This window comes from Caulobacter hibisci, assembly GCF_016135805.1.
GTDB classification, from domain to species: Bacteria; Pseudomonadota; Alphaproteobacteria; order Caulobacterales; family Caulobacteraceae; genus Caulobacter; species Caulobacter hibisci.
Genome location: NZ_JADWOX010000005.1, coordinates 166583 through 224253, shown reverse-complemented (window position 1 = coordinate 224253; position 57671 = coordinate 166583). Strand labels below are relative to the sequence as shown.

Here is a 57671-nt window from a genome sequence, read left to right as displayed (position 1 = left end):
AACCTGCGCCGCAGGTGCGTCAGAACTGGACGTATAGCCGAACGCCGATGTCGTCCCTATGTCAGGGGCGAAATACCTCTGTCGGAGTTCCCATGTCGAAGCCTGTCACCATCAACATCCCCCACGAACTCGGCGTGGCCGAGGCCAAGCGGCGGATCGAGAGCGGCTTCGAGCAGCTGGGCGCCCAGATCCCCGGCGGCCTGGCCAACGTCACCAAGGCCTGGCGCGACGACGTGCTCGACTTCTCGGCCATCGTCATGGGGCAAAACATCACCGGCAAGCTGAACGTGGCGGCCAACGTCGTGCTGGTCGAGATCGTGCTGCCGGGCCTGCTGGGCATGATCGCCGGCAAGATCACCGGCCAGGTGAAGAAGCAGGGCACGCTGCTGCTCGAGAAGAAGTAGGGCGCGCGCAGGATTGGAATGGGGGGCGGGGGGCAATCTTCGGTTGTTTCTACGCCGATGAGCTCGCTAAATGGCGAAGCTTGATCGATCCGTGGATTCAGCCGTGTCGCTAGAACCCAATCTGCCCTTTGAGTTCGTAGTTCATGGCACCGCTATCAGCCTCCAGGGCTCAAGCGGATCTAGGCGTGACTGGAAGCAAACGATTCAGGAAGCAGCGCGGGCCGCGCTCCCTGAAGGATCTTGGCTTTTGACCGATCCCCTTGCTGTTACGATCTTCATCTTCCCCGGCGCTGAGATGCAAGGCGACGTCGATAATCGAGTGAAGCCGATCTTGGATGCCATGGTACGCTGCGTTTACAGCGATGACGAAATCGTCGAGCGAGTGGTGGTGCAAAAATTTGAGCCGGGGCGCGTCTTCGCCTTTCAAAGTCCGTCCATTACCCTGGTTACAGCCCTAGAAGCCGATGACCCAGTGATCTACGTCCGGATCACGGACGATGTTCATGAGGAGCTATCGTAATGGCGTCGGCAGTATTGAATGAGCAAGCGATGCTCGACAGCCTCGAAGCCCGTTGGGCCAGCGAGGGCTATCAGCTGATCCGCGAACCGAAACGAGAGCAACTCCCAGCGTTCTTACGAGGTTTTCAGCCCGACGCTATCGCGGTTGGCCGTGCACCCTCCTTGGTGATCGAGGTCATGCGTAGCCGCAGTCCCTCCGCCGACACTAAGGTAAGGCAACTGCAAAGTCTGTTCGCAGATCATCCCGAATGGCGTCTGGAAGTCATCTATGCTTCGCCGGAAGGCGTGCCGATGACGATCGCGACAAACCAAGAGGTGCGGGTCGCGTTGGACGAGGTGCGTCGCGTTACAGATGTCGCACCTCGTGCCGCGCTCTTGATGGCCTGGTCGATTCTTGAAGCGATTTGCCGTCGGCTCGAGCCGAATTTGATGGCTCGGAGCCTCAGTCCTCGATCGTTGATCGATGTCGTCATCTCGACGGGCCGATTGCCGCAAACAGAATTCCAATTTCTTAGACAGATGGCCGACATGCGTAACGCCGTCGCTCATGGGCTGTTGGACCGCGAACCCTCGCGCGCCGAAGTCCAGCGTTTGATTCAAATATCCGACACGCTCAATGGCGAACCCAGGCCAGTTTAAGGCCAGAGACGGTAGCTGCCGTTCATGTTCTTGAGGCTCGCTTGCGCGGCGCGGCCTTCGCGGTCGAGGTCTTGGCGGCGGGCTTCTTCGCGGGCGCCTTGTTCTTCTTCTCGCGCAGGGCGGTGACCTGCTCCAGCCGGTCGTGCGCGCGCTCGGCGGCCGCCTTGCACTGGGCGTGGTAGGCGTCGAGCTCCTTCTCCGACAGCTTCTCGATGCCGACGAAGTCGTTGTCGGCGGTCGAGGTCAGGATCAGCTCGTCGAGCTTGGCCTGGACGGCCTCGCTGTCGCGGTTCTGGGTGTTCTGGATCAGGAACACCATCAGGAAGGTGATGATCGTGGTGCCGGTGTTGATCACCAGCTGCCAGGTCTCGGAGAACTTGAAGATCGGCCCCGAGACCGCCCACAGGATCACCAGCCCCAGGCAGGCCAGGAAGGTGACGGGGCGGCCCGTCACCTGGGCGGTGGCGTTGGCGAACTTGGCGAAGAACTTGTCCAACGGCGGGCTCCAGCGTTTGCTGTCAAACGCCACAGCTCGGTGTTCCGTTCAGAGCCTTCTGGGATCGTGGTCGTGGCGGCCCAGGCTCTCGAACTTGCCTTCCTCGGCCTTGGTGACGAACTGCGCGGCCACCAGCCAGGCCTTCACGGGCCGCAGGGTCGCCAGACAGCCGACGATCAGGGCCGGGAAGACGGTGACGAAGTGCACCCAGATCGGCGGCCGGTAGACCACCTCGATCCAGGCGAAGACGGCGATGACCAGGATGCCGACGCCGCTCATCACGAAGAAGGCCGGGCCGTCGGCCGGTTCGGCGAAGCCGTAGTCGAGGCCGCAGCGGTCGCAGGCCGGGGCCAGGCCGAGAAAGCCCTTGAACAGCTTGCCCTCGCCGCAGCGCGGGCAGCGCTGGCGCAGGCCGCTGATCACCGGCGGCGGCGGATCGAAAACCTGGTGACCGGTCGTCATGACCCCTACCTACAATCCGAAAATTGATCCATACATTACCGCGTAAATGTATGGATCAATGATGGGCGACGCAAGAGAGGCCGCGCTGCCGCCGGGGGCGACCTGGCTGCGGCGCGTGGACGCGGGCGAGGGTCCGATCTATCGGCGGCTGTTCGAGGCCTTGCGCGGGGCGGTCGCGGACGGCGAGCTTTCGGCCGGCGAGCAGTTGCCGCCGCAGCGGACGGTGGCGGCCCTGCTGGGCGTCGACTTCACCACGGTCACCCGGGCCTACGCCCTGGCCCGCGAGCAGGGGCTGGTGGAGGGGGCGGCCGGGCGCGGCACCTTCGTGCGCCGGCGGGCGGGCGAGGAGGAGGCCGGCCTGATCGACCTGTCGATGAACCTGCCGCCGCAGCCCGAGGGGCTGTCGCTGGCGGCCCTGCTGCGCGAGACGACGGCGGCGGTGCTGGCCCGTACCGACCCGGCCACCCTGATGGCCTATCACGCCGGCCCCGGTTCGCTGGCGCAGCGGGCGGCGGGCGCGGCCTGGCTGGCGCCGGGCGTTGGCGCGGTGGATCCTGAGCGGATCGTGGTCTGCGCCGGCGCCCAGGCGGCGCTGTCGGCGATCCTGGCGGTCGAGACCGTTCCGGGCGACGCCGTGGTGGTCGAGGCCCTGACCTATCCCGGCCTGCTGGCGGCCCTGGCCGCGCGGGGCCTGCGCGCGATCGCCTGTCCGATGGACGGGGAGGGGATCGTTCCCGAGGCCCTGGCCGAGCGTTTAGCGACTAGCGGCGCGCGACTCGTGGTCGTCACCCCGACCTGGCAGAACCCGACCACGGCGACCATGAGCCCCGCCCGGCGCGCCGCGGTGGTCGAGGCCTGCGCGCGGGCCGGCGCCCGCATCGTCGAGGACGACGCCTATGGCCGCTTGCCCTATCCGGCGCCGGCGGCGCCGGCCAGCCTGGCGCCCGAGCGGGTCTGGCACGTCGCTACCCTGGCCAAGGCCCTGACCCCGGGCCTGCGCATCGCCTATGTCGCCGCCCCTGACGCGGCGTCCGCCGAGCGTCTGGCCGCTGCCGGCCACGCCCTGTGCCAGATGCCTGCGCCGCTGATGGCCGCGGTGGCGACGGCCTGGATCCGTGATGGGACGGCGCAGGCGATCCTGGCCGGGGTGCGGGCCGAGGCGACCGCCCGCCGCGTCCTGGCCGCCGAACTCCTGCCCTCGGCGCAAGGACCGGCGGGCTGCCTGCACGTCTGGCTGGACCGACCGGCGACGGCGCCCGAGGGTCTGTCGCTGGCGCCCGCCTCGCTGTTCGCCGCGCCGGAGATCCTCACTGATGGCGCGCGATTGTCGCTGGGCGCGCCGGGCAAGCGGAGCGTGCTCGCGTCGGCGCTGCGGCGCGTCGCGGCGTCGCTGACCTGACGCGCACGAAAAAGGGGCGGACCCGGAAGTCCGCCCCTCGATCGTCTCTGGCCAGCCGGATCAGTGATCCTTGCTGACCAGCACCGGCTGCTCGTGCGCGCCCGGCGCCGGATGGTGGTGCGAGTGGCCGAACACCTTGCCCATCACCTTGTTCGACCAGTTCTTCACCTGGTCCATGAACACGAACACCACCGGGATGTAGAGCAGCGACAGGAAGGTCGAGGTGATCAGGCCGCCGATGACAGTGATCGCCATCGGGGCCCGGAACTCGACGTCGGCGCCGAAGCCCACGGCGACCGGCACCATGCCCGCGCCCATGGCCACGGTGGTCATCAGGATCGGCCGGGCCCGCTTGTGAGCCGCGTCGATCAGGGCCTCGCGCCGGGTCATGCCGTCCTTCATCGCCATGATCGCGTACTCGACCAGGAGGATCGAGTTCTTGGCGGCGATGCCCATCAGCATCAGGATGCCGATCAGGCTCGACATCGAGAAGCTGCTGTTGACCAGCTTCAGCAGGGCGAAGGCGCCGCCGATGGCCAGGGGCAGGGCGGCCATGATGGTCACCGGGTGGGCGAAGCTGCGGAACAGCAGCACCAGCACGACGTACATCAGCAGCAGGCCAGTCACGAGGGCCATGACGAAGCCGGAGATCATCTCGGCGATGAACTCGGCGTCGCCGGCGGCCACTTCCTTGACGCCGGTCGGCAGGCTCTTGACCGAGTCCAGGGCGTGGACGCGCTTGGACGCGTCGCCGACCACGATCCCGTCCAGCTCGGCGGTGATCTCGGCCACGCGCGAGCGGTCCTGGCGGTTGATCTGCGAGGGGCCGGCGCCGAAGCGGATGTCGGCCACCGCATTCAGCGGCACCGAGGCCCCGCTGGACGAAGGCACCTTCAGCGTCTCCAGCACCGACAGGTCCTGCAGGGCGTTCTGGGTCAGGCGCAGGCGGATCGGCACCTGGCGGTCGCCCAGATTGTACTTGGGCAGGGACTGGTCGATGTCGCCGATGGTCGCCACCCGCACGGCCTGCGAGATCGCGCCGGCCGAGACGCCCATGCGGGCGGCCTGGTCGGGGCGCGGGGTGACGATGATCTCCGGACGGGCGATCGAGGCGGTGTTGACCACGTTGGCCAGGCCCGGGACCGTGCGCATCTCGGCCTCGACTTTACGGGCGGCGGCCTCGAGCTCGGGACCGTCGTCGCCGACCAGCCGCAGGGTATAGCTGCCGCCGTCGCCGGGGCCGCCGCCGCTGTTGCTGCCCGCGCCGATGCGCGCGCCGGGGATGTCCTTGAACTGGTCGACCATCTGGCGGGTGAACAGCTGCTGGTTCATCCGCTCGCCCTTCGGCACCAGGTCGGCGGTGATCCGGGCCTTGTTGACCCCGTCGTTGCCGACCGAGGCGTAGACGCTCTTGACCTCGGGGCGAGCCTTCAGCTCGCGCGACACGCGCTGCACGATGGCGTCGGTCTCGTCGAGGGTGGAGCCGGGTGGCAGCTCGATCGAGAACGGCGCGCGGCCGCGGTCGGCCGCCGGCTGGAACTCGAACGGCAGCAGCGGGATCAGGGCCAGCGACGCGGCGAAGCTGACGAAGCCGATGACCAGCACCTTCCACCGGTTGTTCAGCGACCAGTTCAGGGCCTTGAGATAGCCCGACATCCAGAACGGGTCGGTGTCGGGCTTGCTGTGGGGCTTGAGCATGTAGGCGCCCATCAGCGGCGTCAGCATGCGGGCGACCAGCAGCGAGAACAGCACCGAGACGCAGGCGGCCAGGGCGAAGGCCTTGAAGAACTGGCCGATGATCCCGGGCATGAAGCCGGTGGGCGCGAACACCGCCACGATGGTGAAGGTGGTGGCCACCACGGCCAGGCCGATCTCGTCGGCGGCCTCCATCGCCGCGTTGTAGGGCGACTTGCCGCCGCGCATGTGGCGGACGATGTTCTCGATCTCGACGATGGCGTCGTCGACCAGGATGCCGACGGTCAGAGACAGGGCCAGCAGGGTGACGCCGTTCAGCGACTGGCCCAGCGGGGCCATGATCGCGAAGGTCGGCAGCAGCGACAGCGGGATGGCCACGGCCGCCAGGAAGGTGGCGCGCCAGTCGCGCAGGAACAGCAGCACCACCAGCACCGCCAGCAGGGCGCCCAGGCCCAGGGCCTCCAGCGACGCCCAGTAGCTTTCCTCGATGTACTTCACGTTCGAGGTGATCTCGGAGATCGTCAGCTCGGGGTGCTCGGCGTCGAGCTTCTCGATCGCCTTGCGCACCTTCTCGGCGACCTTGACCTCGCTGGCGCCGCGCGAGCGGACCATGTTGAAGGTCACGACTTCCTGGTTGTCGGCGCGGGCGCGGTTGCGCGGCTCAGCCCAGCGGTCGGTGACCTCGCCCAGGTCGCCCAGGCGGACGGTGCCGCCCGACGACAGCGGGATGCGAGTCTCGCGCAGCTGGTCCACCGAACCGGCCGCGCCCAGGGTGCGGATGGCGCGCTCGGAGCCCGAGACGGTCACCCGGCCGCCGGGCAGGTCGGCGTTGGTGCTGGCCAGGGCCTGGCTGACGGCGGCGGCGGTGACGCCGCGCGACGACAGGCGGTCGGGATCCAGGGCCACCTCGATCTCGCGGCTGACGCCGCCCAGGCGATTGACCTCGCCGATGCCGCGGATGGCCAGCAGGGTGCGGGCCACGTCGTTATCGACGAACCAGCTGCGCTGTTCCGGCGTCATGGACGGGGCCTTGACCACGTAGGTGATCAGCGGATCGCCGGAGATGTCGATGCGGGTGACGTTGGGGATCTGCATGTCGGACGGCAGGGCCGACTGCAGGTTGGACATGGCGTTGCGCACGTCGTTGGTGACGCGCTCGTGGTCCACCCCCAGCTCGAACTCGATCATGGTCGAGGAATAGCCGTCGCCCACGGTCGAGGTGATGTGGCGCACCTGGCCCAGGCCCGCGACCGAATCCTCGATCAGGCGGGTGACCTGGGTCTCCAGCTCGCTGGGCGCGGCGCCCGGCCGCGAGGCCGAGATCAGCACCAGGGGCAGGTCGACGTCGGGGTTGTTGTTGACCCGCATGCTGGCGAAGCCGGAAATCCCGGTGATCGTCAGCATGACGAAGAGCATCAGGACGGGGATCGGGTTCTTGATCGCCCAGCGCGAGATGTTGTTGGTGTCCATCGCCGGGCCCTAGCGCTTGCTGGCGGGCAGGATCGGGGCGGGCAGCACGCCCGAGACCCGCACCGCGTCGCCGTCGCCCAGGAAGCCTGCGCCCTGCACGATCACCCGCTCGCCGGCCTGCACGCCGTCGATGGCGGTGACGTCGCCGGTGCGGGCCAGGATGGCGACCTTGCGGAACTGGGCCTTGTGCTGCGCGTCGATCAGGAACACCCCGGCCTGGTTCTGGCGGTAGAGGATCGAGGCGCTGGGCACGACCGGCGAGGCCTGGTCGCCGGCCAGGATCTGGGCGCGGGCGAACATCCCCGGGCGGAAGGCGCCCATCGACGACAGGGCGATGCGGGCCACGCCCAGGCGGGTCTGGGCGTCGACCTCGGAGGTGACCAGGCGCACGCGGCCGTCGGCCTGGCCGACCTGCTCGGAGGCGATGCGGGCGGGCATGCCGGCCTTGACCACGCCGAGATCGGTCTCGGGGATCTCGGCGTCCAGCTCCATGCGGCCGTCGCGAACGATGCGGAACAGCTCGCTGCCGGCGCTGACGATCTGGCCCTTGGTGACGCTGCGGCGGACGATCAGGCCCGAGACGGGCGCGCGGATCGAGGCCTGGGCCAGGCGGGCGGTGGTCTCGCCGAGCGAGGCCTGGGCCGAGGCCAGCTGAGCGGCGGCCGTGCCTTGCTTGGCGGTGGCGGTGTCGAGCGAGGAGGCCGACAGGAAGCCCTTGGCCTGCAGCTCGCGCGAGCGCTTCAGCGAGGCCTCGGCCTCGGCCAGGGTGGCGCGGGCGCTGGTGACGGCGGCTTCCTGCTGGCGCAGCTGGGCGCGCAGCAGGGTGTCGTTCAGCGCGACCAGGACGTGGCCCTGCTGGACGAACTGGCCCTCCTCGGCGTTGACGGCGACGGCGGTCAGGCCGCCGGTCTCTGCGCCGACCGGCACCTCTTCCCAGGCCGAGATCGTGCCCGAGGCGTTGACGACGCGGGGCAGGGGCAGCACGGCGACGGGCGCGACGCTGACCGTCTGGGCGGCCACGGGCTTCTTGCCCTTGGCCTCGGCCTTCTTGTCCTTGCCGCAGGCGGAAAGGCCGGCGGCCGAAACCGTCAGAACCAGGGCCAGCGCCGTCGTGCGCCCGAAAGACCCCTTGAACCCGTACCCCACGACCTGCCCCTTTTTTCGTCTAGTTCCCAGTTGGGTCTTCTAGACGAGAAACCAGGTTCGACGAGTTAAATCGGGGTAAGACGCGCCGGGGCGGGGCTCAGGCCTCTTTGCGGGCCGCCTGCGGATCGACCGCCGAGGCCGCGCGGATCAGTTCCAGCACGTCGACGATGATCGCCTGCATGGCCGTCTGGGCGGCCACGGCGTCGCGGGCGATGATCGCGTTGGCGACGTCCTCGTGCGAAGGGATCGAGGCGGTGCGGCCCTTGATGCGGTTGGTGAAGCGGATCGAGATCCGCAGCGCCGTGTTCACCAGCTCGTGCAGCTCGATATAGAACGGGTTCTTGGTCGCGCTGAGGATCGCGATGTGGAACGCGATGTCCGAGGCGAGGGGGTCGTCTTCGCCTTCGCCGGCCGCCTTCATGCGGGCCAGGCCCTTGCGGATGGCGTCCAGGCCCGCCTCGTCGGCGTTGCGGGCGGCCAGGGCCGCGGCGGCCGGCTCGATGCCCAGCCGCATCTCGGTGAAGTCCGACAGCAGCTTCAGCGAGAACTTGCGCTCCAGCAGCCAGCGCAGGACGTCGGGGTCGAGCAGGTTCCAGTTGGCTTCCGGCTCGACCACCGTGCCGTGGCGGGGGCGGGCGCTGAGCAGGCCCTTGGCGGTGAGCATCTTCACCGCCTCGCGCGTCACCGTGCGGCTGGCGCCGAACTTCTTCGACAGCTCGCCTTCGGTGGGAAAGCCGATCTCGACGTACTCGCCCGTGACGATGGCCTGACCAAGCGATTCCACGAGGCCGTAGGTGAGGCTCAGTCCAGGCTGGGTGCGCATCGCCAAAGTCTTCTTTTCTATACGTCGGACGCGAAACGAATCGCCCCTGTGTACCGTGGTTCGGGGAGACCCGGAACGGTCACGTCATATGCGAATACATCGCCCGCGCGTGGTTGTCTGACCAATTCGTCCTCGGAGAGTTCATCGCGAGCCGAAGTGACATACAGCGTGCGCAGGTCATCGCCGCCGAACGCCACGCAGGTGGGCTGGCTGGCGGGAACGTGCAGGGTTTCCAGCACGCGACCGTCGGGCGCATGGCGCACAACGGTTCCGGCCGCCCAGCGGGCGCTCCACAGGCAGCCTTCGGAGTCGACCGTGGCGCCGTCGGGATAGCCCTCGGTCACCTCGGCGAACACCCGGCGGCCGCTCAGCGTCCCGTCCTCGTCGAGGTCGAAGGCGAAAATCGTCTGCAGCGGGCTGTCCGAAAAATAGGCGGTCCTGCCGTCGGGGCTGAAGGCCAGGCCGTTGGCGATCTGCACGCCGCTAAACTGCGCCTCGAAGGCGCCGGCATGGTCCAGCCGCCAGACGCTGGCCTCGGCCTGGTGACGGATGGCCTCGTCCTCGACCATGGTCCCGGCCCAGAACCGGCCCGAGCGGTCGACGCGGCCGTCGTTGAAGCGGCGGCCGTTGGCCTCCGCCTCCACGCGGTGCAGCCAGTCGACCTGGCCCGAGGCGAGGTCGAACAGCCCAAGGCCGGTCTCGAAGGCGGCGATGACCCGGTTCGTCTCGCCCGGAAGAAGGGCGATCGAGCCGATGCGCTCGGGGGCGGCGAAGGTCTCGACCGCGCCGGTGGCGGGGTCGAAGGCGCGCAGGCGACGGCTCTGGATGTCGGTCCACAGCAGGCGGCCGGCGTCCCACACCGGCCCCTCGCCGAGCACGTCGCCGGCCGCGATGATCGCGGCCGGCGTTTGGCTGGAGATCACCACCACGTGGCGTACAGGGCGATGAGGATCAGGATCACGCCCACGCCGGCGATGTTGAAGCCCTTGGTCGTCTTGTAGCTGACGCCCTCGAGGGTCACGACGTTGACCTCCTTCTTCTGCGGGGCGACCAGCGAGACGATCACGGCCGCGGCCAGGGTCAGCAGGAACACCAGGCCCACGCGGTTCATGAACGGCATGCCGAACATGCCCAGCTTGTTGAGGAAGAAGAACAGGCCCGACAGGCCCGCGCCGCCGATCGCGGCCACCAGGGCCGAGGCCGTGGTCGCGCGCTTCCAGAACAGGCCCAGCATGAAGATCACCACGATCCCCGGCGTGAAGAAGCCGGTGAAGTCCTGGATGAACTGGAAGGCCTGCTCGGCGCCGCCCAGCAGCGGCTTGGCGGTCAGGATGCCGATGATCACCGCCACGACGGCGGTGATGCGGCCGACCAGCACCAGGTGCTGCTCGGAGGCCTGCGGCTTGGCCTTGGCGTAGAGGTCGAGGGTGAAGATGGTGGCGATCGAGTTGATCTTGGCGGCCAGCGACGCGACGATCGCGGCCACCAGGGCGGCGAACACCAGACCCAGCAGGCCCGGCGGCAGCAGCTTCATCATCTCCGGATAGGCTTGGTCGGGCTTGATCGAGCCCGGCACCAGCACCAGGGCGGCGATGCCCGGCAGCACCACGATGACCGGCATCAGCAGCTTCAGATAGGCGGCCAGGGCGATGCCCTTCTGGGCTTCGGGCAGGTCCTTGGCGCCGAGAGCGCGCTGGATGATGTACTGGTTGAAGCCCCAGTAGCTGATGTTCATGATCCACAGGCCGCCGAACAGCACGCTCAGGCCCGGCAGGTCCTTGTAGTGCGGGCTGGCCTTGTCGAGGATCATGTCGAAGTGTTCGGGGAACTGGGTGGTCAAGTGGTGGAAGCCGCCGATGACGCCGCCCGCGCCGCCGATCTTGTCGAGCGACAGCCAGGCGATGATCAGGCCGCCCATGACCAGCAGCGCCACCTGAACGATGTCGGTCAGGGCCACGGCCTTCAGGCCGCCCCACAGCTGGTAGGCCAGGGCGAAGACGCCGATGGCGGCCAGCGCCCACATCTGGTCCATGCCGGTCACCGTGTGCACGGCGATCGAGCCCAGCCAAAGGATCGAGGTCAGGTTCACGAACACGTACAGGCCCAGCCAGAACACGGCCATGATGGTCCGCACGCTGGGACCGTACCGCTGCTCCAGGAACTGCGGCATCGTCACGATGCCGTTCTTCAGGAACACCGGCAGGAAGAACTTGCCGACGATCAGCAGAGTAAGGGCCGCCATCCACTCGTAGGAGGCGATGGCCAGGCCGATGGCGTAGCCCGAGCCGCTCATGCCGATGATCTGTTCGGCCGAGATGTTGGCGGCGATCAGCGAGGCGCCGATCGCCCACCAGGGCAGGGCCTTCGACGCGAGGAAGTAGTCGGTCGAAGTCTTCTTCTGCCCGCCCTTGTCGCGGGAAACCCACTGCGCCAGGCCGAAGATGGCCACGGCGTAGATCGCGAGGATCGCGAGGTCGATGGTTGCTAGAGTCACGTGGGCTTCCCCCCTTTAGGGCTGCTCTTCGTTATGATCGTAAGACGGCTCAGCCGGCCGTCTGCGCAGTCCAGGCCGCGACCAGGGCGCGGGCCCGCTCGCCGACCTCGGCCGCCGTGTAGCCCGGGCGATAGAGTTCGCCGCCGACGCCGATGCCGGCCACGCCGATGTCCAGCCACGGCTTGAGGTTGGCCGCGCCGACGCCGCCGACGGCATAGACCTGGATGTCCTTGGGCAGCACGTCGCGCACGGCCTTCAGGTGACCCGGGCCGAACGAGCCGGCCGGATAGAGCTTCAGCGCCTTGGCGCCGGCCTTCACGGCCGTGAAGGCCTCGGTCGGGGTGGAGAAGCCCGGCATGACGGTCAGGCCCAGCTCGACGGCGCGGGCGATGACCTCGGGGTCGATGTTGGGGGTGACGATCAGCTTGCCGCCGACCGCGGCCACGTCGTCGACCGCCTGCGGGGTCAGGACGGTGCCGGCGCCGCACAGGGCCTTGTCGCCGAAGGCTTCGCAGAGCTTGCCGATGCTGACCAGCGGCTCGGGCGAGTTCAGCGGGATCTCGATGTAGCCGATGCCGGCCTCGACGAGGGCTCCGGCGATGGCGACGATTTCGTCGGGCTTCACACCGCGCAGGATGGCGACGATGGGCGGGGCGTCAGGCAAGGACATGGGCATCACGCGTCAAGGAGGTGGACAGGGAGGATAGGCCGGCGAGAACGGCGGCGTCGCCGTCGATCTCGAAGCTGTCGCCGCCGGCGGCCGCGATGGCCTTGGCGTAGAGGACGTTCAGGGCCGGAGCGCCGATCAGGGCGACCTTGCCGAGCTGGCCGAACCAGCCGGCCGCGCCGGCGGCGTCTGCGCCGATCAGCAGGCCCGACAGGAAGCCCATGGCGTCGGCCTTGGGCAGGCCGTCGATCAGCTGGCGGCTGCGGGTCTCGAACAGCAGGTGGGGCAGCAGGGCCGCGCCCTTGTCGGTGATCCGCGAGAGGCCCAGATCGAAGCCTTCCGGCGTCGCGGGCGCGTCGCCGGCGGCGGCCTTGGCCAGGATCGAGTGTTCGCGCAGGATGGCGAAGACCTCGCCGACCGGGGCGGTCAGGAAGCTGCTGATCGCTCCGTCCTCGACCACGACCCACTTGGTGTGGGTGCCGGGCATGGCCAGCAGGTGGCGGCCGGTCTTGAGTTCCGGGTTCAGCGCCAGGGCGCCGAGGATCTGGGTCTCTTCACCCCGCATCACGTCGGGGCCGCCCAGCGGGTTGGTGCAGGACAGGCCCGGCACGATCGAGACGGTCAGGCCCTGGGCCTCGACCTTGACCAGGCGCTGGGTGATGGCCGCGGCGTCGGCCGGGCAGGGGGCGTAGGGCGCCTCGATCCAGCCGTTGCGCGAGCCGACCATGCCGCACAGCAGGATGGTTTCGGGGCCGGCCTCGCGCCAGTCGCCGACGAGATCGAGGAAGGTCTGCTCGGGCGAGGCGGTCAGCGAGCCGATGCCCGGGCCGTCACGACGGTGCAGCACGCTCTTGCCCTGGCGCAGATACAGTCGCAGGCGCGAGGTGCCCCAGTCGCCGAAGATGGTGATGGACGGATCGGACGCGACCATCAGCAGGCTCCTCCGTCACGATCGCTTCTCTGGTGAAGCCGTCCGGAGTCTTCAGCCTGCGTCATGTTCGTCCCTAAACGCGCGCCCGGCGGGATGTTCCGGCCAGGGTCGCAACGCATTTATAATATAATAATGATGGGCGCAAACGGCAGGGTGGTCCAGCCTCTTGCGGGTGTGGTCAGACCATTGTTTCGCCTAGGGGTTTAGGGCGTTCACGGCTGCGCCTGTGGCCGAAAAGGCGCGCCGGTAGGTGAAATGATAGCGCTATCAATTTTGTCTTGATGACCATAATTATATGACTATAGCTACCAATCAGATTGTGTGGGGCGAGAGTTCCGCACGTCACCGGCGCCTATGAGAACGCCGGGGCGGTTTGACTCACTGGGGAAGGAAACAGGCATGCGACGCCTCCATAACTCACATCGGTTCATGCTCGGCGCTTCGGTCGTGGCGCTTTGCGCCGTGGCTCCGTTGACAGCGCTGGCGCAGGACGCCGCTGCGCCCGCCGACACGACCGTCGAAGAGGTCGTGGTCACCGGTCAGCGCGCTTCGATCCAGTCGGCCCAGGCCCTGAAGAAGAACGCCGAGCAGCTGGTCGACTCGATCACCTCCACCGACATCGGCGCCCTGCCGGATCGCTCGGTCACCGAAGCGCTGCAGCGCGTCGCCGGCGTGACCATCGGCCGCACCTCGGACGGCCGCGACGCCGACCGCCTGTCGGTCGAAGGTTCGGGCGTGCAGGTGCGCGGCCTGAGCTGGGTCCGCGGCGAACTGAACGGCCGTGACAACTTCTCGGCCAAGTCGGGCCGCACCCTGAGCTTCGAAGACGTTCCGCCCGAGCTGATGGCCGGCGTCGACGTCTACAAGAACCCGTCGGCTGACATCGTCGAAGGCGGCGTGGGCGGCACCGTCAACCTGCGCACCCGCCTGCCGTTCGACAGCAACAAGCGCATCATCGCCTACTCGGCCGACATGAGCATCGGCGACCTGTCGAAGGAATGGAAGCCGAGCGGCTCGGTGCTGTACAGCGACCGCTGGGACACCAACATCGGCGAGTTGGGCTTCCTGATCGACCTGTCGGACTCGCAACTGTCGAGCCGCACCGACACCATCTCGGTCGATCCCTACTACGCCCGCACCGACTTGGTGCCCGGCAAGACCGTCTACGTCCCCGGCGGCTTCGGCTACCGCAGCCTCGACTTCGAACGCGAGCGCAAGGGCATCGCGGCCGCGCTGCAATGGCGCCCGAATGACCAGTGGGAAGCCAGCCTGCAGTTCCTGCGCTCGTCGGCCACCGCGGCCTCGACCGAGCACGCGGTCGGCTTCAACGCCGGTTCGAGCAACTATCCCGCCGCCGGCACCTCCTACACCTACGACTCCAGCGGTCGCTTCGTGAGCGGCACCCTGGCCAGCAGCCTGGGCGGCACCAGCCTGGGGTCGTCGACCCTCGACACCCGCTACGCCGAGCGTAGCTCGGTGACGTCGGACTACGCCCTGAACGTGAAGTGGAATCCGAACGACAAGTGGTCGTTCACCGGCGACGTCCAGTACATCTACGCCAAGACCAAGACCGTCGACTTCACCGTGTTCAACGCGCTCAGCGGCGACGCCGCGGCCGCGACGCTGGACCTGACCGGCGACATGCCGCTCATCACGATGAACAACGACGAGTCGTACACGTCCAATCCGGCCAGCTACTACCTCAACGCGGCCATGGACCACCACGACCGCAACGATGCCAGCGAGTGGGCCCAGCGCTTCGACGGCGCCTACACCTTCGACGACGGCGGCTGGCTGAAGTCGTTCCGCTTCGGCGTTCGCAACACCTACCGCGAGTCCACCACCCGCGAGACGAACTACAACTGGGCGGCCGTGGCTCCGAGCTGGGGCACCAGCAACACCATCGACAAGCTGCCGACCTACCAGGGCTATTACTCGCTCTACAGCTTCGACAACTACTTCCGCGGCAAGGTCCACCTCCCGGCGACCTTCGTCCTGCCGACCGCGTCGCTGGTGCAGAACTACGCCCAGGGCGCGGCCCTGCTGGCCAACATCTCGTCGACCAGCGGCGGCTGGTGGACCGTGTTCAACGGCGACTACGACAACCTGACGGCCGGCGGCGCCAGCGGCGGCGTGAACCGTCAGAAGGAAAAGACCCTTGCCGGCTACGGCCTGCTGCGCTTCGGCCACGACGTCAGCCTGTTCGGCGACGAGCGTGAGATCGACGGCAACTTCGGCGTCCGCGTCGTCCAGACGGAGTCGACCTCGAAGGGCATCCAGCTGTTCAGCCCGATCACGCTGACCTCGATCCCGCTGGCGGACCGCAACTTCGCCAACGGCGCCAAGAGCGACTACACCGGCGGCCGCGACTATTTGAGCGTCCTGCCCAGCTTGAACGTCCGCCTGAAGCTGACGCCGGAAATGTTCGTCCGCTTCGCGGCCGGCAAGTCGATCGTGCGTCCGGACTTCAGCCAACTGCAGCCGTTCTACACGATCTCGGCCACCAACGGGTACACGACCGGCGGCGCCTGCTCGACCACGATCCCGTCCAACGCCTCGGCCAACTGCGTCTATCAGTACACGGCCACCGCCGGTAACCCGAACCTGAAGCCGATCCGTTCCACCCAGTACGACCTGTCGTACGAGTGGTACTTCGCTTCGACGGGCAGCCTGACGGCGACCCTGTTCTACAAGGACGTCTACAACTTCATCACCAACGGCACCGAGACGATCCAGTTCACCAACAACGGCGTCACCCGCGACGTCCTGGTGACCCAGCCGTACAACGCCGGCCACGGGAAGATCAAAGGCTTCGAAGTCGCCTACCAGCAGTACTACGACCAGCTGCCGGGCGCTCTGCGCGGCCTGGGCGTGCAGGCCAACTTCACCTATGTCGACAGCAAGGGCGCCCGCAACGCCGCCTCGAACCCGTACGACAGCAGCTCGGTCGGCAACATCACCGCCAACCAGGACGAGCTGCCGCTCGAGGGCCTGTCGAAGAAGAGCTACAACGTCGCCGCCCTGTACGACCTGGGCAAGGTGTCGGCCCGTCTGGCCTACAACTGGCGTGAGCGCTACCTGCTGACCACCACGGCCGCCAACATCAACATCCCGGCCTGGTACGACGACTACGGTCAGCTGGACGGCTCGATCTTCTACACGGTCGACGACAGCCTGAAGATCGGCTTCCAGGCCGTGAACCTGACCAACACCAAGACCAAGATCCTGGTCAGCTATCCGGGCAAGCCTGAAGAGGGCCTGACGGGTCACAACTGGGTGGTGGCCGACCGTCGCTACTCGATCGTCCTGCGCGGCACCTTCTAAGGTCCGCACCAGGTCGGAATAGACCGGCCCCCGTCCGCCCGATCCTCGGATCGCCAGCGGGCGGGGGCCTTTCTGTTTGTGGGGTGGGCGGCTAGCCTTGCCTCACCAAGGGGGAAACATGAGCGAGCAACCTGCGCGCAAGTTCGTCGTCGTCGGCGGTGGGACGGCCGGCTGGATGGCCGCCGCGGCCCTGATCCAGGCCACCAAGGGCCAGGTCGGATCGGTCGAGCTGGTCGAGTCCGAGGAGATCGGCACGGTCGGGGTGGGCGAGGCGACCATTCCGCCGATCCAGTTCCTCAACAGCCTGCTGGGCATCGACGAGTTCGACTTCATCCGGAAGACCCAGGCGACCTTCAAGCTGGGCATCCAGTTCCGCGACTGGAACAAGCTCGGCTCGCAATACATCCACCCGTTCGGGCCCTATGGCGTCACGCTCGACGGCGTGTCGTTCCATCACTACTGGCTGCGGATGAAGGCCCAGGGGCGGACCGGCTCGCTGGACGACTATTCGATGGCCGCCGTAACCGCGAGCCTCGACCATTTCGCCGTGCCGCCCAAGGAGCTGCCGCCCGGCGTGCCGCAACTGGCCTACGCCTACCACTTCGACGCGGCGCTCTACGCCCGCTACCTGCGTGCCTATGCCGAGGCGCGGGGTGTCAGGCGCATCGAGGGCAAGATCAACGCGGTCAAGCTGCGGCCGCAGGACGGCTTCGTCGAGGCGCTGGAGCTGGACGGCGGTCGCCGGGTCGAGGGCGACTTCTTCGTCGACTGTTCGGGTTTCCGCGGCCTGTTGATCGAGCAGTCTCTTCAGACCGGCTATGAAGACTGGTCGCGCTGGCTGCCCTGCGACCGGGCCTTGGCGGTGCCGTGCGACGGCGTCACGCCGTTGACGCCCTACACCCGCGCCACCGCTCGCGAGGCCGGCTGGCAATGGCGCATCCCGCTGCAGCACCGCATCGGCAACGGCTATGTCTACTGCAGCCAGTTCATCAGCGACGACGAGGCGGCGGCCACCCTGCTGGCCAACCTGGACGGCGCGCCGCAGGCCGATCCGCGTCCGCTGCGCTTCGTCACCGGCCGCCGCAAGAAGACCTGGAACAAGAACGTCGTGGCCCTGGGCCTGGCGAGCGGCTTCATGGAGCCGCTGGAGTCGACCAGCATCCACTTGGTCCAGACCGGGATCATGCGCCTGCTGTCGTTGCTGCCGACCGGGGCTCACGAGCCGGCGGTGGCCGACGAATACAACCGCCTGACTCAGATCGAGTACGAGCAGATCCGCGACTTCATTGTCCTGCACTACCACGCCACCGAGCGGGACGACGCGCCGCTGTGGCGGTACTGCCGCGAGATGGAGATCCCCGACAGCCTGCGCCACAAGATCGAGCTGTTCCGGGCCAAGGCCAAGATCGCCCGCTACGACGAGCAGCTGTTCGCCGAGCCCAGCTGGCTGGCGGTGTTCCTGGGGCAGGGGATCGAGCCGCGCGACTACGACCGCCTGGCCGACGTGGCCTCGCAGGCCAATGTCTCGGCCAAGCTCGACTCGCTGCGGGACTCGATCCGCCGATTGGCGTCGCGTTTGCCGACCCAGGGCGCCTTCATCGCCGCGACCTGCAAGGCCGATCCGGTCTGAGGGCGGCGAGGGGCATGACTCTCTAAAAAATGGGCTGACAACGCTATCAATTCCCTTGCGTCTTCATTTGTATGATTATACATATGACCCGTGGCGCCGGGGTCGCGAAAGCGACTGTTCGGCCGTGCGGACTTCCTGCGAGGTCTGCCAGCGCGCCGCGCGAACCACCTCCCCGGTCTCGCGCGAGTCTTTTCAACCGCGCATCGCCTCCTGCGGGCGATGCGCGGATTTTTTTGTCTTTTCCTCAAATTTTACAAACTGTTGCTGAGTTGGCCCCAGCAAGGTCGCCGATGAAAACCGGTTGCAATCACGGCCGCCTCGGCTAATTGTCGTATTTATAAGAATGGTAGCGGTAACGAGTTGGCGGGGCTGAAGTCTCTCGCGCGACCGCCGGATCGGGAGGAGGCGAGGGGCATGAAAGCTCTCTTTGACAGCGCTTACTTCCGCGGCGAACGCTCGATGCAGGCTTAAGGTCCGACCGGCTGGCCAGCAGGAGGTTTTCGCGTGACGTTTCGAACCCGTAAGCACGGGCTCGCCGCCCTTGGCGCGATCCTCAGCCTGTCGCTGGCCGCCCCGGCCTTCGCGCAAGGCCAACTGCCCAAGCTGGTGACCAAGAACGGCCGCCACGCCCTGCTGGTCGACGGCAAGCCGTTCCTGATGCTGGGCGTCCAGGCGAACAACGCCGCCAACTATCCTTCGCAGCTGCCCAAGGTGTGGCCGGCCGTGAAGGCCATGAGCGCCAATACGCTGGAGATCCCGGTCGCCTGGGAGCAGATCGAGCCGGTCGAGGGCAAGTTCGACTTCTCCTATGTCGACCTGCTGCTGAAGCAGGCGCGCGAGAACGACACCAAGCTGGTCATCCTGTGGTTCGCCACCTGGAAGAACAACGGCCCGCAATACGCCCCCGAGTGGGTCAAGCTCGACAACAAGCGCTTCCCCCGGCTGATCAACGGCAAGGGCGAGATGAAGAACTCGCTGTCGCCGCACTTCCGCGCGACGCTGGAGGCCGACAAGAAGGCCTTCGTCGCCCTGATGCGCCACCTGAAGGCGGCCGACCCCGACCACACCGTGATCATGGTCCAGCCCGAGAACGAGGTCGGCGCCTACAGCGCCATCCGCGACTTCTCGCCGACCGCCCAGAAGATCTTCGACGGGCCGGTTCCCAGCGAACTGGTCAAGGCCCTGGGCAAGAAGCCGGGGACCTGGAAGGCGGTGTTCGGCAAGGACGCCGACGAGTTCTTCTACGCCTGGTCGATCGGCCGCTACGTCAATGAGATCGCTGAGGCCGGCAAGCGCGAGCTGCCGCTGCCGATGTACGTCAACGCCGCCCTGCGCGACCCCTTCCACGACCAGGACCCGTTCACCTACTCGTCGGGCGGCCCGACGTGGAACGTGCTCGACGTCTGGAAGGCCGCCGCCCCGTCGATCGACGCCCTGGCCCCCGACATCTACATGCGCGAGAGCGAGAAGGTGCGGAAGACGCTGGAGCAGTACGGCCGGCCCGACAACGCCCTGTTCGTGCCCGAGATCGGCAGCGACAAGGCCTATGCCCGCTACATCTACGACGTGCTGGGCCATCAGGGCATCGGCTTCGCCCCGTTCGGCCTCGACTACACCGGCTATTCCAACTACCCGCTCGGCGCCAAGACGGTCGACGCCAAGACGCTGGAGAACTTCGGCGTCCACTACCGCCTGCTGTCGCCGATGGCCCGCGAGTGGGCCAAGCTCTCGTTCGAGGGCAAGGTCTGGGGCGTGGGCGAGCAGGAGGGCGGCAAGCCCGAGACCCTCGACCTCGGCGGCCGCTGGAACGTGCGCATCACCTACGGCGAATGGCAGTTCGGCTCGATCGAGGCCCCGTGGATGGCCAAGGCCGAGAAGCAGCCCGACCGCGAGATCCCCGACGCCGGCGCCCTGATCGCCCAGCTCGGCCCCGACGAGTTCCTGATCACCGGCTACCGCGCCCGCCTGACCTTCGGCTCGGCCAAGGGTGAGCAGTTCATGGTCTCGCGGGTCGAGGAAGGCCACTTCAATGAGGCGGGCCAGTGGGTGTTCGACCGCGTCTGGAACGGCGATCAGGTCGACTACGGCCTGAACCTGACCACCTTGCCCCAGATCCTGAAGGTGAAGCTGGCGACCTACTGAAGTCCTTGGTCGCTGCGTGATCCTCGTCCTTCGACAAGCTCAGGATGAGGATCATTGCCGGCCCCGAACCTACCCAAACCCTCATCCTGAGCCTGTCGAAGGACGAGGGTTTCGCCCCAACAAAAGAACGAAAACAGGGAAGAACGAAGACATGCGCAGCCTCTATGCGGGCCTGGCCCTCTCCCTGCTGGCCTCGACCAGCGCTTTCGCCCTCGACGGATCGTTCAAGAAGACCGCCGACGGCGTCATCGTCACCCCCGCCTCAGGTCCGGCCAAGAAGGTCCGGCTGCAGGTGATGGGCGAGCGGATCATCCACGTCACCGCCTCGCCGACCGAAACCTTCGACGCCCCGCCCAGCCTGATGGTCACGGCCAAGCCCGTCGCGACCAGCTTCACGGTCGCCGAGAAGGGCGGGGTGCTGACCCTGAAGACCGCCAAGGCCACCGCGCAGGTCTCGCTGAGCGACGGCACGGTCGACTTCCTCGACGCCAAGGGCCGCAAGACCCTGGCCGAGCGCGACCGCGGCGCCTTCACCCCGACCAAGGTCGAGGGCAAGGACTTCTACGTCGTTCGCCAGCAGTTCAATCCGGGTACGGACGAGGCCTTCTACGGCCTGGGCCAGCACCAGAACGGCCAGATGGACTACAATGGCCAGGACGTCGAACTCTTGCAGTACAACCGCGCCATCGCGGTGCCGATGCTGCTGTCCTCGCGCGGCTACGGCCTGCTGTGGGACAACAACTCGATCACCCGCTTCGGCAACCCGATCCCCTATGACGTCGCCTCGCGCGACCTGAAGATCTTCGACGCCGACGGCAAGGCCGGCGGCTTCACCGCCAAGTACTATCAGAACGGCCAGCTGAAGGTGACGCGGGTCGAGAAGGACATCGACTACCGCTTCCTCAAGGACCTGCCCAACTGGCCGACTGAGCTCCAGACCGCCGAGAAGAAGCTCCAGCCCGGCCAGACGGTGGTGTGGGAAGGCGCGATCCAGACCGACAAGGCCGGCGAGCACAATTTCAAGCTCTATTCCAGCAGCTACGCCAAGGTCTGGCTGGACGGCCAGCTGGTCATCGACCGCTGGCGCCAGAACTGGAACCCCTGGTACCACAACTTCGACGCCAAGCTGACGCCGGGCAAGAAGCACAAGATTCGCGTCGAGTGGACGCCGGACGACGGCTATATCGGCCTGCTGCACAACGACCCGATGGCGAGCGCAGACCGTCACTCGTTGCAATTCACCTCGGAAGTCGGCAAGGCCATCGACTACTACTATGTCGGCGGCGACGACCTGGATCAGGTGGTGGCCGGCTATCGCGACCTGACCGGTTCCGCGGTCATGATGCCGCGCTGGGCCTACGGCTTCTGGCAGTCGCGCCAGCGCTACGAGACCCAGGACCAGATCGTCGGCGTTGTGAAGGAATACCGCAAGCGCGGCCTGCCGCTCGACAACATCGTCATGGACTGGCGCTACTGGAAGGACCCCGAGTGGGGCACCCACAAGTTCGACGAGACGCGCTTCCCCGATCCGCAGAAGATGATCGACGACATCCATGGGCTGAACGCCCACTTCATGATCTCGATCTGGCCGAAGTTCTATCCGACCACGGATAACTACAAGGAGCTCGACGCGGCCGGTCACATGTACCATCGCAACGTCGAGCAGGGCGCGCTCGACTGGGTGGGCCCCGGCTACCTGAACTCGTTCTACGACCCCTACACCCAGGAAGCCCGCGACATCTATTGGCGCCAGGTGAAGAAGAACCTGAAGGTCTACGGCGTCGACGCCTGGTGGATGGACGCCTCCGAGCCCGACCTGCACTCGAACGTCGACGTGCCCGAGCGCACCCTGCGCATGAGCCCGACGGCGCTCGGCCCCGGCGCGGAGTACTTCAACAGCTACGCCCTTGAGCACACCCGCGGCGTCTATGAGGGCGAGATCAAGGATAACCCGGACGTCCGTCCGTTCATCCTGACCCGCTCGGGCTTCGGCGGCCTGCAACGCAACGCCTCGGCGGTGTGGAGCGGCGACGTCGTGGCCCGCTGGGACGACTTCCGTGACCAGATCTCGGCCGGCGTGAACCTGTCGATGTCGGGCATCCCCAACTGGACGACGGACATCGGCGGCTTCTCGGTCGAGAAGCGCTACGAGAGCAAGGACCCCGCCCACTGGGCCGAGTGGCAGGAGCTGAACCTGCGCTGGTTCCAGTTCGGCGCCTTCAGCCCGCTGTTCCGCAGCCACGGCGAGCTGCCGTTCCGCGAGATCTACGAACTCGCCGACGAAGGCAGCGACGTCTACAAGTCGCTGGCTTGGTACGACGAGCTTCGCTACCGGCTGATGCCTTACGTCTACACCCTGGCGGCCGACACCTATCACCGCGACGGCAGCATGATGCGCGGCTTGGTGATGGACTATCCGACCGACGCCAAGGCTCGCACGGTCGACGACCAGTACCTGTTCGGCGAGGACTTCCTCGTGGCCCCGGTGACGGCGTTCAAGGCCCGTTCGCGCGGCGTCTACCTGCCGGCCGGGACCTGGTACGACTTCGAGACCGGCAAGGCCTTCAAGGGCGGGCAGACGGTCAAGGCCGACGCGCCGCTGGCCCGCATGCCGTTGTTCGTCAAGGCCGGCGCCATCGTGCCGACCACCGACGTTCAGCAGTATGTCGGCGAGAAGCCCGACGCGCCGATCACCCTGCTGGTCTTCACCGGCAAGGACGGCAAGTACGAGCTGTATGAAGACGACGGCCTGTCCAACGGCTACGCCCGCGGCGCCTGGGCCCGCACGCCGATCTCCTATGACGACGCCAGCGGCCGGGTGACCATCGGCGCCCGTTCGGGCAGCTTCAAGGGCCTGGTCGAGAAGCGCACCTTCAAGGTCCGCTTCATCGGCAAGGGCGCCAAGCCCACCGACTTCGACGCGGCCGCCGATCTGACCGTGGAATACGACGGCCAGCCGGTGGTGCTGACCCGGAAGTAGGGCTCATTCTCGATGAGCCAGCGAGGGCCCGGCGGCGACGCCGGGCCCTTCGTCGTTCCACGGGGGCTTCAGACCAGCGGGCAGGTCACCGCATAGACGTGACGCGAACCCAGCAGACCCTTGTGGATCTCGACGCAGATCGGCGCGCCGATCGGGTGCAGGCCGTAGATCGCCTGCGTCACGTTCAGATTGTCGAAGGTCTCGCGCCGACCGTCCACCGTAGCGCCGACATAGAGGCTGGGACCGCCGCGCCGGGGCCAGTCCGCATCCTCGACCACGCCCTTGACGACCGTGAAATTGTTCCGGGTGAGGGCAAGGTCGATGGCGGTCACGACACCCCACCCCCAGGCGAAGGCGACGACCGCCGCGAAGGCCATGGCCGTCCGGTTTCGCCCATGCGTGTCGGCCACGACCATGGCCGTCCACAGCACCGCGCCCAGGCCGATAGCCACGACGAGCAGGCCGCCGTAATCCACGAAATGCTGGTGGAAGCTCGGGATGGCCAGCGCGAGGGAAGGCAGGCCCCAGGCCAGGGCGAGGTTTCCCGAACCCGGCTGGCGCTGGGACTCGAACAGCGACAGTTCCGGATCGCGCCTGACCAGCCAGATCGTCGCCCACGGCGTCAGGGCCGCCAGGATCATGACGACCGGATAGGGCCAGGGCTTGAACAGTAGCCAGAACGCGACCGCCATCGACCATACGGCCAGCCAGCCCGCCGCCACGATGGAGCGGTCCGAGGGGCCGATCCGATGCACTACGCCGCCGATCATGACGCGACCCTAGAACGAGCTTCACCTTAAGCGCCAGTGAAACCGGGCGACGAAGGTGCTCTTATCGGGCGGTGATCCCCCGGAGAGTCGCCATGTCCAAGTCCGTCCTGCTCGCCGCTTCGCTTGCGGCTTCCTTGGCGGCCGCGCCCGCCGCCATTGCTGGCGACTGGTCGCTGGCCATCCATGGCGGGGCGGGGGTGATCAATCGCGGGGACCTGTCGCCGGAGAAGGACAAGGCCTATCGCGCCGGGCTCGACGACGCGCTGAAGGCCGGTTCGGCGGTGCTCGAGAAGGGCGGCTCCAGCCTCGACGCCGTCGAGGCGGCGGTGAAGGTGCTGGAGGACAATCCGCTGTTCAACGCCGGCAAGGGCGCGGTCTTCACCGCCGACGGCAAGAACGAGCTGGACGCCTCGATCATGGACGGCGCCACCCTGAAGGCGGGCGCGGTGGCCGGGGTCACCCGCACAAAGCACCCGATCAGCCTGGCCCGGGCGGTGATGGAGAAGTCGCCGCACGTGATGCTGGCCCGCGAGGGCGCCGACGCCTTCTCGTTGGCGCAAGGCTTAGAGCAGGTCGATCCGTCCTACTTCCGCACCGAGGAGCGCTGGAAGCAACTGGAGGCCTGGCGCGCCAAGCAGAAGGCCGCGCTGGATCCGACCCACCTCTACGGCACGGTCGGGGCGGTGGCGATCGACGCCAAGGGTCATCTGGCGGCGGCCACCTCGACCGGCGGCATGACCGGCAAGAAGTGGGGCCGGGTCGGCGACAGCCCCATCATCGGCGCGGGGACCTACGCCCAGGACGGCGTCTGCGCCGTCTCGGCCACCGGCTCGGGCGAATACTTCATCCGCACCAGCGCCGCCCACCAGGTCTGCGCCCGCATCGCCTTCGCCGGCCAGGACCTGAAGACCGCCGGCGAGGCGACGATCAAGGCCATCGGCGACATCGGCGGCGACGGCGGGATGATCACCATGAACGCCAAGGGCGAGGCCGCCTTCCCGATGAACAGTTCGGGCATGTACCGCGGCTGGGCTAGCGCCAAGGGCAAGGGGACGGCGATCTACGCGGATGAGAAGTAGGGGCGCTTCGCGCACCCCCTCCGGCCCTCCGGGCCACCTCCCCCAGAGGGGGAGGATCTTGGTGCGCGCCGTCAGATGCTCCCCCTCTGGGGGAGCTGTCGCGGAGCGACTGAGGGGGAGCCGCGAAGCGGCTTAAGCCGCCGCCACCAGCTTAGGCTGGATCAGCGCCGCGGCGTTGATCCGCCGGCCGCCGGGCTTCATCACTTCCAGGTGCACGTGGTTGGTGATGCCCGGATAGTGCTTCTGCAGGCTGGCCACGTGGCCGATGGTCTGGCCCAGGTGAATGGTCTGGCCGACCTCGACGCTGGGATCGACGTAGAAGGCCCGCGCCACATAACCCAGCGCGGGATTGGTGATCTCGACGAAGCGCAGGTCGGTGGAGTCGGCATAGGCGTAGCCGATCTTGGTGACGTAGCCGGAGATCGGGGCCTTGGCGGCCTGGCCGGCGACGGCCGTGTAGTCGACGCCCTCGTGCCGGCGCGAGCCGCCGTCGCGGCGGGCCCCGAACGCGCCGTCGCCGAAGTCGTCATGCTCACGCGGAGCCGCGCCGGTCGGGTTGGCGAAGTCGGCCGCGCCGTCGCCGTCGACGTCGGCGCCCTTCCAGACCGTCTCCATGCGGACGGGCTTGGGCTCGTCCGCCTCGATCCGGTCGAGCAGCTTTTGCACCGCCGGGCGGGCGCTCATGTCCACATGCGGGCTTTCCATCGCCAGGCCCGCCATCGGCGCGAAGAGCACGGCCAGACCCAGGGCCACGCGCGCCTGGGGAGGGAGGGTCTTCATCGCCGAAAAGTGCATATCGCCATCCTATGGATCGTTTCGCCCGCTCTCGCGTTGGGCGTCGTTAACCATCCAGATAAGGCGATGAAAAGGCAGGGTTGCTGCGTCAGGACGACGCGCATCCACTCATTTGTGCTCAAGCTTGTGCTTGGAAAAACTGCCGAACGTTGTTCGCGTCGATAGTTTCGCGCCAGCTTTGATTGAGTTGATCTGATCGGGAGGTTAGGCTCTATCGATCTCGATCAGTAATAGACTTCCTTCCACGGCAAGGGTCTCGCCGGGCTCGACGACGACGGCGTCCTCCGCGGCCAGGGTCTCGCCCTTGACCCGCGCCGGGGCGAGGGCGGCCAGGACCGTGACATCCGCCTTTGCGACGATTTGCTCGCCGTTCGCCAGGCGTCGCGCGCGTCCGCGCCACGCGCCGCGCCGGACCATCAGGTTGAGGTCGCGGATCGGCCCGGCGTCCAGCGCAGCCGAGGCCGGCGCGTCGCCGGGGAAGGCGAGGGGCGCGGCGGTCTCGTCGAGCAAGGCCTCGCCCTGGCCGTCGATGCTCAGCCGCAGGCCCTCGCCGGCGATCACCGTCAGCACCCGGTCGACGCCGGGAAACACCGAGAACGGCCCCGCCGAAGCCACCTCCGCGATGCTCAGCCGCCAGTCGAAGGCGTCCAGCCCGGCGCCCGGCGGCTGGGCGGCGATCTCCCAGGTCGTCCCGCCGCCGTTCTTCCACGGGGCGGGCGCGCGATCGGCGGCGCGCAGCAGGCGCACTAGAGGATCCCCGGCAGATCCAGCTGGTGCTCCCGCGCGCAGTCCCTGGCGATCTCGTAGCCGGCGTCGGCGTGGCGCATGACGCCGGTGGCCGGGTCGTTCCACAGCACCCGCTCGATGCGCTTGGCGGCGGCCTGCGTGCCGTCGCAGACGATGACCATGCCCGAGTGCTGCGAAAAGCCCATGCCGACCCCGCCGCCGTGGTGCAGCGACACCCAGGTGGCGCCCGAGGCGGTGTTGAGCAGGGCGTTCAGCAGCGGCCAGTCGGAGACGGCGTCCGAGCCGTCCATCATCGCCTCGGTCTCGCGGTTGGGCGAGGCGACCGAGCCGGAGTCGAGGTGATCGCGGCCGATGACGACCGGGGCCTTCAGCTCGCCCTTGGCGACCATCTCGTTGAAGGCCAGGCCAAGGCGGTGGCGATCGCCCAGACCCACCCAGCAGATGCGGGCGGGCAAGCCCTGGAACTTGATCCGCTGGCCGGCCATGTCGAGCCAGTTGTGCAGGTGGGGATTGTCGGGGATCAGCTCTTTGACCTTGGCGTCGGTCTTGGCGATGTCTTCCGGATCGCTCGACAGCGCCGCCCAGCGAAACGGCCCGATCCCCCGGCAGAACAGCGGGCGGATATAGGCCGGCACGAAGCCGGGGAAGTCGAAGGCGTCGGTCACGCCTTCCTCCAGCGCCATCTGGCGGATGTTGTTGCCGTAGTCGACGGTGGGCACACCGGCGGCCTGGAAGTCGAGCATGGCCTGGACGTGCACGGCCATCGAGGCGCGGGCGGCCTTGTTGACGCTGGCCGGGTCGCGGGCCTTGGCGTCGGCCCATTGGTCCAGGGTCCAGCCGGCCGGCAGGTAGCCGTTGATCGGGTCGTGGGCGCTGGTCTGATCGGTCAGCAGGTCGGGACGGACGCCGCGCTTGAACATCTCCGGCAGCAGCTCGGCGGCGTTGCCCAGCAGGCCGACCGAGATCGGGGTCTTGGCCGCGCAGGCCTCCGCGATCCAGGCCAGGGCCTCGTCGAGATCGGTGGTCGACTTGTCGAGATAGCCGGTGCGCAGCCGCATCTCGATCCGCGAAGGCTGACACTCGATGGCCAGGCACGAGGCCCCGGCGAACACCGAGGCGAGGGGCTGTGCGCCGCCCATGCCGCCCAGGCCCGCCGTCAGCAGCCACTTGCCCGACAGGTCGCCGCCATGGTGCTGGCGGCCCATCTCGACGAAGGTCTCGTAGGTGCCCTGCACGATGCCCTGGGCCCCGATATAGATCCAAGAGCCGGCGGTCATCTGGCCGTACATGGCCAGGCCCCTCTTATCGAGCTCGTTGAAGTGCTCCCAGGTCGCCCAGCGCGGCACGAGGTTGGAGTTGGCGATCAGCACGCGCGGCGCGTCGGCATGGGTGCGGAACACCCCGACCGGCTTGCCGGACTGGACCAGCAGGGTCTGGTCGTCCTCCAGCCGGCGCAGGGTCTCGACGATCTTGTCGTAGCTTTCCCAGTCGCGGGCGGCGCGGCCGATGCCGCCATAGACCACCAGCTCCTCCGGCCGTTCGGCGACGTCGGGATGCAGGTTGTTCATCAGCATCCGCAGCGGGGCCTCGGTCAGCCAGGACTTGGCGGTGAGCTCCGTGCCGGTGGCGGGGCGGATGACGCGGGTGTTGTCGAGGCGGGTCATGCGGGTCTTTCGGCGGGGCCGCCCTCGTCCTTCGACAAGCTCAGGATGAGGGCTAATTCAGACGCAGCGGGTCGTTCGAAAACCTCATCCTGAGCCTGTCGAAGGACGAGGTTTTCGTTCGCTCAGCTGGAAGCGAAATCGATGCAGGCCTTCAGCACGTCGGTCAGGACGCTGCGCATCGGCGCGGCCTTGGGCGGGCGGTAGGGCGAGGGCCAGGACTGCGGGGTGATGCGCGGCGAGGGGTCGTCGATATAGCCGCGGCAGGCCAGCTCCATCTGCACGGCGTGGATGCCGCGCTCGGGCTTGCCGTAGTGGCGGGTGATCCAGCCGCCCTTGAAGCGACCGTTGGTCACCATCGGCAGGCCCGAGGTCTCGCAGGCCGCCTCGACCGCCGCCGCCAGGGCCGGGTCGCAGCTCTGCCCCGAGTTGGTGCCGATGTTGAACACTGGCAGCTCGCCGGGAAACAGCCGCGGCGCCCGCGAGCGGATCGAGTGGGCGTCGTAGAGCACCACCTTGCCATGCAGGGCCAAGAGGCGGTCGATCTCGGCCCGCAGGGCCTGATGGTAGGGGATGAACCAGCGCTCACGGCGGGCGGCGATCTCGGCCTCGTCCGGCTCCTGGCCTTCGGCATAGAGCCGCTCGCCGTCGAAGGTGTCGGTCGGGCACAGGGCGGTGGTGGCCATGCCCGGATAGAGCGAGGCGCCCGACGGGTCGCGATTGACGTCGATCACCGTGCGCGACAGGCAGGTGCGCACCGTCGTCGCCCCCAGGTCGTCGGCGAAGTTGTAGAGCCGCTCGACCCACCAGTCGGCGTCCTTGCGGGCCAGCCACGGCGAGACCAGCCGTTTCTCGATCTCCTCGGGCACATGCGACCCCGAATGGGGAATGCTGACGATCAAGGGGGCGTCGCCCCGCCAGACTTCGAGCCAGTCGCTGCTCATCAGGTCGCTCCGGGCAAGGGAACGCCGGCTGCCGCGGCGATCACCGCGCCAGTCCGCACCAGAGTGTTGGCCGCTTCCATGTCGGGATGGAAGTGGCGGTCGTCCGAAAGGTGCGGCACCCGCGCCCGCACCGCCTTGCGCACGGCCTCAAGGACGGCGCTGGAGGTCAGGGGCGCATGGAAGTCGCAGCCTTGCGCGGCGGCCAGCAGTTCAATGCCGATCACCGCCGTTGCGTTCTCGACCATCGACAGCAGGCGGCGCGCCCCGTGGGCGGCCATCGACACGTGGTCTTCCTGGTTGGCCGAGGTCGGGATGGAGTCGACGCTAGCCGGATAGGCCTTCTGCTTGTTCTCCGAGACCAGGGCCGCGGCCGTGACCTGCGGGATCATGAAGCCGGAGTTCAGGCCCGGCTTGGGCGTCAGGAAGGCCGGCAGGCCCGACAGCGCCGGATCCACCAGCATGGCGATGCGGCGCTCGGCGATCGAGCCGATCTCGCAGACGGCCAGGGCGATCATGTCGGCGGCGAAGGCCACGGGCTCGGCGTGGAAGTTGCCGCCGGACAGGGCCTCGTCCGCTTCCGGGAAGATCAGTGGGTTGTCCGACACGCCGTTGGCCTCGGTGGCCAGGGTGGTCGCCGCCTGGCGCAGCACGTCGAGCGCCGCGCCCATCACCTGCGGCTGGCAGCGCAGGCAGTAGGGGTCCTGCACCCGCTCGTCCTCCTTCAGGTGCGAGGCGCGGATGTCGGAGGCCGCCATCAGGCTGCGCAGGGCGGCGGCGGTCTCGATCTGGCCGGCGTGGCGGCGCAGGGCGTGGATGCGCGGATCGAACGGCGTGTCAGAGCCCTTGGCGGCCTCGGTCGACAGGGCGCCGGTGACCAGGGCCGACTGGAACAGCAGGTCGGCCTCGAACAGGCCGGCGAGCGCATTGGCGGTCGAGAACTGGGTGCCGTTCAGCAGGGCCAGGCCTTCCTTAGGGCCGAGTTCGACGGGGGCGAGGCCGGCGCGGCTCAGGGCTTCGAGCGCGGGCTTTCGCACGCCGCCGACGTCGATCTCGCCGACCCCGATCATGGTCGCGGCCATGTGCGCCAGCGGCGCGAGGTCTCCGGAGGCGCCGACCGAGCCCTGGCTGGGCACCACCGGCGTCAGGCCAAGCTCCAGCATCGCTTCCAGCAGCTTGACCGTCTCGACCCGCACGCCCGAGGCGCCTTGCGCCAGGCTGGCCAGCTTCAGGGCCATCATCAGGCGGATCACCGCAACCGGCGAGGGCTCGCCCGTGCCGGCGGCGTGGGACAGCACGATGTTACGCTGCAGGGTCGCCAGGTCCTCGTCGCCGATGCGCACGCTGGCCAGTTTCCCAAAGCCCGTATTGATGCCGTAGACCGGCTCGCCCTTGGCCAGGATGCGGGTCACCGCCGCGGCGCTTTCCGCGATCACCGGCCAGGCGCCGTCGGCCAGGCGGGCGGCCGCGCCGCGATAGACGGACTTCCACTGGGCGAGGCTGACTTCGCCGGGGATGAGGACTTCAGTGATCACGAAACGGCGCTCCAGACGCGCGCATGGAGCGGATTGAAGCCCATGCGGTAGACAAGTTCGGCGGGACGCTCGACGTCCCAGATGGCGAGGTCGCAGGCCTTGCCGGCTTCCAGGGTTCCGCGATCAGCCAGCACGCCCAGGGCCCGGGCGGCCTCGCGGATGACGCCGGCCAGGCACTCGTCCACCGTCAGGCGGAACAGGGTGGCGGCCATGTTCATGGTCAGCAGCAGGCTGGTCAGCGGCGAGGTGCCGGGGTTGCAGTCGGTGGCCAGGGCCAGCGGCACGCCGGCCGCGCGCAAGGCTTCTATCGGCGGCAACTTGGTCTCGCGAACGAAGTAGTAGGCGCCGGGCAGCAGCACCGCCGTCGTGCCGGCCTTGGCCATGGCGGCGATCCCGGCTTCGTCGAGATGCTCCAGGTGGTCGGCCGACAGCGCCCCGAATTCGGCGGCTAGGGCCGCGCCGTTGAGGTTCGACAGCTGCTCTGCGTGCAGCTTGACCGGTAGGCCGTGGGCGCGGGCGGTCTCGAACACCCGGCGGATCTGGGCGGGGGAAAAGCCGATGCCTTCGCAGAAGCCGTCTACGGCGTCGGCGAGGCCTTCCCCCCCGAATTCAGGGGCGGCTACGGCGGGGATCATCTCGCGGCAAACAAGGTCGATGTAGCCGTCGGCGTCGCCCTTATATTCCGGCGGCAGGGCGTGGGCGCCGAGGAAGGTGGTCTTCACCAAAACCGGCCGAGCCTTGGCCAGGCCGCGGGCGGCGCGCAGGCTCTTCAGCTCGTGTTCGAGGGAGAGGCCGTAGCCGGACTTGACCTCGATGGTCGTCATGCCCTCGGCGATCAGGGCGTCCAGGCGGGGCAGGGCGGCGGCGACCAACTGGTCTTCGGTCGCCTCGCGGGTGGCCTTCATGGTCGAGACGATGCCGCCGCCGGCCCGGGCGATCTCTTCGTACGATGCGCCCGCCAGCCGCAGCTCGAACTCGTGGGCGCGGTCGCCGCCGAAGATCAGGTGGGTGTGCGGGTCGATCAGGCCGGGGGTGATCCAGCGGCCGTCGCAGTCGATGGTCTCGGGGGCCTCGAAGGACGGGGCGCCGCTGGCGGGGCCGGCATAGAGGATCCGGCCGTCCTTGGCGGCGATCACGCCGTCCTCGACGACGCCCAGGCCGGGCGCGGCTTCGGCGAGGGTCGCAAGGCGGGCCTTGATCCAAACCCGATCGCACCGCATCGCCAACGCCTCCCGATCCGTCTTGAGTCGCTCCCCGCGACCCTTGCGGCCCGGTTCAATATGTATAGACATATTCGCGAGCGACGAGGATTGTCCAGTGAGCGACGCCGAGAATCTTGAAGCCCCCGAACCGGCGCCCGAGGAGGTGCTCGTCGAAGCCCCGAGCGCACCTGCGCCCGAGGCTTCTCGCGACGTCGTGGTCTGGTGCGAAAGCGCCCTGCTGGCCGACGGCTGGGCCAAGGGCGTGCGCCTGACCCTGTCGGAAGGCCGCATCGCCCGCATCGACACCGACGTCGTCGCCGGTAGCGAGCCCCGCCTGGGCGCCGCCCTGCCGGGCATGCCCAACCTGCACAGCCACGCCTTTCAGCGGGCCATGGCCGGCCTGACCGAGGCGCGCGGCGAGGAGGGCGACAGCTTCTGGACCTGGCGCGAGCTGATGTACCGCTTCGTCGAGCGGCTCGATCCCGACGCCCTGCAGGCCATCGCCGCCATGGGCCAGGTCGAGATGCTGGAAAGCGGCTTCACCCGCGTCGGCGAGTTCCACTACCTGCATCATGACCGGGGCGGCGCGGCCTTCGACGATCCCGCCGAGATGGGCGCGCGGATCGCCGCGGCGGCGGAAGAGACCGGCATCGGCCTGACCCTGCTGCCGGTGTTCTACGCCCATTCGGGCTTCGGCGGCGCCGCGCCGGGCGAGGGCCAGAAGCGCTTCGTCACCGATGTCGACGGCTACGCCCGCCTGCTGGAGGCCAGCCGCGCCGCCGTCGCGGGCCTGTCCGAGGCGGTGGTCGGGATCGCGCCCCACAGCCTGCGCGCCGTGACGCCTGAGGAACTGACGGCCATCACACCCCTGGCCGCCGGCGGTCCGATCCACATCCACATCGCCGAGCAGACCAAGGAAGTGGACGACTGTCTGGCCGCCACCGGCCAGCGTCCGGTGCGCTGGCTGATGAACCACGCCGACGTCGGCAAGTCGTGGTGCCTGGTCCACGCCACCCACATGAACGCCATGGAGACCGAGCGCCTGGCCAAGAGCGGCGCGGTCGCCGGCCTCTGTCCGATCACCGAGGCCAATCTGGGCGACGGCGTCTTTCCCGCCCACGACTTCCAGGCCGCCGGCGGCGCCTTCGGGATCGGCTCGGACAGCAACGTGCTGATCGACGCGGCCGAGGAACTGCGGCTTCTGGAATATTCCCAGCGCCTGACCCGCCGGGCTCGCAACGTGCTGGCCGGCGGTCCCAAGCGCTCGACCGGCGGCGAGCTGTGGCGCGCGGCCGTGGCGGGCGGGGCCCAGGCCCTGGGCGCGGGCCGGCCGGGTCTGCGCCGGGGCGCGCCGGCCGACTTCGTCACCCTCGACCGCGAGCACCCGGCCATCGTCGGGCGCGGCGGCGACGCCCTGATCGACAGCCTGGTCTTCGCCGGCCGCCACGGGGCGATCGACAGCGTCTGGCGCGCTGGTCGTCCCGTCGTCTCTGGCGGCCGCCACCGGCATCGCGACGCCATCGCCGAACGCTATCGCCAGACCCTGAAGGCCCTGCTGTCTTGACCGCCGCCCCCCTGCACCAGCGCATCCGCGACGAGATCGAGGGCCTGATCCGCTCGGGCGCCTGGGCGCCGGGTCATCGCGTGCCGTTCGAGAGCGAGCTGATGGCCCAGTACGGCTGCTCGCGGATGACGGTGAACAAGGCGATGTCAGCCTTGGCCGACACCGGCCTGATCGTCCGCCGCCGACGGGCCGGCTCGTTCGTGGCCCGGCCCAAGGTGCATTCTACCGTCCTCGACATCCCCGACATCCAGGCCGAGATCACCGCGCGCGGCGAGACCTACGCCTTCGTGCTGCTGGCCGCCGCGCGCCGCGCCGCCGATCCGGATGACGCCGACGAGGTCGAGCTGGCGGGGGAGGGCGACCTCATCGCCCTGCGCGGCCTGCACGTGGCCGGCGGGCGGCCCTTCGCCCTGGAGGACCGCCTGATCAGCCTGGCCGCCGTGCCCGAGGCCGCCGCCGCCGACTTCGCCGCCGAGCCGCCCGGCGCCTGGCTGCTGCATCACGTGCCGTGGACGGAAGCGGAAAGCCGGATCAGCGCCGTGGGGGCGGAAGCCGCCGTCGCCGAGCTCCTGGCCCTGGACGTCGGCACGGCCCTGCTGGCCGTTGAGCGCCGCACCTGGCGGGCCGGCGAGCCCGTCACCCACGTGCGCCAGCTGTTCCCCGGCGAGGCCTATGACCTGGTGGCTCGCTTCGGCCCGGCGCGTTAGCCGCGCCCTCCTTTCCACCTTGCCCCGTTCAGAAGTCATCGCCCGGCTTGTCCGGGCGACCCAAGCGTCCTGTCAGACTGGGGCGAGTTCAGCTTGGGTCGCCCGCATGAAGCGGGCGATGACTTCATTTTGGGGGGCTGATGGAGGGCAAGGGCGCCCAACGTCTGGGCGTCTGAACCGTACCCGCGTTCCCCCACGTGCGCTCGCGTGCAAGCTGTCGTACATCGTTATGCGAGTGGCGACGGAATCGTGCGTTGGGGGCTGGCGTGAAGGAACTCGAGGCGATCACCGGCGGAGCGCTGGGCGGCTGGATGGCGCGTTTCCGGTCGGACGGGCGCTCGACCCATTCGGCTCCGCCGCCCGGGACCAAGTGCGACAACTGCGAGACCGAGCTGGTCGGCCATTTCTGCCACGCCTGCGGCCAGGAAGCCTCGAACCATCACAAGTCGATCCTGCACGTCACCTGGGAGGCCATCGAGGGGATGTTCCACCTCGACGGCCGGCTGTGGCGCACCGTGCCGTGGCTGTTCGTGCGGCCCGGACGGCTGAGCCGCGAATATCTCGACGGCAAGCGCGCCCGGCACGTGCCGCCGTTCCGCCTGTTCCTGGTCTCGCTGCTGCTGTTCATCCTCTCGGCCGAGACGGTGATCCACAAGGCGGTGCACGATGCGCAGCACCGTGCCGAGCATGCTTCCCCTGCCGCTCACGGCGAGGCCGCCCACGCAAAGCCTGGCGGCGGCGCGGCCAGCCAGGCGTCGGCCGAAGCCGCCAAGGACCTTCAGGAGGACGGCGTCCTGACGGTCGGCAAGGACGGCACGAAGCTTCGGTTCGTGGGGCCCAGCAAGGACGTCCTGGCCAACGACAAGGCCAAGGCGGAATGGCTGAACACCCAGTTGAACAAGGCCGTCGCCACGCCCGGTTACTTCATGGCCGTGGTCTTCGGCTGGGGGCACAGGCTGGCGGTGTTCCTGCTGCCGATCCTCGCCCTGTCCCTGGCCGGCTGCTATTTCTACCGGCGGAAGTTCTTCATGTACGATCACCTGATCGTCTCGATGAACTACCTGTCGTTCATCTTCCTGCTGTGGGCGGTAGTGCTGATCCTGCCGCGCCAGGTGAGCGAGATCGGCGTCCTGGCAGCGCTGCTCTGGGCGCCGGTGAACCTGTTCCAGACCCTGCGCGGCGTCTATGGCTCCAACATCTTCGGCGCGGTGCTCAAGACCGGCGTCGTCTGGGTGACCACGCAGATGGCGTTCGTCTTCCTGCTGCTGGGCCTGCTGTGGCTGGGGTTGTCGCAGATCTGACGACCGCCTGCCGCTTTATTGTTCGTGAGCGGACTTTATCCCCGGTTACCGTCCGTGCCTGTCATGACAGTTTTACACGCGGCTGATACCCGAGCGACGTGATGCGGAAATAATAAACAACCGCAGGCACTTCCGCGTAATAAGGGGATTACTACGTGTCTAAATCCATGTTCGGCCGGTCGGCGCTTATGCTGACCTGCGCGCTCGGCGCTCTGGCCTGCGCCGGCGCCGCCAACGCCCAAGAAGCGGCTGACTCCACCAGCCTGGAAGAGATCATCGTCACCGCCGAGCGCCGCTCGGTGAACCTGCAGGATACGCCGCTGTCGGTCGCCGTGGTCGGCGGCCAGGACCTGCGCGCGATGCAGGCCGGCGGCGACGACATCCTGGCCCTGGCCGGCCGCGTGCCCGGCCTCTATGCCGAGACCACCACGGGCCGGATCTTCCCGCGCTTCTACATCCGCGGCCTCGGCAACATCGACTTCTACCTTGGCGCCTCCCAGCCGGTGTCGATCATCCAGGACGAGGTCGTGCTCGAGCATGTCGTCCTGAAGTCGAACCCCGTGTTCGACGTCCAGCAGGTGGAAGTGCTGCGCGGCCCGCAAGGCTCGCTGTTCGGCCGCAACACCACCGCCGGCATCATCAAGTTCGACACCATCAAGCCGACCCAGACCCTGCAGGGCCGGGCCCAGGCCTCGTACGGCAGCTACGGCACCACCACCTTCGACGGCGGCATCGGCGGCCCGATCGTGGCCGACAAGCTGGCCTTCCGCGTCTCGGCCCTCTACCAGCACCGCGACGACTGGGTGGACAACACCTTCGCCGGGACCAGCGCCGACGGCACCAAGACGCCGCAGAGCGACGCCATGGGCGGCTTCGACGAGCGCGACATCCGTCTGCAAATCCTGGCCACCCCGACCGAGAACCTGTCGGTCCTGGCCTCGGCCCATCTGCGCCAGTACGAGGGCACCTCGACCCTCTTCCACCGCGCCGGCCTGAAGAAGGGCTCCAACAGCACCCAGTACGCCGAGCGCGACAAGGTCGCCTTCGACGAGGCCGTCAACAACCCGCAGGCCTATGACACCGCCGGGACCTCGCTGAAGATCGACTACGACTTCGGCGGCGTGAAGCTGACCTCGATCAGCGCCTACGAGACCACCGACGGCTACAGCCGTGGCGACACCGACGGCGGCGCGGCCGCCAACTATCCGGTCGGCGGCGTGCCCAACGGCTTTGGCCAATCGCAGGGCGTGGTGAAGGACCTTGATCAGGTCACCCAGGAAATCCGCCTGGCCAGCGACACCGACGGTCCGCTGAAGTGGCAGGTCGGGGGCTACTATTTCGACAGCCGCGACATCACCAACTTCTACCAGCGCGCCTTCTTCGTCCGCACCAACCCGAACAACTGGGTGTCGCTGTCGAACGTCAACACCTCGTGGGCCGTGTTCGGCCAGGTCAGCTATGACGTCACCGACAAGCTGACGGTCACCGGCGGCCTGCGTCAGACCGACGACACCAAGAAGACCCGCCTGCTGAAGTCGGCCGACACCGCCGCCGGCGTCGTCACCTATACCGGCCGCCGCTACGTGAAGCTGTCCGACAGCCAGCCCAGCTGGGACCTGTCGGCGCTCTACAAGGTCAGCGACGACGTCAGCGTCTACGCCCGCGTCGCCCGCGGCTTCCGCGGCCCGACCATCCAGGGCCGCTCGGCGGTGTTCAACAGCGATTTCACCACGGCCAATTCGGAAACGATCCTGTCGTGGGAAGCCGGCTTCAAGAGCCAGCTGCTGGACAACACCCTGCGCCTGAACGCCACGGCCTTCACCTACAAGGTCGAAGACATCCAGCTGAACGGCAACGACAGCAACGGCAACGGCGTGCTGTTCAACGCCGACCAGGCCGAGGCCTACGGCATGGAAGCCGAAGCCCAGTGGAAGCCGATCGCCAACCTGACCCTGACCGCCGGCCTCTCGCTGCTGCACAGCGAGATCAAGGACAAGCGCGTCTACGCCCAGGTCTGCGCCCTGAACGGCGTGGTCGTCTGCACCGTGCAGAACCCGACCATCCAGATCGGTTCGAACGTCTACGCCCAGATCGACGGCCAGCCGCTGCCGAACGCGCCGGAGTACAACATCGACTTCACGGCCCGTTACGACGTGCCGCTGGCCAATGGCGGCGTGCTGTTCGCCGCCACCGACTGGAACCAGCAGGGCTACACCAACTACGTCCTCTACAAGACCAAGGAGTTCTACTCCGACGGCAACTTCGAGGGCGGCGTGAAGCTGGGCTACTCGGCTCCGGGCGGCGCCTATGAGGTGGCCCTGTTCGGCCGCAACATCACCAACGAGAAGAACCTCAAGGGCGTGATCGAGAACTACATGGCCTCGGTCTTCAACGAGCCCCGCATCGTCGGCATCTCGGTCAGCGCCAAGCTGCGATAAGCTGATGCTCGTCTTCCTTCTCCCCTTGCGGGAGAAGGTGTCGGCGAAAGCCGACGGATGAGGGGTCTCTCAAATGCAAGACGCCGCGAAAGCTGATCGGCTTTCGCAGCGTTTTCGTTCGTGCGACCCCTCACCCGACCCCCGCCTTCGCGGGGGCCACCCTCTCCCGCAAGGGGAGAGGGATTTAGTTAAACCAACCCCGGCCCTTCGATCTTCACCACCGGCGTAAACGCCGGCCGGCGCTCCGGCAGCACCACCTTCAAGCCCTTGCCGTCCCGGGTGAAGGGCAGGGGCTGCCCGCCCAGCAGCGACACGCGCCGCACCTCGCCGCCGGCATGCGGCGCGCCGACCGCCAGGCTCTCGATCACCATCTCCCGACCAGGCTCGACCAGCGGCAGGGCGTAGAGCGCGCCGGCCTTGGTGGTGAAGCGGATGTCGCTGGCCTGGAAGGGCTTGGCGTCGCCCTCGTTCTGCATGCCCTCGACCAGGCGCGTCGGACCCTCGCCGTAGATCTTCCACGGCCGCGTGGAATAGATCGCCTCGCCGTTGACGGCGATCCAGCCGGCCATGTCGGCCAGGACCTTGGCTTCCTTGTCGTCGATCGAGCCGTCGCCGCGCTGGGGGATCGACAACATGAGCGTGCCGTTCTTGCTGACTACGTCGGTCAGCCGCTGGATCACGTCCTTGGCCGTCTTGTAGCCGTTGCGCTCATAGAGCCCGCGGTCGTAGTGCCAGTTGCCGATGCAGGTGTCGGTCTGCCAGGGCTCGTCGCGCAGCCGGTCGGAGAAGCCGCGCTCCACGTCCTCGACGATCGCCTTGCGCTGGAAGGCGTTGAGCTTCTTGCCGGTCACCACCACGTCGGTGCGGCCGGTCTGGCGCACGGCGTTGTTGTAGAAGTGCGCGGTGGCTTCCAGCCCCGCCTGGCCCAGCGGCAGGGCGTAGTTGTCGAAATAGACCATGTCGGGCTTGTAGCGGTCGACGAGGTCGTTCTGGCGCAGCAGCCAGTTGCGCACGAAGGCGGGGTTGTTGGGCGGCGGGGTCTCCAGCCACTCGCCGTCGTGCTTGTCGTGCCAGGCGTTGGCCTCGGCGATGGAATTGATCCCGTCGGGGATCACCATGTTGCGGCCGGTATAGAGCTGCTGCGGGTCCAGGCCCTGCCACCACTTGCCCTTGCCGTCGGCCTTGGTCAGGCGGAAGGCGTCGTAGCGCTGGCCCTTCAGCGGGCCCTCGGCGTCGTAGCCATAGGCCGTTTGCCACCAGTGCCAGGCGTGGGCGGCGTGGTTGGAGACGGCGAACTTCAGGCCGTGACGGCGGGCGACCTTCTCCCAGGTCCCGACGATGTCGCGCCCCGGGCCAACCCGCGTGGTGTTCCAGGCATGGTGGCGGCTGTCGAACATGTCGAGATTGTCGTGGTGGTTGGCCATCGACATGAAGACCTTCGCCCCGGCGGCGACGTAGGTCTTCATCAGGGCCTCGGGATCCCAGGCCTCGGCCTTCCAGCGCGGGATGAACTCCATGAAGCCAAACTGGGTCGGGTGCCCGTAGGTCTTCACGTGGTGTTCGTAGAAGGGGTTGCCCTGCTGGTACATCTGCCGGCCGTACCAGTCGCCGTATTCGGGCACGCACTGCGGCCCCCAGTGCGACCAGATGCCGAGCTTGGCGTCGCGGAACCAGTCGGGCGTCTTGTAGCCGGCCGCCAGCGACTCCCAGCTGGCCTTAAACGGTCCGCGAGGGGCGGCCAGGGCGGGCGAGGCGGCGAGGCCGGCGGTCGCGCCCAGCAGGGCGCGGCGGGTGAAGGGCATGGCAAGCTTATCCGTTACTGGACCGGCGTCAGGCGCACGGCCGCGCCGCCGCTGGCGGCGAGCTTCAGGCTCAGGGTCGATGTGGCGGTGAGAGAGGGATTCGAACCCTTGAGGCTGGTGGGCGTCGCTCCGTCCTCGCGGACGTCGGCCTTCCACGATCCCTTGCCCAGGAAATCGAGCGGCACCTTCACCGTCCGCGCGGTCTCGTTGTTGAGCGCGCCGACCCACCATTCCGAGCCCTTGCGGCGGGCCACGACGATCGACTGGCCGATCTCGCCGGTCACGAACCGCACCTCGTCCCAGGTGGTCGGCACGGCGGCGGCGAAGTCGAGGCCCTCGGGGCTTTCGGCATAGGTGTCGGGGCTGTCGGCGACGATGGCGAACGGGCTGTCGAACACCACGAACATGCCCAGGGCCTGGCCGCGCGTGGTCTGCACGAAGGGCAGCTTGTCGCGCGGCTCGAACTTGTCGGGGGTCACATTGCGGAAGCCGCCGGGCGTGTAGTCCATCGGCCCCAGCAGCAGGCGGGTGTAGGCGAGGTTGACGTTGTGGCTGGCGGTGATCCGCACGCTCCACTTGTTGTACTCGGCCCCCAGCACGCCTTCCTGGGTCAGGTAGTGCGGATAGGTGCGGATCAGGCCCGTCGGGTGATAGGCGCCGTGCAGGTCGACCATCAGGTGGTGCTCGGCCGCGCGCTTGAGCAGGCGGTGGTAGAAGTCGACCATCTGCTGGTCGTCACGGTCCATGAAGTCGACCTTGATGCCCTTGATCCCCCACTGCTCGTAGAGGGCCAGGGCCTCGTCCATCTGGGCGTCGAGGGACTTCCAGTTCAGCCACAGCCAGATGCCGACCTTCTTGTCCTGGCCGTAGGCGATGAGGCCCGGCAGGTCGAGTTCGGGCTTGGGACGGGTGACGTCCGCCCCCGGCCGCACGACCGAGGCGCCGCCGGCCCCGACGTTCCAGCCTTCGTCGATCAGCATGTATTCCAGGCCGGTCTTGGCGGCGAAGTCGATATAGCCCTTGATGGTCTCGGGGTTCATGCCGGCGTTGGGCACGGCCTTCAGCGAGGGGCCGTTCCACCAGTCCCAGGCGGCCTTGCCCGGCTTGATCCAGCTGGTGTCGGCGACCACTGACGGCGCGCTCAGCGTGGTCAGCAGGGTGTTCTCGACCAGCTGGCCGGCCTTGGGCGCGATCATGATCACCCGCCAGGGCGAGACGACGTCGGCCCCGAGGCGCGTGCGGACGGCGGTGCTCGGATCGTCCAGGCGCGGCGACAGCTTCACGCCCAGACCCAGCCGCCCGTCGCCCTTGCCGCGCAGGTACATCCCCGCCCAGTCCTTGAGGTCGGCCTCGGCGATGGCGAAGGCGGCGTTGTCGCCCTGGCAGACCACCGGGGCGTCGAACAGATTGTGCTCTCGGAACTTCGAGGCCTGGACGGCGTCGAACTCGCCCTCGTGGCTCGACCCGAACTTGCCGAGATTCAGGCCCCAGCAGCCGTAGTCCTTCGGGAAGTCGAAGCTGGTGACCTCGTCATTGACGTTGGTCGCCGCCGTCGCCGGCTGCTCGGGCAACACGTAGCGGAAGGCCACGCCCTGGTCGTAGGCGCGGAACACGACCCGCAAGCGGCGGCCGCTCTCTTCCTGGAAGTCGACGGCCAGTTCGTTGCGCTTCTGGGCAACGTGGCTGACCTTGGCGGCCGGCAGGTCGTAGACGTCCTCGCCCGAGCCCGCTTCCGCGCCGACGATCTTCACGCCGTAGGAGAAGCGGCCGCCCTTCGAGAGCTCCAGCCCCAGGCCCGACGGCGAGATCAGGGCCTTGCCCTTGTAGCTGACGGCGTAGCGCGCCTGTCCCGACTCGTCGGAGACTTGCACCGAGACAGCGCCGTCGGGAGAGGAAAGGGTGCGGGTTTCGGCGTAGGCTTGCGATCCATACAGCGCTGTCAAACCAGCGCCCGCCAGCAGTGCGTTCCGAATGGCCCCCATGCATCATCTCCCCAAAATTCGTTGTCTCAGTGTTTGTCGTATTAATTAGACCGTGTATGGATCGACGTCGAGCTTTCGATACCGGTAACATTCAGGCGGCTTTCAGACCGCCGATTGCGCAAGGAAGAGCGGGGGAAATGAACACCAAGACCCTGACCATCGCCCTGATGGCCACCACCCTCCTGTCGATGCCGGCCTTCGCCGCCGACGGACCCAAGAGCACCGCCCATCCGGCCCTGTGGCCCGCGGCCAAGAGTCAGGGCCTGGTCGATCCGGCCACCGAGGCCTTCGTCGACGGCCTGATGGCCAAGATGACCCTCGAGGAGAAGATCGGCCAGATGATCCAGGCCGACACGGCCTCGATCAAGGCCGACGACCTCAAGACCTATCCGCTGGGCTCGATCCTGGCCGGCGGCAGCTCGCCGCCGCTGGGCGCGCCCGACCGCTCGCCGGTCGGCCCCTGGGTCGACACCGTCAAGGCGTTCCGCGACGCGGCCGCCCAGCGTGGCGGGACCAACATCCCGCTGATGTTCGGCATCGACGCCGTGCACGGCAACAACAACGTCGTCGGCGCCACGCTCTTCCCGCACAACATCGGCCTGGGCGCCGCCCACGACCCTGAACTGATCCGCAAGATCGGCGCCGCCACCGGCCAGGAGACAGCGGTGTCAGGCTTCGACTGGGCCTTCGGCCCGACCTTGACCGTGCCGCGCGACGACCGCTGGGGCCGCGCCTTCGAGGGCTATTCGGAAGATCCGGAACTCGTCCGCCTCTACGCCCGCGAGATGATCCTGGGCCTGCAAGGCGCCGTCAGCGAGGGCCAGGCCCTGCAGAAGGGCCACGTGGCGGCCAGCGCCAAGCACTTCCTCGGCGACGGCGGCACCACCAACGGCAAGGACCAGGGCAATACCGAGGTCTCCGAACAGGAGCTGATCCGGCTGCACGCCCAGGGCTACGTCCCGGCCATCAACGCCGGGACCATGACCATCATGGCCTCGTTCAACAGCTGGAACGGCCAGAAGATGCACGGCAACAAGTCGCTGCTGACCGACGTGCTGAAGGGCAAGATGGGCTTTGACGGCTTCATCGTCGGCGACTGGAACGGCCACGGCCAGGTCGAGGGCTGCACGCCGACCAACTGCGCCCAGGCCGCCAATGCGGGCCTGGACATGTACATGGCCCCCGACAGCTGGAAGGGCCTTTATGACAACCTGCTGGCCCAGGCCAAGTCGGGCGAGGTGCCGATGGCCCGCATCGACGACGCCGTGCGCCGCATCCTGCGGGTGAAGGCCAAGCTGGGCCTGTTCCGCAGCGACCGTCCGTGGGAAGGCCGCGAGAACGTGGTCGGCAACGCCGCCCACCGCGCCGTCGCCCGTGAAGCCGTGGCCAAGTCGCTGGTGCTGCTGAAGAACAACGGCGTGCTGCCGCTGAAGGCCTCGGCCAAGGTGCTGGTGGCCGGCTCGGGCGCCGACGACATCGGCCAGCAGTCGGGCGGCTGGACCCTGTCGTGGCAGGGCACCGACAATAAGAACAGCGACTTCCCCAACGCCCAGTCGATCTATTCGGGCTTCAAGGAGGCGGTCGAGGCCTCGGGCGGCAGCGCGACGCTCAGCGTCGACGGCAGCTTCAAGGACAAGCCTGACGTCGCCGTCGTGGTGTTCGGCGAGCAGCCCTACGCCGAGGGCGTGGGCGACCTGAAGTCGCTCGAGTACCAGCAGGGCGACAAGACCGACCTGGCCCTGCTCAAGAAGCTGAAGGCCGCCGGCGTGCCGGTGGTGGCGGTGTTCCTGTCGGGCCGCCCGCTGTGGGTGAACCCCGAGATCAACGCCTCGGACGCCTTCGTCGCCGCCTGGCTGCCCGGCTCGGAAGGCGGCGGGATCGCCGACGTCCTGGTGGGCGACGGCGCCGGCAAGCCGCGCCGCGACTTCAACGGCAAGCTGTCGTTCAGCTGGCCCAAGACCGCCGCGCAGTTCTCGCTGAACAAGGGCGACAAGGGTTACGCGCCGCTGTTCGTCTATGGCTACGGCCTCAGCTACGCCAAGCCCGGCAAGGTGGCCAAGCTGTCGGAAGTCTCGGGCGTCACCGCCATCGCGGCCAACGACAGCAACTACTTCGTCGGCGGCAAGACTCCGGCGCCGTTCGAGTTCCGCCTGCTGCCGACCACCTCGGTGCACATCAAGCCGATCGACGCCGGCAACGTGCAGGAGGCCGGCCGCCAGCTGACCTTCGCCGGCGGCGTGCCTGCCGCGGCTGAGATCGCCGCCGACAAGGCCTTCGACCTGACCTTCCAGACCAACGCCGAGATCGCCCTGCAGATCGCCTACCGCGTCGACGCCGCGCCTTCGGCCAAGACCACCCTGGGCATCGGCGCCGGCAAGCTCGACGTCACCTCGGTGCTGTCGGGCGCCAAGGCCGGCGAGTGGACCAGCCTGAAGGTGCCGCTGAAGTGCTTCCAGGCCGCTGGCACGGACGTCACCAAGGTCGAGGCGCCGTTCTCGCTGGCCACGGCCGGGACACTGACGGTCTCGATCAGCGGCGTGAAGCTGACCACCGACCCGACCGGCACCACCTGCCCGGCCAAGGCGGACTAGCCAGCCGCCTCCGCCCCCAACAAGGAAGTCATCGCCCGGCTTGTCCGGGCGACCCAAGCCGAGCCTGCCGATTCAGCTTGGGTCGCCCGCATGAAGCGGGCGATGGCCTCCGAGGGGGAGGGCGAATTGTAAGCTTGAAGCAGCGGAGACCACGCGTGCGCCTGACCCGTCACCTGCTCGCCGGGGCCGCCGCCCTCGCTTTCGCCGCGCCCGCCGCCGCCGCGCCGCTGCTGGCCTCGGTGTTCACCGACCACGCCGTGCTCCAGCGCGACAAGCCGATCGCCGTCTGGGGCGTCGCCGCCCCGAACGCCGCCGTCGCCATCGACCTTTCCGGCCAGGGCGCGACGGCGATCGCCGACGCCCAGGGCCGCTGGAGCGCCCATCTTCCCGCCCGCGCCGCCAGCGCCGCCCCGCTGACCCTGACCGTCAAGGCCGGGTCCGAGACCCAGACCGTCTCCGACCTGCTGATCGGCGACGTCTGGCTGTGCTCGGGCCAGTCGAACATGGAATATCCGCTGCGCCGCGCCCTGCAGGGCGAGGCCGAGGCCGCGAGCGCCACCGACCCGCAGATCCGCCTGCTGCAGACCGGCCGCACCAGCCTGCCGCATCCCAGCGACAAGTTGCCCGCCTACGCCGCCTGGAAGACGTCGAGCTACGACAGCGCCAACAACTTCTCGGCCGCCTGCTGGTTCATGGGCCGCGAGATCAAGAAGACCACCGGCGTCCCGGTCGGCCTGATCGACGCCACCTGGGGCGGCTCGGTGATCCAGGACTGGATCAGCGGCCCGGGCCTCAAGGCGCTCGGCAATTACGACGAGGGCCTGTCGGTGCTGGCCGACTACGCCCAGGATCCGGCCAAGGGCATGGCCCGCTGGGGCGCGATGCTCGACCGCTGGGCCGCCAAGGCCGAGCCGCATGCCGCAGGCTGGGCCAAGCCCGACTTCGACGACCGCGCCTGGAAGACCATGCCGGCCGAGCAGTTCTGGGAAACCAATCCGGGCCTGGAAACCTTCGACGGCACGATCTGGCTGCGCGCCACCATCACCCTGACCAAGGCCCAGGCCGCTCAAGGGGCCACGCTGGTGCTTGGCCCGGTCGACGACATCGACACCACCTTCGTCAACGGTCGCGCCGTCGGCTCGCAGGAGGGCTGGGACGCCAAGCGCGCCTACGCCATTCCGGCCGGCGTGCTGAAGGCCGGCGCCAATGTCGTGGCCGTGCGCGCCATCGACGCCGGCGGCGGCGGCGGCGCCTGGGGGCCGGCCAAGGACAAGGGGCTGAAGCTGGCCGACGGCGCGTTCGTGCCGCTGGGCGCGTCCTGGCGCTACAAGGTCTCGACCAACCTGTCCGACACCGGCCTGCCGCCGCATGCGCCTTGGCTCGGCGCCTCGGGCCTGTCGACCCTGCACAACGGCATGATCGCCCCGCTGGCGCCGTACGGCGTCAAGGGCTTCGCCTGGTACCAGGGCGAGGCCAACGTCACCGAGGCCCCGGAATACGCCCGCCTGATGCCGGCCCTGATCGCCGACTGGCGCCGGGCGTTCGCCGCGCCCGACGCGCCGTTCCTGATGGTGCAACTGGCCAGCTTCGGCCCGCAGGTCGACAAGCCCGGCGTCTCGCGCTGGGCCGAGCTGCGCGACGTCCAGCGCCGCACCGTCGCCGCCGACCCGACCACGGGCCTGGCCTCGGCCGTCGACATCGGCTCGCCCTACGACATCCATCCGGCCGACAAGCTGCAGGTCGGCCTGCGTCTGGCGGGTCTTGCCCGCAAGCTGGCCTATGGCGAGACGGCCCTGAACCCCTCCGGACCCGCGCCGGTCTCGGCCGTCCGCGACGGCGACGACGTCGTCGTGACGCTGGACCAGCCGGCGGTGGTCTACGGATCGGCGCGCCCCGCCGGCTTCGAGCTCTGCGACGCGCCCGAGTCGTGCCGCTTCGTCGATGCGGTGGTGGAGGGCGCCAAGGTCCGCCTCACGGTTCCGGCCGGCTACGCCGCCGTCAAGGTCCGCTTCGCCTGGGCCGACAGCCCGGTGCTGAACCTCTACGGCCAGAACCGGCTGCCAGCGACGCCGTTTGAACTGGTGGTGAAATAGGGCAGGGTCTCCAAGACCCTCTCTCTTAGAGAGAGGGAGGGGCCCGCCGCGCAGCGGTGGGAGGGTGAGAGGTTTCACCGCTAGCCGGAAAACCCTGTGCGCTCGGCTAATGCGGCTGAACGACCACGCCCTATCCTGAGAGAGTGTAACTTATCACCCTCCCACGCCTTCGGCGTGGGCCCCTCCCTCTCTCGATGAGAGAGGGATTTTCACTCCAGCCCCGCTCGTTAACCAGCAACCCCCTGCGCCATAACGCTTTTCCTCTCCAGGCAGAGGAATCCGCGTGACCGACCGCACCTGCGAAGAACTGGCCGATCTGTGGTGCGTCCTGTTTGGCGAACCGCCGGCGATCACCGCCGATCCGAGCCTGGTCGCGCAGGTCCTGGTCCGCTGCCTGCCGCCCGCCGAACCCTATGGCCCGCAAGCTCTTCCCATGGCTCAGCTTCAGCGCAAGGAGTCGTGAAACCCAGATAGGCAGGATCTATCTTTGGAACTGATTTTATCGATTGGACCTATTTGCTGCGGCGCGATACCTACGACGCATCCTTTCCAACGGAGCGTCTCATGTCGCTGATCAACACCACGATCAAACCCTTCACCGCCCAATCGTACAAGGACGGCAAGTTCGTCACGGTCAGCGACGCCGACCTGAAGGGCAAGTGGTCGGTGGTCTTCTTCTACCCGGCCGACTTCACCTTCGTCTGCCCGACCGAGCTGGAAGACCTGGCCGACAACTACGACGTCTTCACCCGCCTGGGCGTCGAGATCTACGCCGTGTCGACCGACACCCACTTCTCGCACAAGGCCTGGCACGACAGCTCGCCGGCCATCGGCAAGATCAAGTACCACATGGTCGGCGACCCCTCGGGCACGATCACCAACAACTTCGAAGTCATGCGCGAAGGCGTGGGCCTGGCCGATCGCGGCACCTTCCTGATCGACCCGGAAGGCGTGATCCAGTTCACCGAGACCACCGCCGAAGGCATCGGCCGCAACGCCATCGAGCTGCTGCGCAAGATCAAGGCCGCCCAGTACGTGGCTTCGCACCCGGGCGAAGTCTGCCCGGCCAAGTGGGAAGAGGGTGAAAAGACCCTGGCCCCCTCGCTCGACCTCGTCGGCAAGATCTAAAGACTAACGGACTACCCCGCGCCGCCGCTCCTCTCTCCCCTCTGGGGCGGCGGCGCAACTTCTTGATCGTTCGCCGCGTTCGATCCTCCCCCCGAAAATCGAACGCCTATCCTTTCCTCCCCCTAGCCTTTTGGGAGCGCGCCATGCTGGACGCCGGTCTGAAGACCCAGTTGACCACCTACCTGCAGAACCTGCGCCAGCCGATCGAACTGGTCGCCTCCCTCGGCGACGACAAGGGTTCGAAGGACATACTGGCCCTGCTGGAAGACGTCGCCGCGACGTCCGACAAGGTCAGCCTGAACCTGGCCGGCGACGACGCCCGCAAGCCGTCCTTCGCCATCACCCGCGCCGCTGGCGACGCCGATGTGCGCTTCGCCGGTCTGCCGCTGGGCCACGAGTTCACCTCGCTGGTGCTGGCCCTGCTGCACGTCGGCGGCCACCCGCCGCGTCTCGACGCCGAGGTGATCGAGCGCATCAAGGGCCTGGACGGCGACTACAGCTTCGAGACCTATTTCTCGCAGTCCTGCCAGAACTGCCCCGACGTGGTGCAGGCGCTGAACACCATGAGCGCCCTGAACCCGCGCATCCGCCACGTCGCCATCGACGGCGCGCTGTTCCAGGCGGAAGTCGAGCAGCGCCAGGTCATGGCCGTGCCGACCATCCTGCTGAACGGCCAGCCGTTCGGCCAGGGCCGCATGGAGGTCGAGCAGATCCTGGCCAAGCTCGACACCGGCGCCGAAGCCCGCGCCGCCGAGAAGATCAAGACCAAGGACGCCTTCGAGGTGCTGGTCATCGGCGGCGGTCCCGCCGGCGCGGCCGCGGCCGTCTACGCCGCCCGTAAGGGCATCCGCACCGGTGTCGCCGCCGAGCGCTTCGGCGGCCAGGTGCTCGACACCATGGCCATCGAGAACTTCATCTCGGTCCAGCACACCGAAGGCCCCAAGTTGGCCACGGCGCTGGAACAGCACGTCAAGCAGTACGACGTCGACGTGATGAACCTGCAGAAGGCCGTCGGCCTGGTCGCGCCGAAGACCCCGGGCGGCCTGATCGAGGTCAAGCTCGAGAACGGCGCCAGCCTGAAGTCGCGCACCGTGATCCTGTCCACCGGCGCCCGTTGGCGGAACGTCAACGTGCCCGGCGAGGCCGAGTACAAGAACAAGGGCGTGGCCTATTGCCCGCACTGCGACGGCCCGCTTTTCAAGGGCAAGCGCGTGGCGGTGATCGGCGGCGGCAACAGCGGCGTCGAGGCGGCCATCGACCTGGCCGGCATCGTCGCCCACGTCACCCTGATCGAGTACGATAGCCAGTTGCGCGCCGATGCGGTGCTGCAGCGCAAGCTCGCCAGCCTGCCCAACGTCACTATCGTCACCTCGGCGATGACCACCGAGATCCACGGCGACGGCGCCAAGGTCAGCGGCCTGTCCTACAAGGACCGCAACCACGACACGGCTCACCGCGTCGACCTGGAAGGCGTGTTCGTGCAGATCGGCCTGGTGCCCAACACCGAGTGGCTGAAGGACTCGAACGTCGCCCTGAGCAATCGCGGCGAGATCGAGGTCGACTATCGCGGCGAGACCTCGATGCCGGGCGTGTTCGCGGCCGGCGACGCGACCACCACGCCGTACAAGCAGATCATCATCGCCATGGGCGAGGGCGCCAAGGCCTCGCTGTCGGCCTTCGACTACCTGATCCGCCTTCCCGCCGAACAGGCCGAAGCGGCCTGATCGGTATTTTCTCCCTCTCTCTTTGAGAGAGGGAGGGGCCCGCGCCAAAGGCGTGGGAGGGTGAGAGGTTTCACCCTTGCCGGAAAGTCTCCGCTAGCTGCGTAGGAAAGGCTTCAAGCTCTCAGGTTCGCGACCGCCGACGTCCCGGCGTTGCTCCGTTCGGACAGTCTGTAACCTCTCACCCACCGCTTCGCGGCGGGCCCCGCCCTCTCTCTCAGAGAGAGGGACCTTAAGCTCACCCCACCGCCGCCTGGATGCCTTCCAGCAGGTTGGCCGCCGTGATCGGCTTGGCCACGTGCAGGTCGGCGCCGGCGGCCAGGGCCTCGTCGCGGTGCTGGGTGAAGGCGTTGGCGCTGAGCATGACGATCGGCGTGCGGACCGCGCCGCGCTCGGCCTCGAGGGCGCGGATGGCGCGGGTGGCGGTCAGGCCGTCCATGCGCGGCATCTGCATGTCCATCAGCACGATGTCGAAGGCGCTCTCGGCGAAAGCGGCGAGGGCCTCAAGGCCGTCGTTGACGGTCGACACCTCGGCGCCCTGGGTGGCCAGGATCAGTTGGGCCACGCGCTGGTTGGTCGGATGATCCTCGACCAGCAGCACGCGCAGGGGGCGGTCGGGCAGGGGCGCCGGCTCAGGCGGAGCGGGCGCGGCGCCGACCTCGACGGGATCCTGCAGGCGCGGCAGGCTCAGGGTGACGACGAAGCGGCTGCCGACGCCGGGCTGCGACGTCGCCGAGATCTCGCCGCCCATCATCTCGACCAGCGAGCGGCAGATCGACAATCCCAGGCCCGTCCCGCCGAAGCGGCGGCTGATCGACTCGTCGGCCTGGCTGAAGCGGCTGAACAGCCCCGCGGCCTGGTCGGCGTCGAAGCCGATGCCGGTGTCCTCGATCGCGAAGCTCAGGCGCGTCTGGCCGGCGACCTCCTCCGAGGCGATGCGCAGGGCGATCCCGCCCTGGTCGGTGAACTTGATGGCGTTGGACAGCAGGTTGCCGATCACCTGGCTCAGCCGCAGGCCGTCGCCCAGGTGCCGGCCGCCGGTGATCGCCGGACGCTCGATGGTGAAGGTCAGCCCCTTCTCCTGCGCCCGGCGGCGCATGACCTCGACGCCGGGCCGCAGGGCCTGTTCGAGGTTGAACGAGCGGTTCTCCAGCTGCAGCTGGCCGGCCTCGATCTTCGACACGTCCAGGAAGTCCGACACCAGCCGCTCCAGCGTCGCGCCGGAGTCGCGCACCAGCCCGACCATCTCTGCTTGTTCGGGGCTGAGCGGGGTGCGCGACAGGGCGTCGATGATGCCGATGACGCCGTTCAGCGGCGTGCGGATCTCGTGGCTGATATTGGCCAGGAAGTCGCTCTTGGCGCGGTTGGCCGCTTCGGCCGCGGCCTTGGCCTCGATCAGCTGGCGCTCGGCCGCGACCCGGTCGGTGACGTCGCGCGCCACGCCGTAGATCCGGTCGCCCGCCCGCTGGGCTCGCCATTCCAGGGTGCGGTAGTGGCCGTCCTTGTGGCGATAGCGGTTGATGAAGCCGACGACGGGATCGCCGTCCCTGCGGGTCTCGACCTCGACGACGCTGTCCTGCGTGCCCGGCATGTCCTCGGGATGCACCAGCCGCAGCAGCGGCTTGCCCTCCATGTCCTCGGGACGGTGGCCCAGCTTGGTGTGCCACGACCGGCTGGCCTTCAGCACCGTGCCTTCGATGTCGCGAATGATCAGCAGGTCGAGCGACACCTCGAAGAACGAGCTGGCGTCGACGAGCAAGGCTTCGCGAGCGGCGGCCTGAGCCATGATCGAAATCCCCGAAAACGCCGACTAGACTTCAGCCTAGCGCATCGAGGTTAAATTCCAATATCGATGATTTCGCGTTATTTGGTCGCGATTGACGGGAGTGGACTAGAATTCGCGCTGCGCGAGTATTGTCGAGAGCACCGGTATTCGAGTGCGTGGTGCGCTTTCTTTTCCTCCCGTCATTCCCGCCCTTGTGGCGGGAACCCCTGGTTCCGCCCGCAAGTGAAGCGATAGCGGCATGCGGAGCATGCCGCCCCTTCGGCCCTTGCGGCTGATAGAGGGTTTCCCGCCACAAGGGCGGGAATGACGGGAGAAGGGAAGCGGCTTAAACCTCCGTCGCCCACCCGCGCGCCGCATAGGCCTCGGCCACCGCCTCGGCGATCTTGATGCCGTCGACGCCCGCCGAGAGGATGCCCCCGGCATAGCCCGCGCCTTCGCCGGCCGGGAACAGGCCGGCGGTGTTGAGGCTCTGACCGTCCTTGCCGCGGGTGATGCGGATCGGCGAGGAGGTGCGGGTCTCGACCCCGGTCATCAGCACGTCGGGATGGTCGTAGCCGGCGATCTGGCGGCCGAAGACGGGCAGGGCCTCGCGCATGGCCTCCAGCACGAACGGCGGCAGGCATTCCGCCAGGTCGGTCATTCGGATCCCGGGCTTGTAGGAAGGCTCGACCACGCCGAGTTCTTGCGACGGACGGCCAGCCAGGAAGTCGCCGACCTTCTGGGCCGGGGCGCGATAGTCGCCGCCGCCGGCGGTGAAGGCCAGGCTCTCCCATTTGCGCTGGAATTCGATCCCGGCCAGCGGATGGCCCGGATAGTCGCGCTCGGGATCGATGGCCACCACGAAGCCGGAGTTGGCGTTGCGCTCGTTGCGCGAATACTGGCTCATGCCGTTGGTCACGACCCGGTTCGGCTCCGAGGTCGCCGCCACCACCGTGCCGCCCGGGCACATGCAGAAGCTGTAGACCGTGCGACCGTTCGAACAGTGGTGCGACAGGCTGTAGTCGGCCGCACCCAGGTCCGGATGGCCGGCGCAGGCCCCGAACCGGGCCTTGTCCATCCACGACTGCGGATGCTCGATCCGCACCCCGATCGAGAACGGCTTGGCCTCGATATGGACGCCGCGCTCGTGCAGCACCTCGAAGGTGTCGCGGGCGCTGTGGCCGACGGCCAGCACCACGTGCTCGGTCTCCAGCGTCTCGCCGGTCGACAGGCGCAGGCCCTTCAGCCTGCGGCCGCCGTCCTCGGCGGTCTCGATCTCGAAGTCCTCGACCCGGTGCTGCCATCGGTATTCGCCGCCCAGGCCCTCGATCAGGGCGCGGATGTTCTCGACCATGTGCACCAGGCGGAAGGTGCCGATGTGCGGGTGGGCCTCGGTCAGGATCTCCTCGGGCGCGCCGGCGGCGACGAACTCCTCCAGCACCTTGCGGCCCAGGAAGCGCGGATCCTTGATCTGGCTGTAGAGCTTGCCGTCCGAGAAGGTGCCCGCGCCGCCTTCGCCGAACTGGACGTTGGACTCCGGGTTCAGCTCGCTCTTGCGCCACAGGGCCCAGGTGTCCTTGGTGCGCTCGCGCACCACCTTGCCGCGGTCGAGGATGATCGGCTTGAAGCCCATCTGGGCCAGGATCAGCCCGGCGAACAGGCCGCAGGGGCCGGCCCCGATCACCACCGGACGCGGACCATCGAAGCCCTCCGGCGCACGGACGGGGAAGCGGTAGTCGGTGTCGGGCGTCGGCCGCACCTGGTGGTCGGCGGCGAAGCGCGCCAGCACGGCGGCCTCGTCGCGCAGGGCGACGTCGACCGTGTAGATCATCAGGATCGCCGACTTCTTCCGCGCATCGTGGGCGCGCCGCCACAGCCTGACGTCCAGCAGCTCTGCCGGATCGATCCCCAGGCGCGCGCAAATGGCCGGGGCCATGGCCTCCGGCGCATGGTCCAGGGGCAGCTTCAGTTCGGAAAGACGCAGCATGGGCGCGGGTTTAGCGGGTTGGGCGCGTCCGCGCCATGGGGCAGGGCAGCCATCCCCTATCTCCCGTCATTCCCGCCCTTGTGGCGGGAACCCCTCTGTCAGCCGCAAGGACGGATGGGGCGGATCGCCAGCGATCCGCTTGCCCCTCCCGCGAAAGCGGAACCAGGGTTTCCCGCTACAAGGGCGGGAATGACGGGAGTAAAGGGTTGGCGGGAACGGAGAGGCCCTCGCCCTAAACCGCCAACCGCTTCAGCCGCTCGCGCAGCTCGATCAGCTCGGGCAGCGGGGTGTCCAGCTTGCAGAAGAACTGCTCCGCCACCTCCAGCGCCTTGTCGCGCATCGCCTCGCCCGCCGGGGTCAGCGAGACGATCACCCGCCGCTCGTCCTGCGGGTCGCGGCCGCGGGCGATCAGGCCGGCGGTCTCCAGGCGCTTGAGCAGGGGGGTGAGGGTGCTGGACTCCAGGTCCAGCGCCTCGCCCACCTCGCCGACCGTGCGCGGGCTCTTCTCCCACAGCACCAGCAGGGCCAGGTACTGCGGATAGGTGATGCCCAGCGCGTCGAGCAGCGGCCGGTAGAGCCGCGTCACCCGGTTGGCGGCGCTGTACAGCGCGAAGCAGAGCTGGCGGTCGAGGCGCAAGACCTCGACCGCGTCATGCTTGGAGATGTCCGGTTCCGAACTCATGCGGCCTTTACGCTGAGGGCGACGTCGATATTGCCGCGAGTGGCGTTGGAATAGGGGCAGACCTGGTGCGCCGTGGCAACCAGGGCTTCGGCCGCTTCCTGCGAAAGCCCTTGCGTCTCGATCTCCAGCGCCACTTCCAGCTTGAAGCCGACCTCCTGCGCCGCCAGGCCGACAACGCCGGTGACGGTCGAACCGGTCAGCGGGATCTTCTGCTGGCGGGCCACGAAGGCGAGGGCGCTCTGGAAGCAGGCGGCGTAGCCGGCCGCGAACAGCTGCTCGGGATTGGTGCCGTCTTCCTTGCCGCCCAGGGCCTTGGGCATGGCCAGGCGCACGTCCAGCAGGCCGTCGTCGCTACGGACGCCGCCTTCGCGACCGCCGGTGGCCGTGGCGCGGGTTTGATAGAGAGTGCTCATGGGGTTCGCTCCTGCGATTGAATTAGTGATTACGATTTAATCGCGTACGATATAAATGCAAGGGCAAGGCCATCGGTTTTTCTCGGGCCTCACGAGAAATGGTGCGTGACGATGTAGGCGGCGGTCCACAGCAGGGCGATTGCGCCGACGACGGCTGAGAAAAGGCCGCTCACGATCGCCAGGAAGCCGGGCCGCAACAGCAGCGCCGCCAGGGCCAGCGTGATGGCCGCCAGGGTGGCGAACGCCTTCACGGACAGAGCGGACGGCGCGGCGAGCAGATACCAGCCCGGGCTCGCGGCGGCGGCCATGCAGACAGCCCACCAGACCACGATCCGCAGGCCGCGCGAGGAAACCGTGAGCATGTTTTGTCCCGGCTGTGTAGGCCAGGCTCCAGCTCAGCCTCGCGCCCTCCGGGAGGTCAAGCCAAGTTGTGAAGTCGGCTGGACTTCAGGCCGCCCAGGCGGCGGCGAAGCGCTTCAGTTGCGAGCGGGCGGCGCTTTCGTGGACGGCGCCGTCGCGTTCCAGGCGCAGGAAGAGGTCGCCGGCCGGATGGGCGGCGCGGGCCGGCAGGCCCTGGCCGTTCAGGCGCACCAGGCCTCGCTCGGCGGCCTTGGTCGAGATCCAGACGGTGCGCGGGCCGATGGCGGTGTCGAGCTCGACGCGGCCGCCTTCGGCCAGGACCTTGGCGTCGACGCGGACGGTCAGCCACAGGTCGTTGGCGCGGACGAGGGCGGCCGGATCGGCCTTGATCCGCACGATCAGCAGGGTCTCGCCGACGCGCACGGTGTCGCCGTGGCGCAGGCCGGCGGGCAGGGTCAGGCGCAGGCGGCGGCCGGCGATCTCGGCTTCCAGCGCGCCGCCGGAAAAGGCGAAGGCCGCGTCGATCTCGAGCTGGGCCTGGCTGGGCATGGCCGGCGTCGGCACGGGGGTGGGCGGAAAGCCCAGGCCCGTCGGCGGCTCGACGCCCTGCAGCAGGCGATAGGCGGTCAGCACGTCGCGGAACAGGGCCGCATCGCCGCCCGGACGGTCCGGATGGGCCCGCTTGGCGGCTTCACGATAGGCCGCGCGCAGCTCGCGCTCGTCGGCGCCGGGCGCGACGCCCAGTATGGCGCGAGCGGCGGAGAGGGACAGGGAAGGGGCCGAGGCGGCGGTCATCCCGCGACCCTCGCGCGGACTTGGTCAACGCCGGGTTAAGTTAAGACTTTCGATCAGGTTCGTGCGGCGATCAGCGACAGCCCGCCGAAGATCAGGATCATGGCGGCGGCCATGGCGATCACCGCCCACGAGCCGCTGCGCTTGTGCCAGGTCATCGGCAGGTCGAGGTCGGGGCCTTCGGTCCGGGCCCGCCGCGCCCAGTGCCGGACGCCGCGCACCGTCCCATAGAGGCCGGCCGCGAAGGCGCCGCCATAGATCACCAGGCTGATCGCCCACTCGAACGGCCCCTCGGGCGGCTTGGTCCGCAGCCGGTCGATCAGCCAGAAGACGCTGAACGCCACCCACAGGAAGAACGGAATCCAGGACAGGCGGGCGCGGGCGGCGAGGGTCATGGCGCGAAACTGAGGCGCGAGCAGCCGTCGGTCAAGCATGGCCCCCGGCCGCGCGCGGGCCTATATCCCTGCCATGACCGATGCGCCGCTGATCCCCGCCTCGCCCAGCGAGGACGACTACGTCTCCCAGGTGACCAACGCCACCCCGCCGCCGCTGCTGCCGGAGGGCGACCCGATCCACCTGTTCGGCGAATGGCTGGCCGAGGCCGGCAAGTCCGAGCCGAGCGACCCCAACGCCATGACCGTTTCGACGGTCGACGCCGAGGGCATGCCGGACTCGCGGATGGTGCTGCTGAAGGAGGTCGATGCCAGAGGGTTCGTCTTCTACACCAACCTGCAAAGCGCCAAGGGCGTGGAGCTGGCCGCCAATCCCAAGGCCGCCCTGCTGTTCCACTGGAAGTCGCTGCGCCGCCAGGTGCGGGTGCGCGGGCTTGTCGAGCCGGTCTCGGAAGCCGAGGCCGACGCCTATTTCGCCAGCCGCGCCCGCCACAGCCAGCTGGGCGCCTGGGCCAGCGACCAGTCGCGACCGCTGCCCGACCGCCTGGCGCTGGAGCGCCGCGTGGCCGAGATGGGCCTCAAGCACGGCCTGATCGGCAAGGTGCCGCGCCCGCCGCACTGGTCGGGCTTCCGCATCGTCCCCCAGGTCATCGAGTTCTGGCGCGACCGCCCGTTCCGCCTGCACGAGCGCCTGGTCTACGACCGCGTCGACGGCGCCTGGACGACCAAGCGGCTGTTCCCGTAAGCGCGCTTCAATACCCCGAGCAGCGCTCGGCGTAGTTCGGGTCGATGTCGTGGTCGGCCAGGATGCAGGCCAGCTGGCCGACGCGATCGCGCGTCAGCCGCGCGGCCAGCGCCTCGGTCGAGGCCTTGGGCCAGGCGATCGGGGCAAAGGCCAGCCAGGCGTCGCGATAGGCGATCCAGGCCCGCTCGGTCTCGCGCACGCCGTCGCGGGTGATGTCGCCGGCTTGAGCCTCCTGCCGGGCCGGCAGTTCGCCCATGGCGACGCGGTACACCGCGTTGAGCGACCGGTCGTAGTCCCGATGCTCGCCGGCGCCCGTGACGCGGGCCGAGCCCGACAGCTGCTCCAACTGCTCCACATGGAAGTCGCGGGCGTCTTCGGAGATCCGCAGCGGAACGCCGCGGTTCATGGCGCCCGGCGGCGACTCGTTGGCCTGGCGGACCTCGACGAACCGCGCCTCGGCCGTGTTCAGCGCCTCATAGGCCTGACGGGCCGTCGGCGAGAAGCCCCGCGTCAGCGCCGCCAGCTTCGCGGCGCGCACCGGCTCGGCCTGCCGGGCCTCGTGCGCCAGGCAGAAAGGTCCGGAAACGTTCGAGGCCCCGAGCACGACGTCGGCGCAGTAGTCGAACGGCTCTGTCGCGGGCCCGTCCCGGCGACGAGCGTCCAGCGCCAGCACCAGGTTGTCGCTGTCGACCGGCGCGCCCCAGGTGGCGCAGGCCATGTGCACCGCTAGGTCCAGGTCCTTCTTCGCGCCCCGGCCGTTGGCGTAGATGGTCATCAGCATGCCGGCGCCGGCGAAGGGCTCGTACGGGTCTTCGCCGTTCTTCATTTCCAGGATCGCGCACTGGCGGGCCTTGGCGGGATCGGCGGCCATGCCGATCCCGTAGTACAGCGCCTCGGACGAGCAGCCCTTCAAGGCTTGCGCGGTCGCCGCGTCGGGAACGTCCCGCGGCGGCGGGGCGCGGTCGCGCACGGCCCGGCACAGGGCCTGGCTCTTGGCGAATTGCGGATCGCCAGGGTTGCGGCCGTCCGGCTCGCCGAAATAGCCGTTCTGGCCGGCGAACCCGCACAGCCCGGCCCAGAGTACGGCCAAGAGCACGGCCTTCGACGTTCTGTACATGTTGTTCCCACGGCCTAGCCCGCAAGCTGCGCCGACCGTGGCGGTTCGTCGAGCCTCAACGTAGCCGCGCCTCGACGCCGGCCAGCTTGCGGCGATAGAGGTCGTCGGGTTTCGGACCGCCGAAGGCGTTGCAATAGCGC

At 68.3% G+C, this 57671-nt stretch carries 45 protein-coding genes and 1 pseudogene (1 of these 46 cut by a window edge); 19 read left to right on the top strand and 27 right to left on the bottom strand.

Translation table 11 applies throughout. The annotated features are described in order from the left end of the window. Window positions 1–92 precede the first annotated feature (92 nt). The 3 genes and pseudogenes from I4Q42_RS09975 to I4Q42_RS09965 form a co-directional block, all read left to right on the top strand. The gene (locus I4Q42_RS09975) at window positions 93–404 is read left to right on the top strand and encodes a polyhydroxyalkanoic acid system family protein (RefSeq protein ID WP_198575909.1); all 312 of its coding nucleotides are present in this window, start codon (window positions 93–95) and stop codon (window positions 402–404) included. 70 nt (window positions 405–474) lie between these two features. Further along, window positions 475–924 (top strand): RusA family crossover junction endodeoxyribonuclease, encoded by a 450-nt coding sequence (locus tag I4Q42_RS09970; RefSeq protein ID WP_198575908.1) that lies wholly within the window; start codon window positions 475–477, stop codon window positions 922–924. Then, window positions 924–1514, top strand: a pseudogene (locus tag I4Q42_RS09965) (hypothetical protein); the annotation flags it as partial. The gene I4Q42_RS09970 and the pseudogene I4Q42_RS09965, both read left to right, overlap by 1 nt. Before the next feature lie 70 nt (window positions 1515–1584). Here I4Q42_RS09965 and I4Q42_RS09960 read toward each other — a convergent pair. After that, window positions 1585–2058, bottom strand: coding sequence for a low affinity iron permease family protein (locus tag I4Q42_RS09960; RefSeq protein ID WP_198575906.1), 474 nt, complete (start codon window positions 2056–2058; stop codon window positions 1585–1587). A gap of 48 nt (window positions 2059–2106) precedes the next feature. Beyond that, on the bottom strand, window positions 2107–2520 hold the full coding sequence (locus tag I4Q42_RS09955) for a DUF983 domain-containing protein (protein WP_198575905.1): 414 nt from the start codon (window positions 2518–2520) through the stop codon (window positions 2107–2109). Window positions 2521–2581: 61 nt separating this feature from the next. Between I4Q42_RS09955 and I4Q42_RS09950 the strand changes: the two genes are divergently transcribed. Then, the gene (locus tag I4Q42_RS09950) at window positions 2582–3919 is read left to right on the top strand and encodes an aminotransferase-like domain-containing protein (RefSeq protein WP_198575904.1); all 1338 of its coding nucleotides are present in this window, start codon (window positions 2582–2584) and stop codon (window positions 3917–3919) included. Window positions 3920–3979: 60 nt separating this feature from the next. Here the strand turns inward: I4Q42_RS09950 and I4Q42_RS09945 are convergent, their stop codons facing one another. The 7 genes from I4Q42_RS09945 to I4Q42_RS09915 form a co-directional block, all read right to left on the bottom strand. After that, entirely contained in the window at window positions 3980–7084 is a 3105-nt protein-coding gene (locus I4Q42_RS09945; RefSeq protein WP_198575903.1) for an efflux RND transporter permease subunit, read from the bottom strand. 9 nt (window positions 7085–7093) lie between these two features. Beyond that, window positions 7094–8230: an efflux RND transporter periplasmic adaptor subunit gene (locus I4Q42_RS09940; RefSeq protein WP_198575902.1), complete on the bottom strand. Its 1137-nt coding sequence runs from the start codon at window positions 8228–8230 to the stop codon at window positions 7094–7096. A gap of 97 nt (window positions 8231–8327) precedes the next feature. Next, entirely contained in the window at window positions 8328–9053 is a 726-nt protein-coding gene (locus I4Q42_RS09935; RefSeq protein ID WP_198575901.1) for a FadR/GntR family transcriptional regulator, read from the bottom strand. 17 nt (window positions 9054–9070) lie between these two features. Continuing rightward, window positions 9071–9976 (bottom strand): SMP-30/gluconolactonase/LRE family protein, encoded by a 906-nt coding sequence (locus I4Q42_RS09930; RefSeq protein WP_198575900.1) that lies wholly within the window; start codon window positions 9974–9976, stop codon window positions 9071–9073. Further along, the gene (locus tag I4Q42_RS09925; protein WP_198575899.1) at window positions 9973–11547 is read right to left on the bottom strand and encodes a sodium/sugar symporter; all 1575 of its coding nucleotides are present in this window, start codon (window positions 11545–11547) and stop codon (window positions 9973–9975) included. Before I4Q42_RS09925 ends, I4Q42_RS09930 begins: the two co-directional genes overlap by 4 nt. A gap of 49 nt (window positions 11548–11596) precedes the next feature. Further along, window positions 11597–12217 (bottom strand): 2-dehydro-3-deoxy-6-phosphogalactonate aldolase, encoded by a 621-nt coding sequence (locus I4Q42_RS09920; RefSeq protein ID WP_198575898.1) that lies wholly within the window; start codon window positions 12215–12217, stop codon window positions 11597–11599. Beyond that, window positions 12204–13145: a 2-dehydro-3-deoxygalactonokinase gene (locus I4Q42_RS09915; RefSeq protein ID WP_198575897.1), complete on the bottom strand. Its 942-nt coding sequence runs from the start codon at window positions 13143–13145 to the stop codon at window positions 12204–12206. The genes I4Q42_RS09920 and I4Q42_RS09915 overlap by 14 nt, the downstream gene beginning before the upstream one ends. A 399-nt stretch (window positions 13146–13544) precedes the next feature. On the opposite strand from I4Q42_RS09915, the gene I4Q42_RS09910 reads away from it, so the two are divergent. The 4 genes from I4Q42_RS09910 to I4Q42_RS09895 all read left to right on the top strand — a co-directional run bounded on the left by I4Q42_RS09910 (window position 13545) and on the right by I4Q42_RS09895 (window position 23221). Then, window positions 13545–16469, top strand: a complete 2925-nt coding sequence (locus tag I4Q42_RS09910; RefSeq protein ID WP_198575896.1) for a TonB-dependent receptor — start codon at window positions 13545–13547, stop codon at window positions 16467–16469. Window positions 16470–16587: 118 nt separating this feature from the next. Continuing rightward, complete coding sequence (locus I4Q42_RS09905; protein ID WP_198575895.1) at window positions 16588–18099, top strand: tryptophan halogenase family protein; 1512 nt, start codon at window positions 16588–16590, stop codon at window positions 18097–18099. Window positions 18100–18603: 504 nt separating this feature from the next. Next, window positions 18604–20241, top strand: coding sequence for a DUF5597 domain-containing protein (locus tag I4Q42_RS09900; protein WP_198575894.1), 1638 nt, complete (start codon window positions 18604–18606; stop codon window positions 20239–20241). Window positions 20242–20392: 151 nt separating this feature from the next. Then, window positions 20393–23221 carry a TIM-barrel domain-containing protein gene (locus I4Q42_RS09895; RefSeq protein WP_198575893.1) on the top strand — a complete coding sequence of 943 codons (2829 nt, stop codon included), beginning with the start codon at window positions 20393–20395 and terminating at the stop codon, window positions 23219–23221. 68 nt (window positions 23222–23289) lie between these two features. Here I4Q42_RS09895 and I4Q42_RS09890 read toward each other — a convergent pair whose 3' ends face one another. Then, entirely contained in the window at window positions 23290–23991 is a 702-nt protein-coding gene (locus I4Q42_RS09890) for a hypothetical protein (protein WP_198575892.1), read from the bottom strand. 92 nt (window positions 23992–24083) lie between these two features. Between I4Q42_RS09890 and I4Q42_RS09885 the strand changes: the two genes are divergently transcribed. After that, a complete protein-coding gene (locus I4Q42_RS09885; protein WP_198575891.1) occupies window positions 24084–25070 on the top strand; it encodes an isoaspartyl peptidase/L-asparaginase family protein in 987 nt (328 codons plus the stop codon). Window positions 25071–25202: 132 nt separating this feature from the next. Here I4Q42_RS09885 and I4Q42_RS09880 read toward each other — a convergent pair whose 3' ends face one another. From I4Q42_RS09880 to hutI, 6 genes are all read right to left on the bottom strand, one after another. After that, complete coding sequence (locus tag I4Q42_RS09880) at window positions 25203–25865, bottom strand: M23 family metallopeptidase (RefSeq protein WP_198575890.1); 663 nt, start codon at window positions 25863–25865, stop codon at window positions 25203–25205. A 204-nt stretch (window positions 25866–26069) separates the two neighbouring features. Beyond that, a complete protein-coding gene (locus I4Q42_RS09875; RefSeq protein WP_198575889.1) occupies window positions 26070–26612 on the bottom strand; it encodes a HutD/Ves family protein in 543 nt (180 codons plus the stop codon). Beyond that, window positions 26612–28276 carry a urocanate hydratase gene (hutU, locus tag I4Q42_RS09870; protein ID WP_198575888.1) on the bottom strand — a complete coding sequence of 555 codons (1665 nt, stop codon included), beginning with the start codon at window positions 28274–28276 and terminating at the stop codon, window positions 26612–26614. The genes I4Q42_RS09875 and hutU overlap by 1 nt, the downstream gene beginning before the upstream one ends. A 122-nt stretch (window positions 28277–28398) precedes the next feature. Next, window positions 28399–29217 (bottom strand): N-formylglutamate deformylase, encoded by an 819-nt coding sequence (gene hutG, locus I4Q42_RS09865; RefSeq protein ID WP_198575887.1) that lies wholly within the window; start codon window positions 29215–29217, stop codon window positions 28399–28401. After that, window positions 29217–30749: a histidine ammonia-lyase gene (hutH, locus tag I4Q42_RS09860; RefSeq protein ID WP_408611063.1), complete on the bottom strand. Its 1533-nt coding sequence runs from the start codon at window positions 30747–30749 to the stop codon at window positions 29217–29219. The genes hutG and hutH overlap by 1 nt, the downstream gene beginning before the upstream one ends. Continuing rightward, complete coding sequence (gene hutI, locus I4Q42_RS09855) at window positions 30746–31969, bottom strand: imidazolonepropionase (RefSeq protein ID WP_198575886.1); 1224 nt, start codon at window positions 31967–31969, stop codon at window positions 30746–30748. Before hutI ends, hutH begins: the two co-directional genes overlap by 4 nt. A gap of 145 nt (window positions 31970–32114) precedes the next feature. Between hutI and I4Q42_RS09850 the strand changes: the two genes are divergently transcribed. The 4 genes from I4Q42_RS09850 to I4Q42_RS09835 all read left to right on the top strand — a co-directional run bounded on the left by I4Q42_RS09850 (window position 32115) and on the right by I4Q42_RS09835 (window position 37961). Next, the gene (locus I4Q42_RS09850; RefSeq protein WP_408611065.1) at window positions 32115–33515 is read left to right on the top strand and encodes a formimidoylglutamate deiminase; all 1401 of its coding nucleotides are present in this window, start codon (window positions 32115–32117) and stop codon (window positions 33513–33515) included. Further along, a complete protein-coding gene (gene hutC / locus I4Q42_RS09845; RefSeq protein ID WP_198575885.1) occupies window positions 33512–34222 on the top strand; it encodes a histidine utilization repressor in 711 nt (236 codons plus the stop codon). Before I4Q42_RS09850 ends, hutC begins: the two co-directional genes overlap by 4 nt. Window positions 34223–34488: 266 nt before the next feature. Then, complete coding sequence (locus I4Q42_RS09840; RefSeq protein ID WP_332873055.1) at window positions 34489–35523, top strand: DUF3667 domain-containing protein; 1035 nt, start codon at window positions 34489–34491, stop codon at window positions 35521–35523. 167 nt (window positions 35524–35690) lie between these two features. Continuing rightward, the gene (locus I4Q42_RS09835; protein ID WP_198575974.1) at window positions 35691–37961 is read left to right on the top strand and encodes a TonB-dependent receptor; all 2271 of its coding nucleotides are present in this window, start codon (window positions 35691–35693) and stop codon (window positions 37959–37961) included. Between the two features lie 188 nt (window positions 37962–38149). Here the strand turns inward: I4Q42_RS09835 and I4Q42_RS09830 are convergent, their stop codons facing one another. After that, window positions 38150–39763: an alpha-L-fucosidase gene (locus I4Q42_RS09830; protein WP_198575884.1), complete on the bottom strand. Its 1614-nt coding sequence runs from the start codon at window positions 39761–39763 to the stop codon at window positions 38150–38152. Between the two features lie 14 nt (window positions 39764–39777). After that, entirely contained in the window at window positions 39778–41745 is a 1968-nt protein-coding gene (locus tag I4Q42_RS09825) for a glycoside hydrolase family 97 protein (RefSeq protein ID WP_198575883.1), read from the bottom strand. 137 nt (window positions 41746–41882) lie between these two features. Here I4Q42_RS09825 and I4Q42_RS09820 point away from each other — a divergent pair, with 137 nt between their 5' ends. From I4Q42_RS09820 to ahpF, 5 genes are all read left to right on the top strand, one after another. Further along, window positions 41883–44336 (top strand): glycoside hydrolase family 3 protein, encoded by a 2454-nt coding sequence (locus I4Q42_RS09820; RefSeq protein ID WP_198575882.1) that lies wholly within the window; start codon window positions 41883–41885, stop codon window positions 44334–44336. 155 nt (window positions 44337–44491) lie between these two features. Beyond that, window positions 44492–46429 (top strand): sialate O-acetylesterase, encoded by a 1938-nt coding sequence (locus I4Q42_RS09815; protein ID WP_332873054.1) that lies wholly within the window; start codon window positions 44492–44494, stop codon window positions 46427–46429. 283 nt (window positions 46430–46712) lie between these two features. Then, a complete protein-coding gene (locus I4Q42_RS09810) occupies window positions 46713–46892 on the top strand; it encodes a hypothetical protein (protein ID WP_198575881.1) in 180 nt (59 codons plus the stop codon). Between the two features lie 101 nt (window positions 46893–46993). After that, the gene (gene ahpC, locus I4Q42_RS09805; protein WP_198575880.1) at window positions 46994–47557 is read left to right on the top strand and encodes an alkyl hydroperoxide reductase subunit C; all 564 of its coding nucleotides are present in this window, start codon (window positions 46994–46996) and stop codon (window positions 47555–47557) included. A gap of 143 nt (window positions 47558–47700) precedes the next feature. Further along, a complete protein-coding gene (ahpF, locus tag I4Q42_RS09800) occupies window positions 47701–49281 on the top strand; it encodes an alkyl hydroperoxide reductase subunit F (protein WP_198575879.1) in 1581 nt (526 codons plus the stop codon). Window positions 49282–49516: 235 nt separating this feature from the next. On the opposite strand, the gene I4Q42_RS09795 is transcribed toward ahpF, so the two are convergent. The 7 genes from I4Q42_RS09795 to I4Q42_RS09765 form a co-directional block, all read right to left on the bottom strand. Further along, the gene (locus I4Q42_RS09795; RefSeq protein WP_198575878.1) at window positions 49517–51064 is read right to left on the bottom strand and encodes an ATP-binding protein; all 1548 of its coding nucleotides are present in this window, start codon (window positions 51062–51064) and stop codon (window positions 49517–49519) included. Between the two features lie 325 nt (window positions 51065–51389). Then, entirely contained in the window at window positions 51390–53030 is a 1641-nt protein-coding gene (locus tag I4Q42_RS09790) for an NAD(P)/FAD-dependent oxidoreductase (RefSeq protein WP_198575877.1), read from the bottom strand. 232 nt (window positions 53031–53262) lie between these two features. Continuing rightward, on the bottom strand, window positions 53263–53712 hold the full coding sequence (locus tag I4Q42_RS09785) for a MarR family winged helix-turn-helix transcriptional regulator (protein ID WP_198575876.1): 450 nt from the start codon (window positions 53710–53712) through the stop codon (window positions 53263–53265). Continuing rightward, on the bottom strand, window positions 53709–54125 hold the full coding sequence (locus I4Q42_RS09780; protein WP_198575875.1) for an organic hydroperoxide resistance protein: 417 nt from the start codon (window positions 54123–54125) through the stop codon (window positions 53709–53711). The genes I4Q42_RS09785 and I4Q42_RS09780 overlap by 4 nt, the downstream gene beginning before the upstream one ends. 89 nt (window positions 54126–54214) lie before the next feature. Then, the gene (locus tag I4Q42_RS09775) at window positions 54215–54487 is read right to left on the bottom strand and encodes a hypothetical protein (protein WP_198575874.1); all 273 of its coding nucleotides are present in this window, start codon (window positions 54485–54487) and stop codon (window positions 54215–54217) included. Window positions 54488–54572: 85 nt separating this feature from the next. Continuing rightward, the gene (locus I4Q42_RS09770) at window positions 54573–55280 is read right to left on the bottom strand and encodes a DnaJ domain-containing protein (RefSeq protein WP_198575873.1); all 708 of its coding nucleotides are present in this window, start codon (window positions 55278–55280) and stop codon (window positions 54573–54575) included. A 53-nt stretch (window positions 55281–55333) separates the two neighbouring features. Further along, window positions 55334–55711, bottom strand: a complete 378-nt coding sequence (locus tag I4Q42_RS09765; RefSeq protein WP_198575872.1) for a hypothetical protein — start codon at window positions 55709–55711, stop codon at window positions 55334–55336. Window positions 55712–55745: 34 nt separating this feature from the next. On the opposite strand from I4Q42_RS09765, the gene pdxH reads away from it, so the two are divergent. Then, on the top strand, window positions 55746–56414 hold the full coding sequence (gene pdxH / locus I4Q42_RS09760) for a pyridoxamine 5'-phosphate oxidase (RefSeq protein ID WP_198575871.1): 669 nt from the start codon (window positions 55746–55748) through the stop codon (window positions 56412–56414). A 7-nt stretch (window positions 56415–56421) separates the two neighbouring features. Here pdxH and I4Q42_RS09755 read toward each other — a convergent pair whose 3' ends face one another. After that, window positions 56422–57531 (bottom strand): lysozyme inhibitor LprI family protein, encoded by a 1110-nt coding sequence (locus tag I4Q42_RS09755; protein WP_198575870.1) that lies wholly within the window; start codon window positions 57529–57531, stop codon window positions 56422–56424. A 55-nt stretch (window positions 57532–57586) separates the two neighbouring features. Further along, window positions 57587–57671 carry the 3' portion of a hypothetical protein gene (locus tag I4Q42_RS09750; RefSeq protein ID WP_198575869.1) on the bottom strand. Its footprint extends 431 nt past the window's final position, so 85 of the gene's 516 nt are visible here — the last part of the coding sequence; its start codon lies off the right edge, out of view; its stop codon occupies window positions 57587–57589.

Bases quoted from the DNA above. Each gene is read 5' to 3' on its own strand.
- I4Q42_RS09975 (WP_198575909.1), top strand. From the start codon at position 93: ATGTCGAAGCCTGTCACCATCAACATCCCCCACGAACTCGGCGTGGCC.
- I4Q42_RS09970 (WP_198575908.1), top strand. From the start codon at position 475: ATGGCGAAGCTTGATCGATCCGTGGATTCAGCCGTGTCGCTAGAACCC.
- I4Q42_RS09955 (WP_198575905.1), bottom strand. From the start codon at position 2,520: ATGACGACCGGTCACCAGGTTTTCGATCCGCCGCCGCCGGTGATCAGC.
- I4Q42_RS09950 (WP_198575904.1), top strand. From the start codon at position 2,582: ATGGGCGACGCAAGAGAGGCCGCGCTGCCGCCGGGGGCGACCTGGCTG.
- I4Q42_RS09945 (WP_198575903.1), bottom strand. From the start codon at position 7,084: ATGGACACCAACAACATCTCGCGCTGGGCGATCAAGAACCCGATCCCC.
- I4Q42_RS09935 (WP_198575901.1), bottom strand. From the start codon at position 9,053: ATGCGCACCCAGCCTGGACTGAGCCTCACCTACGGCCTCGTGGAATCG.
- I4Q42_RS09920 (WP_198575898.1), bottom strand. From the start codon at position 12,217: ATGTCCTTGCCTGACGCCCCGCCCATCGTCGCCATCCTGCGCGGTGTG.
- I4Q42_RS09915 (WP_198575897.1), bottom strand. From the start codon at position 13,145: ATGGTCGCGTCCGATCCGTCCATCACCATCTTCGGCGACTGGGGCACC.
- I4Q42_RS09910 (WP_198575896.1), top strand. From the start codon at position 13,545: ATGCGACGCCTCCATAACTCACATCGGTTCATGCTCGGCGCTTCGGTC.
- I4Q42_RS09905 (WP_198575895.1), top strand. From the start codon at position 16,588: ATGAGCGAGCAACCTGCGCGCAAGTTCGTCGTCGTCGGCGGTGGGACG.
- I4Q42_RS09895 (WP_198575893.1), top strand. From the start codon at position 20,393: ATGCGCAGCCTCTATGCGGGCCTGGCCCTCTCCCTGCTGGCCTCGACC.
- I4Q42_RS09890 (WP_198575892.1), bottom strand. From the start codon at position 23,991: ATGATCGGCGGCGTAGTGCATCGGATCGGCCCCTCGGACCGCTCCATC.
- I4Q42_RS09885 (WP_198575891.1), top strand. From the start codon at position 24,084: ATGTCCAAGTCCGTCCTGCTCGCCGCTTCGCTTGCGGCTTCCTTGGCG.
- I4Q42_RS09880 (WP_198575890.1), bottom strand. From the start codon at position 25,865: ATGCACTTTTCGGCGATGAAGACCCTCCCTCCCCAGGCGCGCGTGGCC.
- hutU (WP_198575888.1), bottom strand. From the start codon at position 28,276: ATGACCCGCCTCGACAACACCCGCGTCATCCGCCCCGCCACCGGCACG.
- hutG (WP_198575887.1), bottom strand. From the start codon at position 29,217: ATGAGCAGCGACTGGCTCGAAGTCTGGCGGGGCGACGCCCCCTTGATC.
- hutI (WP_198575886.1), bottom strand. From the start codon at position 31,969: ATGCGGTGCGATCGGGTTTGGATCAAGGCCCGCCTTGCGACCCTCGCC.
- I4Q42_RS09835 (WP_198575974.1), top strand. From the start codon at position 35,691: ATGTTCGGCCGGTCGGCGCTTATGCTGACCTGCGCGCTCGGCGCTCTG.
- I4Q42_RS09830 (WP_198575884.1), bottom strand. From the start codon at position 39,763: ATGCCCTTCACCCGCCGCGCCCTGCTGGGCGCGACCGCCGGCCTCGCC.
- I4Q42_RS09825 (WP_198575883.1), bottom strand. From the start codon at position 41,745: ATGGGGGCCATTCGGAACGCACTGCTGGCGGGCGCTGGTTTGACAGCG.
- I4Q42_RS09820 (WP_198575882.1), top strand. From the start codon at position 41,883: ATGAACACCAAGACCCTGACCATCGCCCTGATGGCCACCACCCTCCTG.
- ahpC (WP_198575880.1), top strand. From the start codon at position 46,994: ATGTCGCTGATCAACACCACGATCAAACCCTTCACCGCCCAATCGTAC.
- ahpF (WP_198575879.1), top strand. From the start codon at position 47,701: ATGCTGGACGCCGGTCTGAAGACCCAGTTGACCACCTACCTGCAGAAC.
- I4Q42_RS09795 (WP_198575878.1), bottom strand. From the start codon at position 51,064: ATGGCTCAGGCCGCCGCTCGCGAAGCCTTGCTCGTCGACGCCAGCTCG.
- I4Q42_RS09790 (WP_198575877.1), bottom strand. From the start codon at position 53,030: ATGCTGCGTCTTTCCGAACTGAAGCTGCCCCTGGACCATGCGCCGGAG.
- I4Q42_RS09785 (WP_198575876.1), bottom strand. From the start codon at position 53,712: ATGAGTTCGGAACCGGACATCTCCAAGCATGACGCGGTCGAGGTCTTG.
- I4Q42_RS09780 (WP_198575875.1), bottom strand. From the start codon at position 54,125: ATGAGCACTCTCTATCAAACCCGCGCCACGGCCACCGGCGGTCGCGAA.
- I4Q42_RS09775 (WP_198575874.1), bottom strand. From the start codon at position 54,487: ATGCTCACGGTTTCCTCGCGCGGCCTGCGGATCGTGGTCTGGTGGGCT.
- I4Q42_RS09770 (WP_198575873.1), bottom strand. From the start codon at position 55,280: ATGACCGCCGCCTCGGCCCCTTCCCTGTCCCTCTCCGCCGCTCGCGCC.
- I4Q42_RS09765 (WP_198575872.1), bottom strand. From the start codon at position 55,711: ATGCTTGACCGACGGCTGCTCGCGCCTCAGTTTCGCGCCATGACCCTC.
- pdxH (WP_198575871.1), top strand. From the start codon at position 55,746: ATGACCGATGCGCCGCTGATCCCCGCCTCGCCCAGCGAGGACGACTAC.
- I4Q42_RS09755 (WP_198575870.1), bottom strand. From the start codon at position 57,531: ATGTACAGAACGTCGAAGGCCGTGCTCTTGGCCGTACTCTGGGCCGGG.